This window comes from Actinacidiphila epipremni (genome assembly GCF_012034175.1).
GTDB lineage: Bacteria > Actinomycetota > Actinomycetes > Streptomycetales > Streptomycetaceae > Actinacidiphila > Actinacidiphila epipremni.
This window is the reverse complement of sequence record NZ_JAATEJ010000035.1, coordinates 1-57,671: the sequence shown is the minus strand read 5'-3', so window position 1 is coordinate 57,671 and position 57,671 is coordinate 1. Positions and strand designations below refer to the sequence as shown.

Here is a 57,671-nt window from a genome sequence, read left to right as displayed (position 1 = left end):
CGCAGCGCTCGCTGCCGCAGACCCCGTGGCAGAAGGTCCGGACGAACCTGACCACCCTGCGCCGACCGAAGGTGGCCCGATGAGCACCCCGAGCCTCGACAAGTCCTCGTCCCCCGAGCCGCGCGAGCCGCGGCCCGCCTCCGGGCCGGCCGGGTCGCCGTCCGGCGGCGGTGTGGAGCCGATGGTGCGGGCCGAGAGCGTCCACAAGTCCTTCGGCGCCGCGCACATCCTCAAGGGCATAGACCTGCAGGTCGCGCCGCGCGAGGTGTGCTGCCTGATCGGCCCCTCCGGCTCCGGCAAGTCGACGTTCCTGCGCTGCATCAACCACCTGGAGCAGATCAACGCCGGCCGGCTGTGGGTCGACGGCGTCCTGATCGGCTACCGCCAGCACGGCGACAAGCTCTACGAGCTGCGCGACCGGGAGGTCGCCGCGACCCGCCGGGACATCGGCATGGTCTTCCAGCGCTTCAACCTCTTCCCGCACATGACGGCGCTGGAGAACGTCATGGAGGGCCCGGTCCAGGTCAAGCGCGAGTCGCGGGCCGCCGCCCGGGAGCGGGCCGGCGCGCTGCTGGAGCGGGTGGGGCTGGCCGACAAGGCCGGCAGCTACCCCTCGCAGCTGTCCGGCGGCCAGCAGCAGCGGGTGGCGATCGCCCGGGCGCTGGCCATGGAGCCCAAGCTCATGCTCTTCGACGAGCCGACGTCCGCGCTGGACCCGGAGCTCGTCGGCGATGTGCTGGACGTGATGCGGGGGCTGGCCGAGGACGGCATGACCATGATCGTGGTCACCCATGAGATGGGCTTCGCCCGGGAGGTCGGCGACTCGCTGGTCTTCATGGACGACGGCGTCGTCGTCGAGTCCGGCCGGCCGCGCGAGGTGCTGGCCGATCCGCAGCACGAGCGGACCAGGGCGTTCTTGTCCAAGGTGCTGTAGCGGGTACGCAGCTCGTCTTTGCCGTCCGTACGCGGTTCGTCCGCAGTCCGTGCACAGCTCGTCCCCGCAGTCCGTACACGGCCGGTACGGGACCGGCCGGGCGGTAATACCCTTGGGTGCGACCGGGCTCTTACCGGGCCCGGTCGCACGCCATGGCCGCCGCCGTCCGGAGCCGACGGCGCCGCCCCCCGGAGAGGACCAAGAGGACCAGCTGTGGACCTGGCTTACTACGCGGACCTGGCCGTACGGCTGGTCAACACCGAGGAGCCGCAGCGCGGCACCGACGCGCTGACCTCGGTCGAGGCGGTACGCGACCTCATGGGCCCGGGCACGCACGCCGCGTCGCGGGTCACGGAGGCCGATGTGCCGCGGCTGCGTACCGTACGCACCCGGCTGCGCGGGGTGTTCGAGGCGGCGGACGCCGGGGAGGAGCGGCGGGCGGTCGACCTGCTCAACGCGCTGATGCTGGAATTCCCCGTCAGCCCGCAGATCTCCGGCCACGACACGCTCGACGACGCCACCGGCCGCCCCGACTGGCACATGCACCTCGCCGACCAGGCGGTCAACGCCACCGCGGGCTACTCGGCCACCGCCTGCATGGGCCTGGCCTTCCAGCTCACCACGCTGGGCGTGGACCGGCTCGGCATCTGCGAGGCCGCGCCCTGCCGCAACGCCTACGTCGACACCTCCACCAACAGGTCCCGCCGCTACTGCTCCGACCGCTGCGCCACCCGCGCCAACGTCGCCGCCTACCGGGCCCGCAAGCGCCTGGAGAGCGAGCGGTCCGGCCGCAGCGGGCGCACCGCCGAGGCCGCCCACGAGGCCACCCCGGCGACCGAGCGCTGAAGCTCGCGGGGCGGTCGGAACCTCCCCCGCGCCCGGGCCAGCACCAGGTCGTCCGGCACCACGCCGAACTCCCGGCTGTCGTTCTCCACGAACGTGTTGTCGCCGCGCACCCACCAGCCGCCCTCGCGCCGCTCCACGGCCCGCTTGACGATCAGCAGGTCCTGCTGCAGCGGATGCCGCATCACCACGACGTCACCCTCCCGCACCAGCTCGGCCCCGCTGCTGATCTTCTGCACCAGCAGCCAGTCCCCGTGCAGCAGCGTGGGCGCCATCGACGGACCAGTGACCTCGACCAGCTGCCACGACAGCCTGGCCCCCTGCTCCCGCATTCCCGCCTCCCGGCTCGTTCCTCCACCTGCCCCAGGGTGACACCAGACTTTTGGCCTAAGCCACCTGGGGCACCCGAGAAAACGACTCCTCCAGGGAGTAATGTCCCACCTGAAAGACGATCACGAGGAAGGACAGCCATGTTCACTCGCCTGTTCGCGCCCAAGGTCAAGGTCAGCGCCCACTGCGACCTGCCCTGCGGCGTCTACGACCCGGCCCAGGCCCGTATCGAGGCGGAGTCGGTCAAGGCCATCCAGGAGAAGTACCAGGGCAACGAGGACGCGGACTTCCGCACCCGCGCCGTGGTCATCAAGGAGCAGCGCGCCGAGCTGGCGAAGCACCATGTCTCCGTCCTGTGGAGCGACTACTTCAAGCCCCCGCACTTCGAGAAGTACCCCCAGCTGCACCAGCTGGTGAACGACACCCTCAAGGCCCTCAGCGCCGCCAAGGCCTCCCACGACCCGGCGACCGGCCAGAAGGCGCTGGACCTGATCGCGGAGATCGACAAGATCTTCTGGGAGACCAAGAAGGCCTGACCCCGGCCGGCTCCCTCCGACCGGTGGTCACCCCCTGGGTGAGCCCTCGGGACCGCACCCCCGACCGCACGGCTGCCCCCTCCGGGGCACCCGCCCGGCCCCGGGTGCGGTCTCGTTTTGCTTTTCACCGCTGCGTGGCGGAGAACAGCAGGGTGGGTTCGGCGAGGATGTCGCGGCCCGTTTCGCTCGTGTAGACGGTGTCGACGCTGCCGAAGCGGGCGTCGGCGTAGTCCAGTCCCAGCCGGGCGGCGGCCTGGCGGACGGACGCCTCGTCGGGGCCCTCGATCTCCAGGAAGGTGGGGAGGCCGGGCCAGGTGTCGAAGTCGAAGGCGACACCGCCCAGTTGCCACTCCTCGCGGTAGTTCTCCTGGTAGCGCACCTCGCGCAGGCCCAGGCTGCCGAGGATCTCGGCCATCGCCGCGAGGTCGCCGACCTCGGTCTCGACCTCGGTCGTCCCGTGGATCGAGGTGGCGTCGGTGACCTGCTTGAGGGTGAGCGTGGTGCGGGTGCCTTCGTCGCGCAGGCGGACCCACTGGGAGCCGTCGAGGGCGTCGCTCTCGAAGATCTTGCGGGTGAGCAGGGTCCGGGGGATCGTCCGGACGGCGCCCAGGGCTGCCAACTCGGCCTGGAGGCCGGCCACGTCGACGGCGAGGAACTTCGCCTCGTACTCGTGCTTCATGATCGCTTCACGGCCTTTCGGTGGTCGCCGGGGAAATTGCCCCTGTCCGACGATGATGACCGCACCGGGCACCAGGAGGGTCCACGTCCCATGGGCGACGGCACTGCCCGCCCACCCGCACGGGAAGTGGTGGCGGTCGTCCAGGCCGGGTGGGCGTGGGTTAGCGTCGGGGGTATGTATGCCGTATACGCCGCGCGGATCGATCGGGAGCAGCCGCTCAGGGGGCTGGAGTCGGGGGAGAGGCCCGCGCCGGGGCGGCGGGCGGGGTGGAGTGTCGTCGAGGTCAGGGCGGCGTCGCTGAACCACCATGACCTGTGGTCGTTGCGCGGGGTGGGGCTCGGGGAGGAGAGCCTGCCGATGATCCTCGGGTGCGACGCCGCCGGGGTCGACGAGGACGGCAACGAGGTGGTGCTGCACTCCGTCATCGGCCAGACCGGGCACGGCGTCGGCCCGCGCGAGCGCCGCTCGCTGCTCTCCGAGAAGTACCAGGGCACGCTCGCCGAGCGCGTCACCGTACCCACGTGGAACCTGCTGCCCAAGCCCGCCGGGCTCAGCTTCGAGGAGGCCGCGTGCCTGCCCACCGCGTGGCTGACCGCGTACCGCATGCTCTTCACCAACGCCGGGGTACGGCCCGGCGACGCGGTCCTGGTGCAGGGCGCGGGCGGCGGGGTCGCGACCGCCGCGATCGTGCTGGCCAGGGCCGCGGGGCTGCGGGTCTACGCGACCAGCCGGGACGAGGGCAAGCGGCGCCGGGCGCTGGAGCTGGGGGCGCACGCGGTCGTCGAGCCCGGCGGGCGGCTGCCGGAGCGGGTGGACGCGGTCATCGAGACGGTCGGCGCCGCCACCTGGTCGCACTCCGTCAAGTCGCTGCGGCCCGGCGGCACCCTGGTCATCTCCGGTGCCACCAGCGGGCCCAACCCGCCGGCCGCGGAGCTCAACCGGATCTTCTTCCTGGAGCTGAAGGTCGTCGGCTCCACGATGGGCGACAAGGACGAGCTCGCCGACCTGCTGAGCTTCTGCGAGCTGACGGGCGTCCGCCCGGTCATCGACTCGGTGCTGCCGATGGACCGGGCCCGCGAGGGCTTCGAACGGCTGGAGCGCGGCGAGGTGTTCGGCAAGGTCGTGCTGACCAATCCCTGAACCGCAAGCCCGGGGTTCGTGAGTTCGCGACTTCCTGAGCCTGAGTGAGGTCGTCCGGGGCTGGGGGCGTCCCGGCTCGATCCCTTACGTCCCCGGTCCGTACGGCCTCAGCTCCCGCCGCCCCGCAGCGCCGCCGCCACATGCGCCGCCGCAGCCTTCAGGTGGCGGCGCACCTCGCGCAGCTGCTCCTCCGTCACGCCGTGGTCCCGCGCGGTGTCGCGGACGTCGTCGCGGAAGCGGTCCAGCAGCCGTTCCAGGTCCCGCATCGGGTTGCCGGACGGCGCCAGGTCCGGGTAGGGCTCGCCCTCGCCGGGGGCCTCCGCGGCCGGGCCGTCCGAGGGCTGCCAGTACGGCGGCCCCCACGGCGTCTTCGGCACGTCCATCGGCCCGGGCCCGGGCGCCGCACCCGCAGCCGTACCCGCAGCCGTACCCGCGCCCGGCGAACCCCCAGGACCCGGCGGCGTACCGAAGCGCCCCAGCTCGCGGGACAGTTCCGCCAGCCCCTCGCGCAGCCCCGCCTGCCAGTCACCGGAGCGGGTGTGCGCATGGACCTGCTCCTGCACCTGGCGGGCGATGCGCTGCACCTCGTCGCGCGCCACGTCCATCGCGTCCCGCGCGGCCTTCGCCTGCTTGCGCGCGTCCCGCGCCTCCTCGCGCGCCCGGCGGCTCTCCTCCTTCGCCCGCTGGGCCTGCTCCTTCCAGCCCTGCTTGGCGTCCCGGAAGGCGCGGTGCACGTCCTCCGGCTGCGTCCTGGCCTCCTGCGCCGCCGCCCGCACCTCGCGCCGCAGGTCACCGGCGGCGCCCCGCACGTCCTCGCGGATCTCGGCGGCCAGCGTGGAGACCGACGCGCGGATCTCCGCCTCCAGGCCGGCGATCTCCTCGGCCCGCGAGGCGAGTTCGGCCCGGCCCTCGTCGGTGAGGGCGTAGATCTTGCGACCGCCCTCGGTGGAGTGCGTGACCAGGCCCTCCTTCTCCAGCTTGGCCAGCCGCGGGTAGACGGTGCCGGCCGAGGGCGCGTAGAGGCCGTGGAAGCGCTCCTCCAGCAGCCGGATGACCTCGTAGCCGTGCCGCGGCGACTCGTCGAGCAGCTTGAGCAGGTACAGCCGCAGCCGGCCGTGGGCGAAGACGGGGGCCATGATCACAGGTCCTTCCGGAACGAGGGCGCGTCTTCCAAGGGGGGCCTGCGCAGCAGGGCGATCGCGCCGGAGACGGTGGTGGCGCGCAGCCGGGTGCCGCCGGAGCCGACCTTGCCGGTGATTCTCTTGGCCCCCCACATGCCGGTGACCTCCAGTTCGTCGAAGGCGCAGGAGACCCGGCCGCTGGTGGTGTTGGCGTCGACGTCGGCGTCGGCGGGCTCGGGGATGCGGACGGCGATCTCGCCCGAGACGGTGGTGAGCCGGACGTCCGCGCCGGCCGACGGGTCGAGGTCCAGCACGATGGAGCCGTTGACGGAGTCGGCCCGCACCTGCGAGCCGCTGCCCTCGACGACGGTGAGGTCACCGGAGACGGTGTTGAACTGCAGCGTGCCGGACACGGACTGCGCCTCGACGTTGCCGCTCACGCTCTGCGCCTTGACCGGCCCGGTCAGGCCCACCAGCGCGGTGTCGCCGGTCACGCCCTGTACGAGGGTCGGCCCGCTGATGCCGGAGATCACCGCGCCGGCGCCGACCACCCCGACCTCCACCCGGGTGCGCGGCGGCACCGCGAGCGAGATCACCGCCCGGCGCTTCCACTCCCGCCGGTCGCGCCACTTGAGCAGGCCCTTCCAGCTGAGGTCGTCGTACGCGACGGTGAGCGTGCCGCCCTTGCGGGTCACCGTCAGCGGTGGCCCGTCGAGTTCGGTGATCTCCATCCGGGCGGGCCCCTCGTCGGTGCCGACGACGTTGACGGCGCCGCCGACGATGCGTACGCAGAGTGTGTCGAGCGCGTCCTCGAACGTGAACGTGCCGGGTTCGCCGACCGTGCGGTCCTCCGCCATTGCCCCTCCTGGCCCCTTGCGCGCCACCACCGCCCGTACGGCGGCAAGACGCGATATACCGTGTCCTCGCACTGAACACGATATATCGCGTCGCCGGTAAGTCAAGCGGCGGTGTCGCGCCAGCCACGTGCCGCGGGCGGACCGGCCGGAACCGCCGGCTACTCCTCCTCGTCTTCCTCGTCGTGCCGGGCGAGCCACGTCGCCAGCCGCTCCACCGGAACCTCGAACTCCGGGTTCAGGTCGACGAACTCGCGCAGCCGGTCGGCCAGCCACTCCAGGGTGACCTCCTCCTCTCCGCGCCGGTCGGCGAGCTCCTCGATGCCGCGGTCGGTGAAGTACAAGATCTGCTCCGTAAACAGGGGTGGGACGGTCACAGGACGGGGAAGAACAGCGAAGGACGGGGACGGAAAGGGCGTACGACCGCAAGGATAGGAGTAGCTCCGAAGGACCTCGCCACGGCACGGTGAGGCGCTAGCCTTCGGAGATCGTCACCGGCCGGTGGGGGTGGGGCGTGAGCGACCGCATGGGGGGAACGGGGTGACGCAGCGCGGCGACGAGCCGGACCCCGTCGACCCGGCCGAGCACCTCCTCCCGCTGGTCGGCGAGGCCACCGTCCGGATCCACGGCACCGAGCCCGGTCACCCGCTGTACGGCAGCGGCTTCTTCGTCGCGCCGAACTGGGTGCTGACCTGCGCCCACGTGGCGTGCCGGACGCCGGAGGAGACCGGTGCGGACGACCGGGAGGAGGCGGCGGTGGGGCAGCCGGCGGCACGCAAGGTCACGGTCGGCTGGGGTGACCGGATGCTGGACGGCGTCGTCGAGTGGGCCGAGCCCCCGGCCGCCGGCGCGGACGCCGAGAGCTGGCCCGCGCCCGACCTCGCCCTGGTCCGGCTGCTGGACGCGGTGGACCACCCGTGCGTGTGGCTCAGCGAGCGCACCGCCAAGGCGTACCCCACCAACCAGGTCGCCTTCTCCGGCTGGACCCTCATCGACGGCGCGATCGAGTCGTACGACGGCCGCTGCACCATCACCGGCCAGGTCCGCACCACCGGCGCCCTGCGCCTGGGCAACGAGGACGAGGTGCCCTACGGCGTCTCCGGCGGCCCCGTGGTGGACCTGGTGCGCGGCGAGGTCATCGGCGTGGTCAAGGCCCGCCGCAAGGCGCGCGACGGCGGGCTCGCCGTCGGCATCCAGCACTTACGGCGGCTGCCCCGCACCCCCGAGGACGACCTCTACCACCGGGTGATGTCCGCCCACGACCTCCACCACGCCGACCGGCACGCCTTCGTCCAGGGCGCCGGCGAGACCTGGACCGACGCGCAGAGCGAGATCGGCGCGTGCGCCGGCCGCGCCCTGACCGCCGGCCGCCGCACCCAGCTGCTCGGGCTGCTCGCCCAACTGCCGCCGCCCGCCGACACCCCCGGCCTGATGAAGATCGTCGCCGAGGTCCGCGGCGAGCCCGCCCTCGGCCTGCCGCACGCCCCCCGCACCTGGCGCGACGGCCTCGGCCTGCTGTACGACCTGCGGCGCGGCACCACCGAGACCGAGGCCGTGCTGCGCTTCGCCGTGCACGCCGCGACCGCCGACCGTACGAGCCCGGCCGACGAGGCCGCCGAGCGCGCGGTGTGGAAGTGGGCCGAGGAGGCCGCCAGCAGCGCCGAGGGCCTGAGCAGGTTCTTCCGCAGCACCCTGGTCGCCGAGCGGCTGACCCGGCTGCGGGTGCGCGCGACGTCCGGGGTGGACCTCACCCCCGCGCAGTGGCGCGGCCCCGAGGCGCTGCTGGAGATCGTGCCGCGCGGCTGGGAGCGCGACCTGTACGACTGGCGGGTGTCGGTCGTGGAGCAGAGCGGCGAGGTCGACTGCATCGAGGAGGAGCACCAGGGCACCCGGCTCGGCGCGCTGCCCGAGCGGCTGCGCGAACCGCTGCGCGAGGCGTTCTTCCGCTGCGACGCCGGCGGGAACCTCGCGACGCTGCAACTGGCCGTCCCCGCCGCCCTGATAGCGCTCGCCGCCGACGACTGGCCGCTCGGCCCGGCCGGCGGCGCCCTCAGCGCCGGGCGCCCGCTGGTCGTCCGGCGCACCGACCCGCCCGAGGAGGAGCGGGCCGCCGCCGCCGACCGGCTCGCCCGCTGGCAGGCCCTGCACCAGCAGCGGCCCCGCCCCGACCTGCTCGACTGCGACGAGGGCACCCCCGGGCCGCTGCCCGGCGACGGCGACCTGCGGGCCCGCCCCCGCGACACGCTGCCGGTGCTGTGCCGCAGCGCCGCGACCGCGCCGGACGCCCTCAACCGCATCGTGCTCAGCGGCTACAACGTCGCGCTGTGGCGGCGCGAGCCGGTCGAGCCGGACACCGTGTGCGCCGACTTCCACCGCGGGGTGCACCGCACCGTACGGGTCGCGAAGACCGCGGGCCGGCTGCCCGGGCTGCTCGCGGGCCTGCGCGCCGCGGTCGCCGACCGGGTGCCGGAGAGCTACTGGTCGGCCGGGCTGACGATCCTCTACGACGATCCGACCCGGCCCGTGCCGGGGGCGGACGAGCTGGAAGCACCGGGGGACACGTGACCGAGGGATGCGAGGTATCGAGGTGAGTGGGATGACCGACGCGACCGAGAACGGCCCTTCTGGCGACTGGCTCATCTACCGCGGCACCGGTGAGCCGCACACCCGGATCGACGCGCTGCCCGAACCCCCGCCCTGGCGCGACTTCGACGGCGGCCCGCTCGTCGCGCCCGGCCCCGGCCCGGACAGCTCCTCGGCCCGCCGGCTCGGCGCGTACCGCCACATGGCCGAGATGCACCGCCCCAGCCCCGAGGAGCTGGAGATGGTCAACGCCGCGCTCTACCTGCGCCGCCCGCTGCTGGTCACCGGCAGCCCCGGCGCCGGCAAGAGCACACTGGCGCACGCGGTCGCGTACGAACTCGGTCTCGGGCGGGTGCTGCACTGGCCCATCGTCAGCCGCAGCACCCTGCAGGACGGGCTCTACCGCTACGACGCCATCGCCCGGCTCCAGGACACCCAGATCGCCGCGAACTCCGGGACCGCCCCGCCCGGCGGCATCGGCAGCTACATCCGGCTCGGCCCGCTGGGCACCGCGCTGCTGCCCACCGGGAAGCCGCGGGTGCTGCTCGTCGACGAGCTCGACAAGAGCGACATCGACCTGCCCAACGACCTGCTGAACGTCATGGAGGAGGGCGAGTTCGGCATCCCGGAGCTGGAACGGCTCGCCGAGCGCGAACCGCAGGTCGACGTGCTGACCGACGACGGCGCCAAGGTCACCGTGCGCGAGGGCCGGATCCGCTGCCGGGCCTTCCCCTTCGTCGTGCTGACCAGCAACGGCGAGCGGGACTTCCCCGCGCCGCTGCTGCGCCGCTGCATCCACCTGGAGCTGGACCGGCCCGACCACCAGCGGCTCTCCACCGTCGTACGCGCCCACCTCGGCGACGAGGCCGCAACGGTCGGCGAGGAGCTGGTCAGCCGCTTCCTGGAGCGCTCGCGCAGCGAACTGCTCGCCACCGACCAGCTGCTGAACGCGATCTACCTCACCCACCATGCCGCGCCGCCCACCCGCTCCCGGCTCGCGGACATGCTCATCCAGCGGCTCGACCGGCCCAGGTGAGGCGGCGGTGGACGCCGAGACGGACCACGGGCGGGACGCCGGAGCCGAGCCCGGCCCCGGACCCGGTCCCCGCGGGCTCGCCGAACTCGCCGAGCTGGTCGGGCGGCTGAGCGGCGCCGGGCTTGACCCCGGGCGCGACGAGCTGGCCGACGCGCTGTGGCTGGCCCGCTGGTCGCAGCCCACCGCCGAGGAGCCGGCGCCCGCCCGCCGCCCCGGCGACCCGCCGCCCGCCGGCCGGGCCGCCGGCGCCGGCACCCCCGGCGACCTGCCCCAGGTCCCCGCCGACGGCACCGACGGCGCCGGCCGCCGGCTCGTCCCGCCCGAGCGCGAGCCCACCGGCATGCTCGACCTCTTCCCCGGCGTCGCCGAACCCGGCCGCGGCCAGGGCCCGACCGGCCTGCCGGTGTCCGTCCCCGAGGCGCCCGTACTGCCCCGGCTGCTCGAACTCCAGTCGGCGCTGCGGCCGTTGCAGCGCTACCACACCCCCGCCCGGCCGCTGCGCAGCCGGCTCGACGAGGCCGCCACCGCCGAGCGCACCGCCCGGGCCGGCGGCCTGCTGCTGCCGGTCTTCCGGCCGGTGCGGCGCGGCAACGCCACCATGCAGCTGCTCATGGACGCCTCGTCGTCGATGTACGTGTGGGAGCGGATGCTGCGCGAGCTGGGCGGCGTCTTCGAACGCCTCGGCGCCTTCCACGAGGTGCAGGTCCGCTATCTGCACGCCCGCCCCGACGGCAGCCCCGCCGTCAGCGGCCACTTCGACCCCGAACCCGCCGCGCTGCGCTCCGCCGAGCAGCTCGGCGACCCCACAGGGCGCCGCGTCACGCTGCTGGTCAGCGACTGCGCCGGTCCGCTGTGGCGGTCGGGGGCCGCCCACCGGCTGCTGCACCGGCTCGCCCAGCACGGCCCCGTCGCCGTCCTGCAACCGCTGCCCGCCCGGCTGTGGTCCCGCACCCGGCTGCCCGTCTCGTACGGGGTGCTGCACCGCGCGCAGGGCCCGCTGCCCGCGACGTCGCTGCGCTTCTCCGCCGGCGCCGGCGGCTTCACCACCCCGCCCGCCGGCGACGCGCTGCCGGTGCCCGTGCTGCCGCCGACCGCGCAGGCGCTCGGCGCGTGGGCGCGGCTGCTGGCCGGCACCGGCGCCGGGGAGGTGCCGGCCGCCGTCGGGTGGGTACGCTCCGACCAGCCCGCGAGCCCCGGCCGGCCGCGCCGCGGTGCCGTGCTGCCCGCCGCGCTCGTCGGCCGCTTCCGCTCCGCTGCCTCGCCCGCCGCGGCGCAGCTGGCCGTCTACCTGTCGGCGGCGCCGCTCTTCCTGCCCGTCATGCAGCTCGTCCAGCGCACCATGCTGCCCGCCTCGGGACCCGCGGAGCTGGCCGAGGTGCTGCTCAGCGGCCTGGTGGTGAAGGCCGAGGGCGACGACCACCGGTGGTACGAATTCGCGCCCGGCGTACGCGACGCGCTGCTCGGCCCGCTGGGCCTGGACGAGGCGCGGCTGGTGCTCAAGCACTGCTCCGCCTACGTCGAGCAGCGCTTCGGCCGCGGCGGCCCCAACTTCCCGGCGCTCGCCATCACCCAGCTCACCGACGGGCCCACCGACGCGGCCTCCGACGCCGCCGTGGCCTCCGCCGCACGGGATGCCGCCCAGGCCGAACGCGGCCCGGCCGGCGCCGACTTCCAGCAGCCCTTCGCCGAGGTCGCCGCCCGCGTCCTGGAGCGCTTCGTACCGCTGGCGGGCCTGGCCGGCGCGGGCGAAGCCCCCCACGGCGGGGGAGCGCACCGCACCGGCGGCACCTCCGAGGTGGTGCTGCGGGCCAGGGAACTCGTGGAGAAATTCCACGCCGAGGGCATGGTGCAGAACCTGATGGAGGCCGTGCAGCTGCTGCGCCGCGCCACCGAGGAGGAGCGCCGGCACGCCATCGACCCGGAGCTGTGGGCGGAGTTCGCCGAGCAGCTGATCCGGCTGTGGCGGCTGCGTGGCGGCCCCGACCTGCTGCGCGAGGCCCAGGACGCCGCGGACACCGCCGCCGCCCACCCCGGTTCGGTACGGGCCCGGGCGGTACGGGCGACGGTGCTGCGCGCCTGCGCCGACGACCGCGGCGCGGTCGGCGACACCCGCGGCGCCCTGGAGCTGCTGCGCCGCGCCGACCGCGAGCTCACCGCGGTGTGCGCGGCCCCCGGCCTGGACGCGGCCCAGATGCTCAGCGCCACCCTGGAGCGGGTCCAGGTGCTGGAGGAGCAGTGGAAGCTCAGCGGCGAGACGGCGCTGCTGGAGGAGACCGTCGGCATGCTGGAGGCGTTCGCGGACTCCTGGTCGCCGGCCGACACCCGCCCCGGCGAGCTGGCCATGGCGCACGGCCGGGCCCTGCTGCGGCTGGCCGGCGCCGCCCGGGACCGGGAGCGCGAGCAGGTGTGCGCGCAGCAGGCGGCGGCGTCCTTCGAGGCGGGCCTGGACGCGCTGCAACGCGCCGACGCACCCCCCGAGCAGGTCGTCGCGGCGATACTCGACCTGGTCGACGCGCTGCTGCGGGCCGGCGGGCGGCTGCCCGAGGCGCAGCGGCTGGTGGACCGGGCGCTCGGCGAGACCCGCGACCGGCTGCTGCACGCCGCGATCCTCGCCCGCGCCGGCCGGATCAGGGCGGCGCGGCACGCCGAGGGCGGCCCGCCCGGTGAACTGGAGGCCGCCGCCGGCCGGTTCGCCGAGGCGTGCCGGCTCACCCCGCGCGACCGGCAGGAATACAGCGGCCTGGTCGCCGAGTGGGGCGCGGCGCTGCTGGACCGGGCGGCGCTGCCCGGCGGCGCGATGTTCGTCAACCGGGCGGTGCTGGTGCTGCGCGACTGCCGCACCGAGACCCCCGAGGGCGACCCGCGGCTGCCCGGCCGGCTGCTGATGCTGGGCAGGGCGCTGGTGCTGCGCTACGAGGCCGAGCGCGACCTGGTCGACCTGCGGGAGGCCGAGTGGGTGCTGGGCCGGGCCGTGCAGCCCGCCGAGGAACCCGCGCAGGTCGCGAGGATCAGCTACGAACTGGGCCAGGTGCACCGGCTGGCCTACCTCCACACCCGGCGCGCCGAGCGCCTGGACTTGGCCGCCAACGCCTACCGCCGGGCGGCGGAGTCCGCAGCGGCAGCGGCGGCCGGCAGCAGTGACCCGCGTCCCATGGTGCGGCTCGCCGCACAGGCGCATCATTGGCGTGGCGAGGTCTACGAAATGGGCAACCGCCGCAGGGCGGCGGCCGACGCCTACCGGGCGGCGATCACCGGCTGGCGGCAACTCCTCGACGACGACGGCGAGTCCGCCCGGCTGTCCACCGAACGCCTGGCCGCCCTCGGCCACGACGTCTGACCGCCGCGCACAGCACAACGCACACGCCAGCACACGCAGACCAGAACGCACACGCCAGAACGCACACGCCGGACCCACGGAGGCCGTGATGCCCAACGAGCCGTACGACAGCGAGTCCGCGCCCGACGTCCTCGGCCTGGACCTGGAGTCGCTGCGCACCGTCGACCACCCCGTGCTCGCCGCCCTGGTGAGCGACCTGCGGGAACGTATCGCCGCACCCGGCGGCGAAGCGCTGTGGGGGTTCGACAACGCGATGTGAGACCCCCGCGGCGCACGCCGGACCGGGGAACAGGACGAAGGTCGCGGGGTTACGGCCAAAACCCGGGCCGGGCGTTTGGGGTGGGCCGCCCGGCGGGAACAACCGCGGGGGCCGGCGGGGCGGCCTGAACGAGCGGGGAGGCGACGTGGCGCAGCAGCCGACCGGGACCGGGCTGCTGCCGGACGGCGGGGGCGGACACCGGGCACAACAGGCCCAGCCGATACGGCAGTTCATACTCAAGACGCACAGCCGGTGCAACCTCGCCTGCACCTACTGCTACCTCTACGCCGGCCCCGACCGCACCTGGCGCGACCGCCCGCGCCGCCCCGCCCCCGCCGTCACCGCCCGTACCGCCGAGCGCATCGCCGAGCACGTCGCCGCCCACCGGCTGCCCGAGGTCGCCGTCGTCCTGCACGGCGGCGAACCGCTGCTCGCCGGCGCCGCCGCCCTCGCCGCCGACGTGGACCTCATCCGGCGCACCGTGCCCGCCGAGGTGCACGCGAGCGTCCAGACCAACGCCACACTGCTCACCCGCGAGGCCGTCACCACCCTGCGCGACGCGCGTATACGCGTCGGCGTCAGCCTCGACGGCGGCCGGAGCGCCCACAACGCCGCCCGCGTCGACCACGCCGGCCGCCCCGGCTGGCCCGCCGCCGCCCGCGGCCTGCGACTGCTCGCCGCGCACGCGCCCGAGGCGTACGCGGGCGTGCTGTGCGTGGTGGACCTGCGCGCCGACCCCGTCGAGGTCTACGAGTCGCTGCTGGCCTTCGCGCCGCCCGCGATCGACCTGCTGCTGCCGCACGGCAACTGGACCGCCCCGCCGCCGGGCCTGCCCGCGCCGCCCGCCGACCCCGCCCCGTACGGCCGCTGGCTCACCACCGTCTTCGACCGCTGGTGGCAGGCTGGCCGGCGGCGCACCCGGGTGCGGCTGTTCGAGGAGTGCGTCGCGCTGCTGCTCGGGGTGCCCGCGGCCACCGAACGCCTCGGCCTGCAACCCTTCACCGCGGTCGTCGTCGAGACCGACGGCAGCGTCGAGCAGGTCGACTCGCTCAAATCCGCCTACGAAGGCGCCGCCGCCACCGGCATGGACGTCTTCCGGCACAGCTTCGACGATGTGCTCGCCCACCCGGGAGTCGCCGCCCGGCAGGCGGGCCGGGCCGCACTCGGCGCGGCCTGCCTGGCCTGCCCGCTGGTGACCGTGTGCGGAGGCGGCCACTACGCCCACCGCTACCTGGCCGGCGAAGGGTTCCGCAACCCTTCCGTCTACTGCGCCGACCTCGCGTACCTGATCCGCCACATCGGCGCCCGGCTCGCCGCGGCGGCCGGCGCCGGGCCCGGCGGCCACGCCCCCCGGGAGACTGTCCCGTGAACGTACCCGAACCCCTCCTGCGCTCCCTCGGCAGCACCGGCGGCGACGCCGGCGCGCTGGAGCTGCTCGTCGTCCAGCAGCGCCGCCGCCGCCGGCTCACCCTGCGCGCCCTGCTCGACGCCGTCGCCGAGGCGCCGCCCACCGCCGTACCGCCCGCCGCCGCGGCCCGGGTGCTGGCCGACTGGCGGCTGCTGACCGCCGCGGAACGCGCCGACCCCGCCGCCGCCCGCCGCGTCGTCGACTACCCCATGACCGGCGCCTGGGCCGAACGCGCCCTGCGCGCCCTGCTCGCCCCCGACCCCGCGCAGCCGCCCGCCGCCGCCCTGGCCCACCTCGGCGCGCTCGCCGCCTCCGCCGCCGCCCGCGCCGGGCTGCGCTTCACCGCGACCGTGCCCGTACGCGACGGGCGGCTCGTGCTGCCCACCCTCGGCAGCTGCCCCGCGGGACCCGGCCGGACGGAGGTCCACGTCAGCGGCGACGCCGGCCGGCTGTGGCTGTACGTGCCCGGCGCCGGGCACCCCGAGGCCCGACCCGCCGGCCCCGCCGCACCCGCCGGCCCCGCCGCACCCGCCGCTTTCGCCGACACCGCCGCCGGCCACGACACCCCGCACCCCGGCACCGGCCGCCCGCTGGAGGTGCGCCGCGGACCCGACGGCATATGGCGCTCGGCCGCCGCGGCGTGGCGGCCCATCAGGGCGCTGTGGGGCCGCGACGGCCGCCCGGTGCTCCTCGACGACACCGACCCGTACCGCGACGAGGAACGCAGCTCCAACCCGTACGGCATGTCCGCCGCCGGCCGGCTCGACCCCGGCCAGCACGCCCGCTGGCGCACCGCCTGGCAGGAGGCCCAGCCATGGCTGCGGCTCGGCGGCGGCGGGCGAGCCCTGGAGACCGACACGCTGCTGGACTGCCTGGTCCCGCTCGCCGGCTCGCCCACCGCGCACTCCAGCGCCACCCGCGGCGAGGCCTTCGGCGCCCTGCTCAGCAGCGTCCCGCGCAGCGGCCTTGAGCTGGCCGGCACCCTGGTGCACGAGCTCCAGCACACCAAGCTGCTCGCCCTCACCGCGCTGACCGTGCTGCACACCGCCGACGACGAGCCCCGCTACTGGGCCCCCTGGCGCCCCGACCCGCGGCCCTTCGACGGGCTCTTCCAGGGCGCGTACGCCCATCTGGCGCTCGCCGACTTCCACCAGCGCGTCGCCCTGAGCCCCGGCGCGCCGCCCGCCGTCCGGGACGCCGCGTGGGCCGACCACTGCCGCTGCCGGCAGCAGGTCGAGGCCGCGCTGCCGCAACTGCTGGGCTCCAGCCGGCTCACCGCGCAGGGCCGCACCCTGGCCGCGGCGATGTCCGTGCACCACATGCGGCTCAAGGAGCACGCCCCACCGGACGGCCATCTGGCACGGGCCACCGCCTACGTCGAGACCGCCCGCGTCATCTGGCGGCGGCAGAGCGTCTGAACAGGCACGCACCCCGCCGCGCGTACCGGGCAGGGGCGCACCCGCAACCGGCATGACGTGGCCTCAACCGGGGATCAATCAGTGTAGTTTCTGGCACAGGCCACCTGTTGGTCCGTCAGAACGGCCGGGGCCGCCGAGGACCGGCGCACGACACGAGGGAGACGGTCGAATGCCCGCAGGGCGCAGCACCGCGGCGGCACTCGCGCGCGGACCGGTGACGATCAGCTTCGCGGGCTACAACAGGGCCTGGGCCTCCTGGATCGGCAGCCGGCTGGAGAGGTACGGCGTGCAGGTGGTCCTCCAGCGCCTCGACATCACCCCCGAGAGCAGCATCGAGGACGCCTTCAACGACCTGCTGCTCGCCGAGGGCCGGGTGCTGATCGTGCTGTCCGAGTGGTATTTCCGGCTCGGCCCGCGCACCACCGAGGAGTGGAACGCGGCCCTGCGCCGCGTCGTGCCCCCCAACAGCGAGCGGTTCGCCGCGGTGTCGGTCACCCCCGCCGCGCTGCCCAGCGCCGTTGCCGCGCTCGGCGCCGCCGACCTGTGGGGCCTGGGCGCCGCCGAGGCCGAGCGCCGGCTGCTCGGCCGGCTCGGCATCACCCCCTCCCGCGGCTCCTCCGGCGACACCCTCGCCGGCCCCGGCGGCCCGCGCTTCCCGCTGGAGCAGCCCGACGTGTGGGGCGGCGTGCCGCGCCGCAACACCCGCTTCACCGGCCGCGAGGAACTGCTCGGCGAGATGCACTCCGCCTTCCAGCAGGCCCAGCCCGGCGCCGGCGTCGTCACCCTCTTCGGCCTGTCCGGCGTCGGCAAGACCCACATCGCGACCGAGTACGTCTACCGCTTCGGCACCGAATACGACGTCGTGTGGTGGGTACGGGCCGCCGAGCGCGGCACCCTGCGCGAAAAGCTCGCCGGCCTCGCCCCGGCGCTCGGCCTGGTCACCGGGCGCGAGTACGGCGAGCGGCTGCGCGCGGTACGTGACGCGCTGCGCCGCGGCGAGCCGTACCTGCGCTGGCTCGTGGTGCTGGACGGCGCCGACCAGCCCGACGACGTCCACGACCTGGTCCCGGTCGGCCCCGGGCACGTCCTGATCACCTCGCAGAACCGCGAATGGGGCGAGCACAACAGCGCCCTCATCGAGGTCCCCGTCTACGACCGCGTCGAGTCGGTGGCCTTCGTCCGCCGCCGCGCACCCCGCCTGGACGAGGCCGACGCCAACAAGCTCGCCGAGGCGCTGGGCGACCTCGCGCTCGCCCTGGACCAGAACGCGGGCGCGCTCAACGACTCCAACACCCCGATCGACGAGTACCTCGAACTGCTGCGGCACGGCGCCGACATCGAACCCGGCCTCAAGGTCGCCGCCGACTTCCAGATGACCTACTACACGGCCTTCTCGATACTGCTCAACCGGCTGCGCGAGGACAAGCCGGAGGCCGTCGACCTGCTGCGGCTGTGCGTGTTCTTCGCACCGGGACCCATCCCCGTACGGCTGCTGCGCGACCTGACGATCCGCGACCTGCCCGAGCAGCTCAGCGGGCTGCTCAGCGACCCGCTGCTGTGGACGTCGGCGATCAGCAAGCTCCAGCAGTGGTCCGTCATCCAGTCCGACCCGCAGGAGACCGCCGCCGAGGAGACCATCGGCACCAACGAGGTCCTGCAGATGCACCGGCTGGTCTACCAGGCCGTCCGCGCGGACATGCCCGAGGAGGACCAGAGCACGTACTCCCGGGTGGTCCGCAAGATCCTCGCCGTCGCCGACCCCGGCCGGCCCGCCGACACCCGGCTGTGGCCCCGCTACGCCGAGATCGTGCCGCACCTGGCCTCCTCCGGCGCGCTGGAGAGCACCAACCCGGAGATCCAGGTCATGGTGCTCAACTGCCTGCGCTACCTGTACCTGTCCGGCGAGTACCGCAGCGGCATGCAGATCGCCCAGATCGCCGCCGAGCACTGGCCGAACCTGCTGGAACCCGGCCACCAGCGGCTGTGGGACCTCATCCACCACCAGACCAACCTCATGCGCGCCACCGGCGACTACCGCACCACCGAGGCCATCGACCGCGCCGCCTACGAGCAGCTGCTCGCCACCCGCGGCGACCGCGACCTGCTGGTGATCCGCGCCGCCGGCAACCTCGCCGCCGACCTGCGCAGCCTCGGCAACTACGACGAGGCGCTGCGGCTGCTGGAGCTCGTCCGCGAGGGCTACTCCGAGCTCGTCGGCGCCCAGGACTCCCGCACCCTCAGCGCGCAGAACAACATCGCCCTGACCTACCGGCTGCTCGGCCGCTACGAGGAGGCGCTGCGGCTGGACCAGGACACCATGGAGGCCCGCCGCGAGCTGCTGCGCGACCGGCACAACTGGACGCTGTCGTCGGAGAACTCCTTCGCGCACGACCTGCGGCTGCTCGGCCGCTACGAGCAGGCCACCTCCGTGCAGGAGCGCAACTGCGAGGTCCACCGCACCGTCATGGGCGCCGACCACCCGCAGACGCTGCGCGCCGAGCACAACCTCGCGCTGTGCTACTACCGCGGCGGCGACCGGCCCCGCGCGGCCGAGCTGCTGGCCCGGCTGATGGAGCGGTGCGAGCGCGTGCTCGGCGACCTCGACCCGCTCACCCTGCGGGTCGCCGCGACCTTCTCCAGCTTCGAACGCGAGCACGGCAACCTCGACCGCGCCCGCGAGCTCGGCGAGTTCGCGCTGAGCGAGTACCGCACCCAGCTCGGCGAGCGCCACCCCTACACCGCGGGCGTCCTCGGCAACCACGGCCTCATCCTGCGGGCCGCCGGTGAACGCCAGCAGTCCCAGATGGAGATCGAGACCTCGCTGGTCACCATGACCGGCGCACTCGGCGAGCGGCACCCCTGGACGCTGGGCTGCGCCCTGAACGCCACCGGCGCCCGCAACTTCGCCGGCGACCCGGAGAGCGCGGCCGAACTGAGCCGCGTGACCGCCGAGCGCGCCACCGACGTCCTCGGCAAGACCCACCCGCTGACCCTGTCCTGCCGGGTCGCCCTGGCCACCGACCTGCGCAACCTGCGCCGCCGCCCGGAGGCCGACAAGATCGAGGAAGAGGCCCTGGCCGCCCTGTCGGCCACCCTCGGCCCCCAGCACCCCCACACCGTCGCGGCCCGCTCCCGGACCCGGCCGTACTGGGACTTCGAACCCTTCAGCTCCTGACCACCGGCACGACGACCCGCACGACCCGACGGCACAGCGCGAACGAGGGGGAGACGCACGCATGGCGATAGTCCGAGGTCCCGCCGGACCCTCCGGCGGGGCACCGCTCTACATCCAGGTCGACGGCCCGGGCGCGGGCGCCGCCGGCGTCCACGATGCCGCCGGCGTCTACGACGGCGAGGCGACCCGCGCCCGCCCCGCCGAGCGGGTCATGGAGACCGCGCGGGACGTCTACGGCGACGGCCTCGCGCTCGCCCGCCGGCTCGCCGAGCAGGCCGCGGGCAGCTTCGCGCACATCCCGCAGGCGCTGCGGCCCGCCGAGGTCGAGGTGCAGCTGGCCATCAAGCTCGACGCGTCGCTCGGCGCGGTGCTCGTGCAGACCGGCGCGGAGGCCCAGCTCCAGGTGACCTTCCGCTGGACGCCGGGCGGCGAGGCGCCGTGACCGGCGGGGAGGAGAGCTTAGGCGCCGCGGGCGGCGGCGGGGGGAGTACGGCTGCCGCGGGCGGTATCGCGATCCTGCCGTACAGCCGGGTCGTCGGGCAGCACGACCTCAAGCTCGCGCTGGAGCTGAACTTCGTCTCGCCGTCGATCGGCGGCGTCCTGATCACCGGCGCGCCCGGCACCGCGAAGTCCACCGTCGTACGGGCCTTCTCGCTGATGACGCAAGGGCGGCTGCCCGTCACCCTCACCATCGACGCCACCGACGACCGGGTGCTCGGCGGCTGGGAGCTGGGCGACCTGCTGGAGGGCCGCACCCGGCGCAAGCGCGGCCTGCTGGAGACCGCGGACGACGACGGGCTGCTCTACGTCGACGAGGTCAACCTGCTCAACGACCACGTCGTCAACATCATCCTGGACGTCGCGTCCACCGGCGTGCTGTCCGTCCAGCGCGAGGGTATCGACACCGTCCGCAAGGTCCGCTTCGGCCTGGTCGGCACGATGAACCCCGAGGAGGGCCTGCTGCGCCCGCAACTCCTGGACCGCTTCGGCCTGATGGCGGTCGCCACCGCCCTGGACGAGGCCGAGCGGCGCGCCATGCTGCACGCGGTGCTGCGCTTCGACGAGGAGCTGGCCCGCCCCGGCGCCGCCCCGAGCGGTGCGCCCGGGCGGGACGAGGACGAGGCGACCCGCGCCCGGCTGCTGGCCGCGCGCGCCGCCCTCTTCGACGTCGACGTCCCCGAGGCGGCCGTGGACCGGGCCGTCGCCACCGCCACCGCCCTGCGCGCGGTCGGCCACCGCGGCGAGGTCGTGATGATCCAGGCCGCCCGCGCCCGCGCCGCCCTCCTCGGCGACCCGGCGGTCCGCCCCGCCCACCTGCGGGCCGTCGCCCGCTTCGCCCTACGGCACCGCAAACCCGAATCGGCGCAGGGCGGTGCGGCGGAGTGGTCGGCGGAGGACGAGGCGATCCTGGACGACCTGCTCTCATGACGCCCGGGACGGAAGCTGCGGCGGGAGCCGGACTCGCCCGGCTGCTGCGGGCGTTCGCGTGCGCCGCGCTCGAACCGGGGCTCGGCGGGGTGCTGCTCTTCGACGTGCCAGACGAGCAGGTCGCGGGCGTCGCCGAGCTGTTCGCCGCCGTCTTCGGGCAGCGCGAGCCGCGTGTCGTGCTCGGCGCCGGGGTCCGCGAGGACGACCTGTGGACGCGCATGCGGCTCGACGCGGGCGAGGACGGCATCACCGTACGGACCCGGCGCGGCGCCCTCGTCGAGGACGACCCCGGCGCGCCCCCGGCCACCGTGGTCGTACCGGACCTGGCGCGGCTCGGGCTGCCGGGGCTGCGGGCGGCGGTCACCCTCGTCGGGGCGGACGTCGCCGCGGTCCAACGGCACGGCGTCGGGGTGGTGTGGCGCCCCCGCGCCCGCTGGCTCGCCTTCTGCCACGAGGCCGACGCCGGCCGCGTCTCGCCCCACCTGCTCGACCGCTTCCCGCTACGGCTGTCGCTGCCGGACCTGCGGCTGCCCGGGGGACCGGGGTGGCCTTACGGGCTGGGGGCCCGCGCCGCCGCGGAGGCTGCTGAGGGGCCCGGGGCCCGCGGGTCCGGGGGAGTCCTCGGCGGGAGCGGCGGGCCCGCCGCCGTGTGGCACGCCAGTGCCGAGCGGGTCGCGTCGGAGCGGGCCGCGGGCGCCGGGGGCGCGCTGGTCGGGGAGGACGCCGTACGGCAGCTGGTGGCGCTGGCGCCGGAGGGCGGCGGTGGCGAGCGGCGGGTCATCGCGCTGGGCCGGATCGCGCGGGCGCTGGCCCGGCTGGACGGGGCGGCCGTGGTCGGGGCCGGGCACGTCACGGCCGCCGCCCGGCTCATCGGCCTGCCCGAGCCCGTGCCGCCGCCCGCCGCCGCGCCCGACGACGCCGGTGCGCCGGTACGGGACGGGGCGCCGCCGCCCGCCGCCGGGCAGCTGCCGCGCGCCGCGCCCGGCACGGGGGCCGGGTCCGCCGCGACCCGGCTGGCCCACCCCGCGGGCCCCGCCGAGGGCCTGGAGCCGCTGCCGCCGCCGGCCCGCGGCGAGCAGGGCGGCGGGTCGCCGTACCCGGAGGACGACGCGGAACCGCTGCGCGACCACGCCCCGTTGCGCGGCGCCTGGCGGCGTACCGCCCACAGCGAGCGCGGGCCCGTCGTCGGGGTGCGCCGGGCCACCGACCTGCGCGACCTCGCGCTCGTCCCCACCGTCGTGGCCGCCGCGACCAAGCAGCGGCTGCGCGGCCGGCTCACCCTCGAACCGGAGGACCTGCGCAGCCACGTCCGGGCCGCCGAGCCCGACCGGATGCTGATCCTGCTGCTGGACCACACCTGCCGGCGCGGCCGGGACTGGCAGCCCGCCCTCGCGCCCTACCTGCGCTGGGCCTACACCGGGCGGGCCGCCGCGGCCGTCATCGAGGTCGGCGCCGCCGACGCGGCCGACGAGCTGCGCGCCGAGGGCTTCCTCGCCCGCAACGTGCTGGAGCCGTGGCTCACCGCCGCGCTGCACCGCCGCCCCGGCCGGGCCAGCCCGCTCGCCCACGGGCTGCTGCTGGCCGGGCAGTTCGTCCGGCGGGCCTTCCAGCAGCGCCCCACCGCCCTGACCGAGGCGTGGTTCGTCGCGGTGACCGACGGGCGCGGCAACGTCCCCCTGCACGCGAGCCTCACCGGCCGCCTCGACGGCCCCGTCGGGCGGCGCGGCGTCGAGGACGCGCTGGAGGCCGCAGCGCAGTTGCACGCGCTGAACCGGATGCGCCTGCACGCCGTGGTCGTCGACGCCGGCGCGCCGCCCTACCCGGACCTGCCCTTCGCGCTCGCCGACGCGCTCGGCGGTGTCACGGTCGGCGGCCTGTCCGCCGAGGAGCCGCACCCGGAGGTGACCGGTGCCGGGTGAGAACCGCGCCCGCCGGTCCGCGGCCGGCTGGCTCAGCGGCGCCGTCCTCGGCGGCCGGGTCGCGCAGCCCCGGGCCCCGCGCCCGGTGCCGCTCCCGGCGCCGGGCCCCGCGGCGCCCCCGGACGGCGCCGAGCCCGCCGCCGACACCGCCGCGCTCGGCGCCGCCCCGGCCGACCCGCAGCGGCGGCTGCCGTACGGCATGGCGAAGCTGCTGGTCCAGCCGGCCCGGGACCGCGACGGCAACCGCGCGTACCTGCTGACCGGCGCCGCGGGCGACGGCACCCGGCTGCCGGACGCCCCGGCCCAACTCCCGCCGACCGGTATCGCCCTGTCCCGGCTGCGCCGCGACGGCGGCACCGACGACGCGGGACCGGGCTTCCCGAGCGAGTTCTACCGCGCCGTCGTGTCCTGGTCGCGCCGCCAGCGGCCCCTGGTGGGCTGGCTGTCCGACCTGCGCGCCCGGCACGGCGAGGAGCTGCACGTCGTCGTGTGGGACGACACGGATTTCGAGATCCCCTGGGAACTCCTCACCCTGACCCCGCCCGACGACACCTGCGACGTCCCGGAGCCGGTCCGGCACCAAGCCCCGGGCGAGGACCCGCCCTGGGAGGGCGACCGCGACCCGGGCCGGGCCCGGCGCTGGGACCCGGGCGAGGGCTTGCACCGCGGCCCGCACCGCAACGGCGACCGCGATCCGGAGCAGGGCCGGCACGGCGACCCCGGCCCCGACCCGGGCCGGCACCGGGGCCCGGACCCTGACCCCACCCCCGGCCAGGACTCCACCGGGCCGGCGTACGGTCCGCTCGGTGCGCTGGTGGCCGTCGCGCGCTGGACGTCGACCTGCGAGGAAGCCGCGCCGCTGCTGGACGGCCCCGCGCGCTGCTCCGGCGGCGTGCTCGGCTACTTCGACGAGGAGATGCGCTCCGACACTGCCGGCTTCGCCGACTTCGCGCACGAGCCGCACGAGGACCCGGACGCCTTCCTCGCCGCCCTCACCCGCGGCGCCCGTGCCGACCGGCCGCTCGGCCTGGTCTACATGGGCTGCCACGGCACCCACGGCAAGGGCCTGGAGCATCTCAAGGCTGGCGTGCTCACCTGGTACGAGCTCGACGAGCACCGTATGCACGCCCTGTCCGCCCGCGCCACCGCCGTCGTGCTGAACGTCTGCCACTCCGGGCGGATGGTCCGCAACCACGTCGGCGGCGAGGACGCGCTGCGCGGCTTCACCGAGATGTTCCTGCGGCACGGCGCCACCGCCTGTATCGCCACCCACGGCGAGGTCGGCGACACCGTGGCGCGCACCCTCCTGACGTACCTCGTCGACCACACCCGGCGCACCCCCGAGCGCCCGCTGGCCCTGATGCTGCGTGACTTCCGCGCCCGCGCCGCCGCCGCTCTGCCCCGGCCGCTGCCCCGCACCCGGGCCCGCGACCACAGCATCGACTACGAGGGCCAGCGCCGGGTCCTGTCGGTGCTCTACCAGTTCATGTACGTCTACTACGGCCATCCACGTACCACCCTGCGGCTGGCCCCGCGCGCCCCGGACACCGCCGCGTGACCGGCCTCCCGGACCCGGGCCCGCCGCAGCGGGACGGCGCACCGGCCGTGCTGCGGATCGAGCCGGTCGTGAGCCGGCTCCGTACCGCGCACTGCGGCCACGCCTACCTCGTCGTCGTCGACCTGCGCGGCGCCGGCGACGGCAGCCCGTGGCCGTACGAGGAGGAGGAGTTCACCTTCGGCATCGCCCTCGACGGGCAACCGGGGCTGGTCTGCGAGGCGCTGGGCCACCCCAGCGTCGTGCTGCACCGCTTCGGCGACACCTACGGTCCGGCCCGCTTCCTGGTCACCGCGGTCGCACCCGGCCCCGCGCAACTGCGGCTGACGGTGTCCAACGGGTGGGGCGTGCCGGTGCGCACCGCGCTGCTGCATGTGGACGTGCGGCCGGGCGGGCCGGACGACGGCCCGGAGGCGGGGCCGCAGTCGCCGGTACGGGTGCCGCTGCCGGGCCCGCGGCAGCCCGAGCCCGCGCCCGGAGCCGAGCCGCTATCCGCACCCGAGCCGGCTCCGGAGCCGCCGGCTCCCGACCCCCTCCCCGGCCATCTCACCCTCAGCTTCACCGGCCACAACCGCGCCTGGGCGTCCTGGATCGCGGCCGTCCTGGAGCGGCACGGCGTCACGGTGGTGCTCCAGCGCTGGGACGTCGCCGCCGGCACCCGGGTCGCGGACGGCCTGCGCGACCTGCTGCTGGCACCCGGCCGGGTGCTGCTCCTGCTCGGCGAGTGGTATTTCCGGCTGGGCGCCCGGCCGGTGGCGGAGTGGGACGACGCCCTCGCCGAGGTGGTCGCCCCGCACCCGGACCGCTTCCGGGCCGTCGCCCTCACCCCGGGTGACCTGCCGGCCGCGGCGGCGGCCCTTCACCCCACCGCGCTGTGGGGTGTGGGCGCCGCCGAGGCGGAACGCCGGCTGCTGGACCTCGCCGGCATCGACCCGGCACCCGACGCCGCGAGCCCTGATCCGCGCGGCCCGCGCTTCCCGCTGGAGCAGCCCGCCGTGTGGGGCGGTGTCCCGCGCCGCAACACCCGCTTCACCGGCCGCGAGGAACTGCTCGGCGAACTCCACACGCTCTTCGAGCAGGCGCAGCCCGGCGCCGGCGTCGTCACCCTGCTCGGCCTGTCGGGCGTCGGCAAGACGCATATCGCGACCGAGTACGTCTACCGCTTCGGCACCGAATACGACGCGGTGTGGTGGGTCCGGGCGGGGCAGCGCGGCATCCTGCGGGAGAACCTGGCCGGTCTCGCCCCGGCGCTGGGCCTGGTGACCGGGCGCGAGTACGGCGAGCGGCTGCGCGCGGTACGGGACGCGCTGCGCCGCGGCGAGCCGTACCTGCGCTGGCTCGTCGTGCTGGACGGCGCCGACCAGCCCGACGACGTCCACGACCTGGTGCCGGTCGGGCCCGGGCATGTCCTGATCACCTCGCAGAACCGGGAATGGGGCGAGCACAACAGCGCCCTCGTCGAGGTCCCCGTCTACAGCCGTGCCGAGTCGGTGGCCTTCGTCCGCCGCCGCGCCCCCCGCCTGGACGAGGCCGACGCGAACAAGCTCGCCGAAGCGCTGGGCGACCTCGCGCTCGCCCTGGACCAGAACGCGGGCGCCCTGAACGACTCCACGACGCCGGTCGACGAGTACATCGAGCAGTTGCGGCAGGGCGCCGACGTCGAACCGGGCCTGAAGGTCGCCGCCGACTTCCAGATGACCTACTACACCGCTTTCGCGATCCTGCTCGACCGGCTGTGCGAGGACCGCCCCGAGGCCGTCGACCTGCTGCGGCTGTGCGTGTACTTCGCGCCGGGCCCCATCCCGACGCGGCTGCTGCGCGTGCCGCCCGGCCGCGACCTGCCGCCCGCGACGGCCGCGCTGCTGGGCGACCCGCAGGTGTGGGACGGCGCGGTCGGCAAGCTCCAGCAGTGGTCCGTCATCCACACCGACCCGCGGGAGACCGCCGCCGGGGAGACCGCCGCGGGGGAGGGCGGCGGCGCCGACGAGGTGCTCCAGATGCACCCGCTGGTCCACCAGGCCGTACGCGCCGCCATGCCGTCCGAGGAGCAGGACGCGTACGCCCGGGTCGTCCGCCGGGTCCTCGCCGCCGCCGATCCCGGCCGCCCGGACGACGCGCGCACCTGGCCCGCGTACGCCGAGATCGTGCCGCACCTGGCCGCGTGCGGCGCCCCGGAGAGCACCGAGCCGGAGACCCAGGTCCTGGTCCTCGACTGCCTGCGCTACCTGTCGCTGTGCGGCGAGTACGGAGTGGGCCTGCACCTGTCCCGGCAGGCGCTCGCGGCCTGGGGCGACCGGCCGGCCCGCGACGGGTCCCGGGCCGCGCCGGCCGGCGACCACCCCAGGATCTGGGACCTGGTCCACCACCACGGCAACCTGCTGCGGGCCACCGGCGACTACGCCGCCACCGAGGTGTCCGACCGCGCCGCCTGGTCCCGGCTGCGCGCCGAACGCGGCGCCGACCACCCCGACACGCTGCGCGCCGCCGCAGGGCTCGCCGCCGACCTGCGCGGACTCGGCCGCTACGCCGAGGCGGGGCAGCTGTCCGAGCACATCGCCCGCGCCACCCGGGACGCCCAGGGCCCCGACGACCCGCTCACCCTCATCGCGTACAACAACCACGCCGTCAGCCTGCGGCTGCTCGGCCGCTACGCCGACGCCCTCGACCTGGACGAGGCCACGCTCGACGCCCGCCGCGTCCTGCACGGCCCCGAGCACCGCTGGACGCTGCTGTCCGAGGTCGCGTGCGCGGAGGACCTGCGGCTGCTCGGCCGGCACGCCGCGGCCCTGGAGCGGCTGGGCGACACCCGCGACCGGCACCGCGCCGTCCTCGGCGCCGACCACCCGCGCACCCTGCGGGCCGGCCAGAACCTCGCCCTGAGCCTCGCCGCCTGCGGGACGACCGGGTCGGCCGGCGAACTGCTGGCCGCGCTGCTGGAGCGGGCCGAGCGGGTGCTGGACCCGGCCCACCCGTACACCGTCATCGGCCGCGCCCTCTACGCCTGCCATGAGCGCCGGCACGGCGACCTCGACCTCGCCAGGAGCCTCGGCGAGCGGGTGCTGGGCCAGTACCGCTCCCAACTGGGCGACGCCCACCCCTTCACCGCCGGCGCCCTCGCCAACCACGCGCTGGTGCTGCGCGCGGCCGGCGAGCACGGGGCCGCAGGCGAGGCGGCGGCCCGGGCGCTGGGCGCGATGGCCGACGCGGTCGGCCCCGGCCACCCCTGGGCGCGCGGCTGCGCCCTCGTCGCGGAGGGCGGCAGCTGGGACTTCGAGCCGCTCACCACCTGAGACGGCGGGCGCCCCGCGCAAACGGCGGGTGGCCCGCACCGGAGAACCGGTGCGGGCCACCCGCCGTTCGGGCCCGGAGCCGCGCGGGCTCGCGGGGTGGGAGGGCTCAGATCTCGAAGACCTCGCGGATCAGCTCCTCCTGCTGGGCCTGGTGGCGCTTGGCGGAGCCGACCGCGGGGGAGGAGGAGGACGGGCGGGACACCCGGCGGAGCCGGTCGGCGTTGTCGGGGGCCGCGCCGAGGAGCAGGTCGAGGTGGTCGATCAGGTTGAGCGCGATGAAGGGCCACGCGCCCTGGTTGGCCGGCTCGTCCTGCGCCCATACGAACTTCTGCGCCTTGGTGTAGGGCGCGATCGCCGCCTGGATCTCCACGCCGGGCAGCGGGTAGAGCCGCTCGATGCGGATGAAGGCGATGTCGTCCGCGCCGCGCGCCGCGCGCTCGGCGACCAGGTCGTAGTAGATCTTGCCGGAGCAGAAGACGACCTTGCGGACCGCCTCGGCCTCGACCGAGTGGTCGCCGATGACCGGCTGGAAGGTGCCGCTGGTGAAGTCCTCCGCCTTGGACGCCGCCGCCTTCAGCCGCAGCATCGACTTCGGGGTGAAGACGATGAGCGGCTTGTGGTGCGGGTTGTGCACCTGCCAGCGCAGCAGGTGGAAGTACTGCGCCGGGGTGGTCGGCACCGCGACCGTCATGTTGTTCTGGGCGCACAGCTGGAGGAAGCGCTCGATACGGGCCGAGGAGTGGTCCGGGCCCTGGCCCTCGTAGCCGTGCGGCAGCAGCAGCGTGACGCCCGAGGTCTGGCCCCACTTCTGCTCCGCCGAGGAGATGAACTCGTCGACGATGGTGGCCGCGCCGTTGACGAAGTCGCCGAACTGCGCCTCCCACATCACCAGCGCGTCCGGGCGGGCCAGCGAGTAGCCGTACTCGAAGCCCATCGCCGCGTACTCGCTCAGCAGCGAGTCGTAGACGTTGTAGCGGGCCTGGTCCTCCGACAGGTACAGCAGCGGGGTGTAGTCCTCGCCGGTCTCCCGGTCGATGATCACCGCGTGCCGCTGGCCGAAGGTGCCGCGGCGGGAGTCCTGGCCGGCCAGCCGGACCGGGGTGCCCTCCAGCAGCAGCGAGCCGATCGCCAGCGTCTCGCCCATGCCCCAGTCGATCGTGCCGTCCTCGACCATCGCCGCGCGGCGCTGGAGCTGCGGCAGCAGCCGCGGGTGGACGGTGACGTGCTCGGGGATGTTGACCTGCGAGGCGGCGATCCGCTTGACGACCTCGGAGGAGACCGCGGTCGGCACCGACACCGGGAACTGCGGGCGGGTGTCGGTCCCGGCCGGCGCGGCCGGCGTCGCCGTGGCCTCGCGTACCTCGGTGAAGACCTTCTCCAGCTGGCCCTGGTAGTCCTGGAGCGCCTGCTCGGCCTCTTCCAGGGTGATGTCGCCGCGGCCGATCAGCGACTCGGTGTAGAGCTTGCGCACCGAGCGCTTCTTGTCGATCAGGTCGTACATCAGCGGCTGGGTGAAGGCCGGGTTGTCCGACTCGTTGTGCCCGCGGCGGCGGTAGCAGATCAGGTCGATCACGACGTCCTTGTTGAACGCCTGCCGGTATTCGAAGGCCAGCCGCGCCACGCGGACCACGGCCTCCGGGTCGTCGCCGTTGACGTGGAAGATCGGCGCCTCGATCATCCGGGCCACGTCGGTGGCGTACATCGACGAGCGCGCGGACTCCGGGGCGGCGGTGAAGCCGACCTGGTTGTTGATCACCACGTGGATGGTGCCGCCGGTGCGGTAGCCGCGCAGCTGCGACATGTTGAGCGTCTCGGCGACCACGCCCTGGCCGGCGAACGCCGCGTCGCCGTGCAGCGCGATCGGCAGCACGGTGAAGTCGGTGCCGGCCTTGTTGATGATGTCCTGCTTGGCCCGCGCGATGCCCTCCAGCACCGGGTCGACCGCCTCCAGGTGCGAGGGGTTCGCCGCGAGCGAGACCTTGATCTGCTCGCCGTCCAGGCCGGTGAAGGTGCCGTCGGCGCCCAGGTGGTACTTCACGTCGCCGGAGCCGTGCATCGACTTCGGGTCGAGGTTGCCCTCGAACTCGCGGAAGATCTGCGCGTACGACTTGCCGACGATGTTGGCCAGCACGTTGAGCCGGCCACGGTGGGCCATGCCGATGACGGCCTCGTCCAGCCGCGACTCGGCGGCGGCGTCGATGACCGCGTCCAGCAGCGGGATGACCGACTCGCCGCCCTCCAGCGAGAAGCGCTTCTGGCCGACGTACTTGGTCTGCAGGAACGTCTCGAACGCCTCGGCGGCGTTGAGCCGGCGCAGGATGCGCAGCTGCTCCTCGCGCTCGGGCTTGGCGTGCGGGCGCTCGATGCGGTCCTGGATCCACTTGCGCTGCTTGGGATCCTGGATGTGCATGAACTCGATGCCGACGGTGCGGCAGTACGAGTCGCGCAGCACACCGAGGATGTCGCGCAGCTTCATCAGCGACTTGCCGGCGAACCCGCCGACCGCGAACTCCCGCTCCAGGTCCCACAGGGTGAGGCCGTGCTCCAGGATGTCCAGGTCGGGGTGCTTGCGCTGGCGGTACTCCAGCGGGTCGGTGTCGGCCATGACGTGGCCGCGGACCCGGTAGGAGTGGATGAGCTCGAAGACCCGCGCGGCCTTGGTGACGTCGTCGTCGTGGCCGGTGTCGATGTCGGTGCGCCAGCGGACCGGCTCGTACGGGATGCGCAGCGAGGCGAAGACGTCGTCGAAGAAGTCGTTCTCGCCGAGCAGCAGCTGGCTCATGATCCGCAGGAACTCGCCGGAGGCGGCGCCCTGGATCACCCGGTGGTCGTAGGTGCTGGTCAGCGTCATGACCTTGGAGATGCCCAGCTTGTTCAGGGTGTCCTGCGAGGTGCCCTGGAACTCGGCCGGGTAGTCCATGGAGCCGACGCCGAGGATCATGCTCTGGCCGGGCATCAGCCGCGGCACCGAGTGCACGGTCCCGAGGCCCCCGGGGTTGGTCAGCGAGGCCGTGACGCCCTGGAAGTCGTCCATGGTGAGCTTGCCGGCGCGGGCGCGGCGGACGATGTCCTCGTACGCCTGCCAGAACTCGAAGAAGTTCAGCGTCTCGGCCTTCTTGATGGCCGCGACGACCAGCTGGCGCTCGCCGTTGGACTTCACCAGGTCGATGGCCAGGCCCAGGTTGACGTGGTCGGGCTTGACCAGGGTGGGCTTGCCGTCCTTGACCTGGAAGGAGTAGTTCATCGACGGCATCGTCTTGAGCGCCTGCACCATGGCGTAGCCGATCAGGTGCGTGAAGGAGATCTTCCCGCCCCGGGCGCGCTTGAGGTGGTTGTTGATGACGATGCGGTTGTCGAACAGCAGCTTCACCGGGATGGCCCGCACCGAGGTGGCGGTGGGCAGCTCCAGGGACGCGCTCATGTTCTTCGCCACGGCGGCGGCCGGGCCGCGCAGCGTGACGAACTCGGTCTCCGGCTCGGCGGCGGGGGCGGCGGGCGTGGTGGCCGCGGGCCGGGCCTGCGCCGCCTTGGCCGGCGCGGGCGCGGGCGCGGCGGGCTGTGCGGGGGCGGCCGGCGCGGGAGCGGCGGCGGGCTGTGCGGCCGGGGCGGGCTGCGCCGGGGCGGCGGGCTGCGGGGCCGCGGGCTGGGCCGGCGCGGCGGGGGCGGCCGGCGGCACGGGGACGGCGGCGGCCGGGGCGGCCACGGACTGGCCGGCGACCACGGGCGCGGAGTTCGCGCGGGCCGCGGCGCCGGAGGCCCCGCCCTGGCCCGCGGGGGCCGCCGGGGCGGCGGAGCCGTCCGGCTTGTAGTCGGCGAAGAAGTCCCACCAGGCTCGGTCTACCGAGTTCGGGTCCTGGAGGTACTGCTGGTAGATCTCATCGACAAGCCACTCGTTGGGGCCGAAGCCCGCTGCGGGGCCCTCGCCCTGCGCGTCGTGGTCGGTCGTGACACTAGAGCTATTGGGGGACTGTGGCGACACGGCGGTAACCGCCCTCTTCCGCTTCACAAGATGGTGGACAGCGGAAATAAAGGCTACGCCTACCGGGGCCCTGGTCGCAGGCCCGGGGTGCAGTCGTCGCGTACATCACACCCGCGAGGTGGTTTCGGCGCCCGGCATGGCGGGAAATTGGACTCTTCTGCAGGTTGTCCGGCCACAGCCCGGCCGAAAGCCGCCGCCGCGCCCCCCCGCGTGGCGACCGGCGGCGCGACGCGGTGAGCGCCGTGAATGCCGTGAACGCGGTGAACGCGGTGAACGACGCGTGAACCAGGGGCGACCGACGCCACCCTAGGTCAACGCGCGTCCCGCAGTAATACCCGGAAGGGTGACGTGGATCCGGCACCCCCGCGGCGATTCGGCCACCTCGATCCGCCCGCCGTGCAGATCCACCGCCCAGCGCGCGATGGCCAGGCCCAGGCCCGTACCGCCGTCGCCGCCCGGGTGGGAGCCGCGGTGGAAGCGCTCGAAGACCCGCACCCGGTCGGCCTCCGGGATGCCCGGGCCCTCGTCGACCACGTCCAGCTCCAGCGAGCCCGGGCCCGCCCCGGCCCTGGCCCGTACCGTCACCCGGCCGCCCGGCGGGCTGTGCTTGACGGCGTTGTCCACCAGGTTCGCCACCACCTGGTGCAGCCGCTCCCCGTCGGCGTACGCCGTCAGGTCCGGCGGCGAGACGTCCAGGTGCAGCGGCACGTCCGCGCGGGCCCGCGGGCGCGCGCCGCGCCCGGTGCCCATGCCCAGGCTCGCGGTCTTCAGCGCCGCCGACAGATACGGCCACACCTCGAACCGCTTGGCGTCCAGCCGCACCGCGCCGCTGTCCAGCCGCGACAGGTCCAGCAGCTGGCTGACCAGCTTGCCCAGCCGCTCGGTCTGCTGGAGCGCGACCCGCATCGTCTCGGGGTCGGCGGCCGACACCCCGTCCACGACGTTCTCCAGCACCGCGCGCAGCGCCGCGATGGGGGTGCGCAGCTCATGTGAGACGTTCGCCACGAGTTCCTTGCGGTGCCGGTCGGCGGCGGCCAGGTCCGCAGCCATCCGGTTGAACGTCCCGGCCAGCTCGCCGACCTCGTCCCGCCGCTTGCGCGCCACCCGGCGGCTGTAGTCGCCGCCGGCCATGGCCCGGGCGACCGCCGTCATCTCCCGCAGCGGCGCGGTCAGGCCGTCCGCGACGATCTGGGTGATCAGCAGCGAGGCGATGATCGAGAAGATCGTGATGACCCGCAGCTCGGTCGCCGAGTGGATCGCCAGGATCACCAGGCCGGTCGTGATCAGCACCGACACCAGCACCAGCAGCGCCAGCGCGGCCTTGATCGAGCGGTACGGGTCCCACGGCCGCAGCGCCGCCCACACCTTCCGCCACCAGCGCCCCACCATGACCTGTCCTTCCCCGCCGGCCCCCGCCGGCCCCCGCCGGCCCCCGCCCGCCCCGCTGCGTGCCCTTGCCCCGGCTCACGCCGAGGGCGTCTCCAGCGCGTAGCCCACGCCGTGCACGGTACGGATCCGGTCCGCGCCGATCTTGCGGCGCAGCGCCTTGACGTGGCTGTCGACGGTACGGGTGCCGGACGCGTCGGCCCAGTCCCACACCTCGGCGAGCAGCTGCTCGCGCGAGAGCACCGCCTTGGGCTGCTGCGCCAGGCACACCAGCAGCTCGAACTCGGTCGGGGTGAGGTGGACGTCCGCGCCGCCGACCCGCACCCGGCGCTGGGCGTGGTCGATCTCCAGGTCGCCGAGCTGGATGACGGCCCCGCGCGGGCTCTGCGCCGCCGACGTCGCCCGCTCCACCCGGCGCAGCAGCACATGCACCCGGGCGGCGAGCTCCCGCATCGAGAAGGGCTTGGTCATGTAGTCGTCGGCCCCGACGCCCAGGCCCACCAGCAGGTCGGTCTCCTCGTCCCGCGCGGTGAGCATCAGCACCGGCACCGGCCGGTCGGCCTGCACCCTGCGGCACACCTCGTGGCCGTCGTAGCCGGGCAGCATCACGTCCAGCACCAGCAGGTCAGGCTGCCAGGAGCGGGCCGCCTCCACCGCCGCGGGCCCGTCGCCGGCGGTGCGCACCAGGAAGCCCTCGGCCTGCAGGCGCGCCGCGACGGCCTGCGTTATCGTCTGGTCGTCCTCGACCACCAGCACCCGGCGCTGCGCGCCCGTCGTCTGCGTGCCGTCCACATCCGCCCCATAAGTTCGTCCCGGCTACCCGGCAGCGTACGGGGCGGGCCGCGGGCGTGACCATCACGCCCGAGCCGCCCTAATGGTCCGTCGTTCGGTTGTCCGCCCGGTGCGCCAGGTGCACCACATCCGGAACCCCACGGGCGACCGGGATCTCCAGGGTGCGCACCCCTTCGAACCCCGCCGACCGCAGCGCGTCCTCGAACGCGGCCGACGGCTGCGCCGACCACACCGCAAGGACGCCGCCCGGCGCGAGCCGGTTCCGGCAGGCGTCGAGGCCGCTGGGACTGTAGAGACTGCCGTTGTTCTCCGTGACTGTCCAGTCCGGCCCGTTGTCGATGTCCAGGCACAGCGCGTCGTACGGAGCGCCGGGGCCGCGCAGGTGGGCGAGCAGGTCGTCGACGACGAGCGTGACCCGCGGGTCGTCCAGCGCGCCGGCCGAGTACGCGCCGAGCGGCCCCTCGCGGTGCCACCCCACGACCGCCGCCTCCCGCTCCACGACCGCGATCCGCCCCCACCCCGTCGCCGCGGCCCTGGCCAGCGAGAACCCGACCCCGAGCCCGCCCAGCAGCACACTGGGCCCGCCCCCGCCGCGCCCGCGGCCCGCCAGCGCCTCCAGCGCCGCGTCCACCAGCAGCCGCTCGGAGCGGCCGTCGGAGGTGTCCATGAGGAAGCACCCGTTGGCGATGATCTCGTACGCCCCCGGCCCGCCACCCCCACCCCGCCGCCGCAGCACCAGCTCACCGGCCACACCCTCGCGGCGGTCCAGGACGGTCGGGCTCTCGTCGTGCAGCATCCGCCCAGCCTAGGGGGCTTGCGCGGCCTCCAGTCCCGCCAGGGCCGGTGGCAGCGGGGACAGGTGGAGGACGCCGAGGCGCTGGGTGGCGCGGGTCAGGGCCACGTAGAGCTCCGCCGCGCCGCGCGGGCCCGCCGCGAGGATGCGCTCCGGCGCCACCACCAGCACCGCGTCGAACTCCAGGCCCTTGGTGCGGGCCGGTGGCACCGCGCCCGGCACGTCCGGCGGGCCGATCACCACGCTGGTGCCCTCGCGCCCGGCCTCCGCCGCCTCGAACGCTGCGACCGCGGCCGGCAGCTCGTCCGCGGTGACCCGCCGGGCCCACGGCCGCACCCCGCAGGCCCGTACCGACTCCGGTGGGCGCACGCCCGGGGCGAAGTCCGCCAGCAGCGCGCCCGCGACGGCCATGATCTCGGCCGGCGTGCGGTAGTTGACGGTCAGCGACCGGTAGAGCCAGCGACCGGGCACGTAACGCTCCAGCACCGCCTCCCACGAGCGCGCGCCCGCCGCCGACCGGCGCTGCGCGAGGTCGCCGACGATCGTGAAGGACTTCGCCGGGCAGCGCCGCATCAGCACCCGCCAGTCCATCTCCGACAGCTCCTGCGCCTCGTCCACCACCACATGGCGGTAGGTCCAGTCGCGGTCGGCGGCGGCGCGCTCGGCCAGCTCCCGGGTGTCGGTCTCGACGAACCGCACCGCCAGGTCCTCGGCGTGCAGCAGGTCCTGGGCGAGCAGGTGGTCCTCGTCGTCCATCAGGTCGTCGCGCCGGTCCAGGCCCATGATGTCCAGTACGCCGTGCGCGTACTCCGCCTCCTCCCGGCGGGCCTGCTCCGCCGCCCGCCGCTCGGCGCGCTCCCGCGCGGGGTCGCGGCCGAGCAGGTCGACCAGCTCGTCCAGCAGCGGCACGTCCGACACCGTCCAGGCATCACCGCGCCCGCGCCCCAGCGCCGGGTCCGCGCCCGCCGCGCGCAGCCGATCGGCCGACTCGTACAGCCCGCCCAGCAGCTCCTCGGGCGTCAGCACCGGCCACAGCCCGTCCAGGGCGGCGGTGAAGGCGTCGTCGTCCAGCAGCTCCTTGCGCAGGTCGCCGTGCAGCTGCTCCCGCATCGCGCGGTCGGACCGGTCCAGCCAGCCCCTGCCGACCTTGGAGACCGCGCGCTCGGTCAGCGCCCACGTGACGACCTCCCGGAAGACCTCCCGGGCCTCGTTGTGCGGCCGGCCGCTCTCCCGCGCCTCCTGCCGCGCCCAGTCCGCGACCTGCGCGTCCAGATGCACGGTCACCCCGCCGAGCGTGACGGGCAGCGGGGCGTCCGGCACCCGCTGCCGGTCGGCGACCGCGCCGGCCAGCACCTCCAGCACCGGCAGCGAGCCCTTGAGCCGGGCCACCGCCGGGTCGTCCTCCTCCGCGGTGACGGCCAGGCCCGGCACCAGGCCGCCGGTGGTGGTGAAGACCACGTCGGACTCGCCGAGCGAGGGCAGCACCCGCCCGATGTGCTCAAGGAACGCCGGGTTCGGCCCCACCACCAGCACGCCCTGCCGCTCCATCACCGCGCGCTGCGTGTAGAGCAGATACGCCACCCGGTGCAGCGCCACCACCGTCTTGCCGGTGCCCGGGCCGCCCTCGATGACCAGCACGCCCGGGTGGTCCAGCCGGATGATCCGGTCCTGCTCGGCCTGGATCGTCGCGACGATGTCCCGCATGCCGGGCCCGCGCGGCGCGTTCACCGCGGCGAGCAGCGCCGCGTCCCCGCTCCCGGCGCCCGCCTCGCCCGCGTGCCGGCCCAGCAGCTCGTCGGTGAAGCCGGTGACCTCCCGGCCGCGGGTGCGGAACTGCCGCCTGCGCCGCATGCCCTCCGGGCTCGCGGCGGTCGCGACGTAGAAGGGCCGGGCGGCGGGCGCCCGCCAGTCCAGCAGCAGCGGCTCGTGCTCCGCCCCCTCGTCGAACACCCCGATCCGCCCGACGTACACCCGCCCGCCGTCCTCCGCGTCCAGCCGCCCGAAGCACAGCCCGCTGTCCGCGACGTCCAGCCGCCGCATCTCCCGCCCCAACCGCCGTACGGCGACGTCCCGCTCCACCGCGGTCCCGCCGTGCTCGCGCAGCGCGGCGGCGTACTCCCGCTCGGCCCGCCCGCGCCGCGCGTCCAGCCGGGCGTACAGCCCGCCGACGTACTCCCGCTCGGCGCGCAATTCCCCGTCGTACCCCTCGTACCCCTCGTAGCCCTCGTAGCCGTCGTACCCCTGAGCTGCCACAGGCTCCCCGTCTCCCCCGGCTTCCCGCCGTTCACCGCGGCCGAATCCGGCCACGGCGGACGATTCTGCGACAAGGCGGGGGCCTTGCCGCAAGGCCCCCACTCCGCTATACGTTGAGAGTGGCGGAGGACGGTTCTCCGCCTTTCGCATGCCCGGGGCCTTTACGCCGCCGGGGGCCGCGGCGCCTTGGGGCCGTGGGCGGCGCGGTAGACGGGGACGAGCCAGGGGCCGAGGTCGTCGAGGAGGGCGGCGAGGGCCGCGGGGTCGGCGGTGGGGGCGCTCGCCCAGCCGGCGGCCCGGCGCATCGCGGCTCCTCTTTCGGGGTAGTACCCGGCGAACGCCTCGGCCTGCGCGTCCAGGGAGCTGGTCCAGCCGCCCCAGCGGGGCATCACGAGCGTGAAGCCGGTGCGCACGACGCGGCGGGCGGCCACCCGGCACAGGGCCCGGAGCTCGGCGTCGGTGCGGGCGGAGGCGCGGCGGGCCTGCCAGCCGGGCAGGGCGAGGGCGAGATCGCCGTTCGTCTCGCGGGCCAGCAGGGTGTCCGGGCGGTAGCGGGGGAGGCGGGCCGCGAGGTCGGGGCCGAGCAGGGGCGTGCACAGGCACGCGACGAAGAAGCCGAGGTCGTGGCGCTCCAGCTCACTGAGCAGCGTGGCGGCGTCGAAGAGCAGCACGCCGACGCCGTCGACGACCGGGAAGTCGCGGTCCAGCGCCGCCTCCAGGCCGCCGGCGGCCTCGCGGTCGGCGGGCGCGGGCGCCTCCCGCAGCACGACCAGCAGGTCCAGGTCCGAGCGCCCCACCCGCGCCGTCCCGCGCGGGACGCTGCCGTAGACGTACGCGCTGTGCAGCCGCCCGCCCCAGGCGGCCCCGATCCGGGTCCGCGCCGCCTCGACCACGGCGGCGAACTCCGGCTGGACGCGGGCGAGGGAGCCCTCGCGCAGGATCGTCCCGTCGGGCGCGAGTCCGACGCCGGCGCCGGGGCTGCGGTGTTCCATACCGGGACGTTACGCAGGAGGGGCGTGGGACGGCGACCGCAATTCCCGCAGGTGGTGCGGAGGAGGCGGCCGAGGAGCCCAACTACGCGTTCTTCCGCGCCGGTTCGGCAGGCAGGGGGTGTCGCGGCGGGTTACTGTGGGCTCCGGTGTGACTGCCGTGAGTCCCGGGCGGTCGGCGCTCTGGCACGGGGGGTGTGGTGTGATCGATCCGCTGTCGGTGGCGGCCGTGACGACGTTCCTGGGCTCGGTGACCAGCAGTGTCGCCAGCGAGTCCGGGCGGCGGCTGTGCGACGCCGTGGGCGTCATGGTCGCGCGGGCCACCGGGCGCCCGGTGCCGGCCCCGGACGACGCGGCCGAGCGGGAGGCCGCGGCCAGGCTGCTGGTCGAGGCGGCGCTCGCCGACCCCGGGCAGTCCCGCGCCCTCGGCGCGCTCATGGCCGAGGCGCAGGGCCGGCTGCTCACCGCCGACCGCCTGCCGCCCCGGCTGCTCCCGGCGCCCACCCGGCACTTCACCGACCGCAAGGGACCGCTGCGGCTGCTCAAGCGCGAGGCCACCCGTACGGCGGACGGCCGGCCCCGGGTCGCCCTGGTCCACGGGCCCGAGGCCATCGGCACCAGCCAGCTCGTCTACTTCTGGGGCGCCAGGGAGGCCGGCCGCTACCGCGACGGCATGCTCCACGCCGACCTCGGCGGCACCGGCTCGGCCGGCACCGCGATGACCGCGAGCGCCGTCCTCGGCCGGTTCCTCACCGCCCTGGGCGTCGCCGACCAGCACCTGCCCGCCACGCTGGAGGAGCGCGCGGCCCGCTACCGCGCGCTGACCGCCGAGCGCGAGCTGCTGGTCGTGCTGGACCACGCGCGGTCCGCCGCGCAGGTGCTGCCGCTGCTCACCGCAGCCGCCGGGGTCTTCACGGTGGTCGTCGCGCGCCGCCCGCTCACCGGCCTCGACGCCGCGCCGGTGCCCGTCGGGCCGCTGGGCGACCGGGACGCCAGGCACCTGCTGGTCAACGTGGCCGGCAAGGAGGCGGTGTCCGCCGCGCGCGCCCGCGTCCCGGCGACGCTGCGGCAGTGCGCCGGCTCGCCCTTCGCGCTGCGGCTCGCCGCCGCCGACCTGCTCGCGCCCGCCGGCCCGGCCGCGGGCGGCGGCGACCCCGTACGGGCCGTGGTGGAGCGGCAGTACGTCGGGCTGCCGCCGCAGGCCGCCCGGGTCTTCCGGCTCACCGCGCTGCGGCCCTGGGAGTCCGTGGGCGCCCGGCTGGCCGCCGCCGCGTCGGGACTCGCCGAGGACGAGGCGGGGCAGGCGCTGCACCTGCTCGCCGAGCGGCGGCTGCTGGAGGCCGCCGGGGACGGGACCGGGGAGCGCTACCGCTTCCGCCCCGCCGTCCGCGACTACGCCGCCGAGGCCGCGCTGCGCGAGGACGGCCAGGCGGCCTGCCACACCGCGGTCCTGCGCTGCGCCGACGCCCTGCTGCGCTTCGCCGTGCCCGCCGACTTCGCCGCCCTCGACAAGCGCTGGCACCTCGGACCGCGCTACGCCGAGCTGGGCCGCGGCCCCTACGCCACGCCCGGCGACGCGGTCGCCGCGCTGCTGGGCGAGGTCGGCAACCTGGTGGAGGCGGCGCTCGCGGCCGAGGAGTTCGGCGCCGACGACACCGCCTGCCAGCTCGTCGAATCGCTCTACGCCGTGCAGTTGAAGGCCGGCCGGCACGAGCAGCTGCTGCCCGCGCTGCGCGCCGGGCGTACGGCGGCCGACCGGCACGCCCCGGACTCCGCCATGGCCGGCCGGATGCACACCCAGCTCGCGATGGCGCTGATGAAGCTCGCCGACAACGCCGCCGCCGACGCCGAACTCACCGCCGCCCGCGCCGCGGACGAGCGGGCCGGCCACCTGCGCGGCCAGGCGACGGCGAGCGAGGTCCTCGGCCTGCTGCGGCTCAACCAGTGGCGCTGGCAGGAGGCCCTGGAGTGCTTCGAGGCCGCCGAGCAGCTGCTGGCCGCCATCGCCCCCGGCGAGGCCGGCCACGCCGACGTCCCCCGGGGCCTGGCCCTGCTCAAGCGGCACCGCGGGCGCGCGCTGCGCGGGCTGCTGCGGCCCGACGAGGCGTGGCCGCTGCTCGCCGAGGCGCTGGCCTTCTTCGAGGGCATCGGCGAGGCGTACAACGCGGCCCGGGCCCGTACCGACATGGCCGACGTCCGCATCGACCAGCGGCGCCACGACGACGCGCTAGCCCTCATCGCCGAGGCCGACCGCACGCTGCGCGCGGAACACGCGGCGGAGGCGCTGGAGGAGCTGGACTTCCTGCGCCGCCGCATCGACGCCGAGCGGCCGTGAGCGGACGGTGTGCGCGGCCGTACCCGTCCTGACGACGAAGCTCCGCACCCCGCCGCCCAGGGCGAAGTACGCCGAGGCCGCGGCGGCCGGGTCGAGCCCCGGGCAGGCCAGCTCCACCGCCGCCGCCCGGCCGCGCAGCCGTACGACGCAGGTCGCGGGGCCGGTGACGTAGGCCGCCAGGCCGCACCCGGGGTGCCGGGCCAGCACCTCGGCGGCCCACCGCTCCGGCGGCCCGAGCCGCGGGTCGGCGGGTGAGCCGTGCCGCACGATCACGTCGGCGGTCGCCAGCGCCCCGGGGTCGAGGGTGTCCTCGTCCACGGCCAGGTGCCCGGCCCCCGGCCCGCCCCGGTCCGGCGCGACCGCCCCGTACCGGCGCAGCAGCACGCTCCCGTCGCGCGCCCGCCCGGTGACCACCCGCAGCGGCGCGGTGCGTACGGCCGGCTCGTACGGGGGCAGCGGCAGCGGATCGAGCAGCGCGGCGCCAGCGGGCTCCGGGAGGCCGATCAGCTCGTAGAACAGCGCCCGCAGCAGCTCCGCGGCCCGCCCGGGGTCGGACGTCGTCAGCCCGGCGGGCCCGGCCGGCGGTGCGGCGGGGCGCTCCAGCTGCGGGAGCAGGGGCGCGTACGGGTCGAGCCGCGGGGCGGACCGTACGAAGGCGGCGACGGGCGAGTCCGGGGCGAGCGCTCCGGTGCCCGCGGCCCCGAGCAGGACCGGTGTGCCGAGGGCGGCGGCGTAGTAGGTGACGGAGCCGAAGTCGCCCAGGACGACCTCCGCGGCCAGCAGCGCCTGCCGCCAGCCCTCCAGCGGATCGACCAGCACCAGGCCGGACCGCACGGCCCGGTCCAGCCACAGCCGGACCTGGCCGGGGCCGTGGCCGGCCCAGATGTTGGGGTGCAGCACGGCCGCGACCCGGTATTCGTCCGCGGGCAGCTCGGCGGCGAGCTTCGGCAGCAGCAGCGGCAGCACGTCTTCCGCGCCGCCGTCGCCGAAGAGGGAGGCCGGATTCCACGTCGAGTTCAGCAGCACCAGCCGCTGCCCGGGCCGTACGCCGAGGGCCCGGCGGAAGCGCTCCCGGTACGGGCGGGCGGCCAGCAGCCGGTCGAAGCAGGGGTCACCGCCGAGGACCGCGGCATCCGCCGCCTCGGGGCACGCCGCCCGCAGCCGGTCCGCCTGCTCGGGGTGCGACAGCACGAGCGCGTCCACGAACGGCTCGCCCTTCGCGTCGAGCAGCCACTCGCGCGACAGCCCGAAGACCGGCTCCCGGCTCCCGGCTCCCGGCTCCCGGCTCCCGGCTCCCGGCTCCCGGCTCCCGGCTCCCGGCTCCCGGCTCCCGGCTCCCGGCTCCGCCAGCTTCTTATTATATCCGACACCGTGTGACAATACGGCCAACTTACCGCGAATACCGTCCAGTTGCCCCCCGAAGCTCGCCGACAGCGCCAGGTCCACCTCAAGCCCGAGCGCCTGCTCCCACGGCACCACCGGCAGCCCCACCGCCGCGAAGAGCTCCGCCACCCCGCCGTCGAAGGGCGACGTCCCCGGCCACGTCACCAGCAGCTGCACCCGCAGGTCGTCCCGGAAGAGCGGGACGACGTCGAGGAGCCGGGTCGCCGAGGTGACGTTGTGGACGACCAGCAGCACGCGCCGGCAGGCGCCCCGCGCCGCCCACCGGCGGGCCTGCGCGCCCACCGGCACGCGCAGCCATCGGCTGGGCTGTTCCACCGGACTCCTCTCGTCGGCGGCGCGGATCGGGACGGTCCAACCTATCCGGCCGCCCCCGGGCCCCCGCCGGGCGGTGATCGCTCAGGGCGAACGCCGCCCCGGGAACACCCGCGGAGCGCCGCGCATTGAGTGGGGTGTACTCAACTTGTTTGCCCAAGGAGCGATCATGGCGTTTGAGTCCCTCCCTCCCAACCCCCTGACTCTGCCGGTCCTCCCGCTGGACGGCGAGGTCGTGCTGCCCGGCATGGTCGTGCCGCTCGACCTCACCGACTCCGAGGTGCGGGCCGCCGTGGAGGCGGCGCAGTCCGCGCATCCGGCGGGGGCGCCCGGCAAGCCGCGGGTGCTGCTCGTGCCGCGGATCGACGGGAAGTACGCCGCCGTCGGCACGCTGGGGACGGTGGAGCAGGTCGGGCGGTTGTCCGACGGCGATCCCGGCGCGGTGATCCGCGGCCGTACCCGGGTGCGGATCGGCGCCGGGACGACCGGGCCCGGTGCCGCCCTGTGGGTCGAGGGCACCGTGATAGAGGAGCCCGCGCCCGCCGAGTCGCCCGGCGCGGTGGCCGAGCTGATGAAGGAGTACAAGGCGCTGGCCACCAGCTGGCTGCGCAAGCGCGGCGCCTGGCAGGTCGTGGACCGCGTCCAGCAGATCGACGACGTGGGCCAGCTCGCCGACAACTCCGGCTACAGCCCCTTCCTGACCACCGAGCAGCGCGTGGAGCTGCTGGAGACCACCGACCCGGTCGCCCGCCTCAAGCTCGCCACGCAGTGGCTGCGCGACCACCTGGCCGAGCAGGACGTGGCCGAGACGATCCGCAAGGACGTCCAGGAGGGCATGGAGAAGCAGCAGCGCGAGTTCCTGCTGCGCCAGCAGCTGGAGGCCGTCCGCAAGGAGCTGGCCGAGCTCAACGGCGATCCGGAGGACGAGGCGGACGACTACCGTGCCCGCGTGGAGTCCGCCGACCTGCCGGACAACGTCCGGGAGGCCGCCCTGAAGGAGGTCGAGAAGCTGGAGCGCTCCTCGGACGCCTCCCCCGAGGGCAGCTGGATCCGCACCTGGCTGGACACCGTCCTGGAGCTGCCGTGGAAGGTCCGCACCGAGGACGTCTACGACGTCGCGGGCGCCCGCGCGGTGCTGGACGCCGACCACGCGGGCCTGGACGACGTGAAGGAGCGCATCACCGAGTATCTGGCGGTGCGCAAGCGCCGGGCCGACCGCGGCCTCGGCGTGGTCGGGGGCCGCCGCGGCGGCGCGGTGCTGGCGCTGGTCGGCCCGCCCGGCGTCGGCAAGACCTCGCTCGGCGAGTCCGTGGCCCGCGCGATGGGCCGCGAGTTCGTCCGGGTCGCGCTCGGCGGCGTGCGGGACGAGGCGGAGATCCGCGGCCACCGGCGTACGTACGTCGGCGCGCTGCCCGGCCGTATCGTGCGGGCGATCAAGGAAGCCGGCTCGATGAACCCGGTCGTGCTGCTGGACGAGGTCGACAAGGTCGGCTCCGACTACCGGGGCGACCCGGCCGCCGCGCTGCTGGAGGTGCTGGACCCGGCGCAGAACCACACCTTCCGGGACCACTACCTGGAGGTGGAGCTGGATCTGTCCGACGTGGTCTTCCTGGCCACCGCCAACGTCCTGGAGGCCATCCCCGAGCCGCTGCTGGACCGTATGGAGCTGGTGCGGCTGGACGGGTACACCGAGGACGAGAAGGTCGTCATCGCCCGTGACCACCTGCTGCCCCGGCAGCTGGAGCGCGCGGGGCTGGACGCGGACGAGGTGCGCCTGGAGGAGGAGGCGTTCCGCAGGCTCGCCGGCGAGTACACCCGCGAGGCGGGCGTGCGGAACCTGGAGCGCACGGTCGCCCGCATCCTGCGGAAGATCGCCGCGCGGCACGAGCTGGGCGACCAGGAGCTGCCCTTCACCGTCGGCCCGGACGACCTGCGCGCGCTCATCGGCCGGCCGCACCATGTGCCGGAGTCCGCGCAGGACCCGCAGGAGCGGCGCACCGCGGTGCCGGGTGTCGCGACGGGCCTGGCGGTGACCGGCGCGGGCGGTGACGTGCTCTACATCGAGGCGTCGCTGGCCGACCCGGAGACCGGCGGCTCGGGGCTGCAGCTCACCGGCCAGCTGGGTGACGTGATGAAGGAGTCCGCGCAGATCGCGCTGTCCTTCCTGCGCTCGCACGGCGCCGAGCTGGAGCTGCCGGTCGGCGACCTGAAGGACCGCGGCGTGCACATCCACGTGCCCGCGGGCGCGGTCCCCAAGGACGGGCCGAGCGCCGGCGTCACGATGACGACCGCGCTGGCGTCGCTGCTGTCCGGGCGCAGGGTGCGCACCGACGTGGCGATGACCGGTGAGGTGTCGCTGACCGGGCGGGTGCTGCCGATCGGCGGGGTCAAGCAGAAGCTGCTGGCCGCGCACCGCGCCGGGATCACCACCGTGGTGATCCCCAAGCGGAACGAGCCGGACCTGGACGACGTGCCGGCCGAGATCCTGGACGCCCTGGACGTCCACCCGGTCGCCGACGTCCGCCAGGTGCTGGCGCTGGCCCTGGAGCCGGCCGGCAGCGCGGCGGCCCCGCAGGAGCCGGAGGTCCCGCTGGCCGCCTGACGGCCCGTGGCAAGCCGGTGCGCCCGCACGCAGCAGGGCGGCCCCTTCCCCCGTACGAGGGAAAGGGGCCGCCCTGTTTCATGCGCCGGGGAATCAGCCCTTGGCGTAGGCCTTGACCCGGTCCAGGGCGCCGTTGAAGCGGTCCTGGTCACCGGGGAAGGTGCCCGAGTCGGCCCACTGCCAGAAGGTCTGGTAGCCCCAGCCGGCCGGCAGGGTGCCGACGGAGGAGGAGTAGCGGGCGATCCAGAGCGCGTTGTTGGCGGCGAAGGCACCGCTGTTGCCCGTGCAGGTGCTCCACCAGTTGGTGGAGGTGTAGATCGTCGGGTAACGGCCGGTCTTCGCGTGGTATTCGTTCGAGAACGACTGGATCCAGCTCACCATCGCGCTCGCGCTCTTGCCGTAGCAGGTGGCGCCGTACGGGTTGTACTCCATGTCCAGCGCGCCCGGCAGCGTCTTGCCGTCCGCCGACCAGCCGCCGCCGTGCTTCACGAAGTAGTCGGCCTGCGCCGCGCCGGTGGAGACGTCCGGCAGCGCGAAGTGGTAGGAGCCGCGGATCATGCCCACGTTGTAGGAACCGTTGTACTGCTGCGTGAAGTTGGGATTGGTGTACGACGTGCCCTCGGTGGCCTTGACGTAAGCGAACTTCGCGCCGTTGGACCAGGCGCCCGACCAGTTGACATTGCCCTGGTAACTGGAGACGTCCATGCCCGGCGTCTGGGTGACGTTCGGGGAGACGACGATCTTGGAGTCGCCGGCGGAGTCGGCACCCTCGTGGATCTTGATCTGCGATCCCAGCCAGTCCAGCTCGGGATGGGTCATATGGCCGGAATCCGCCGCACGGGCCGGACCGGGGGCGGCGAGCGCCGCCGCGAGCATCGTGACGAGGAATCCGGCCAGCAGGGCGAGCCTGGTCCGGACCGAGCCGTTGCCGTGCACGACGGAGAGATCTCCGTGGGACATGCGTGCCTCCAGGTGGGGGACTCGGGCATGACCTTGATTCGGCCATGACAGTGGGACGGTACGTGGGGCCGCTACGCGCGTGGAAGGGGATCCTGTGACCGCCGTTGGTCTACTCCTGCGAAATACTTGACGTGCTGCGGAAACCACCGTGTGTGAAGACAACTTTCAGGCGTTGAAAGCGGGAATGCAGTGACCGACGCGCGCAATGCGGCAGATGCGACGGGAGCGGACTGCTCGACCGACGCCCTGGAACGCGAGCTCACCGTGCTCTTCCGGCGGGCCCGCGCGGCCTCCGGCGAGCTGGCCAGGGCCGTCCACCCGGAGCTGGAGCCGGCCGCCTACGGGCTGCTGGTCCGGCTCCAGGAGGCGGAGCCGGAACGGGCCACCGAGCTCGCGGCCTACTTCGGGGTCGGCAAGGCGACGATGAGCCGCCAGCTACGGGCACTTGAGGACCTCGGACTCGTCGCCCGCGAGCCCGATCCGGCCGACGGCCGGGCCTTCCTGATGCGGCTGACCCCGGAGGGCCGGGACCGCTTCAACGACGTCCGCCGGGCCCGCCGCGCCGCCTACCTGCGCCAGCTCGCCGCCTGGGACCGCGCGGACCTCGCGACGCTGGCCCGGCTGCTGCACGCCCTCAACGAGTCGACCGCCGAAGTCCTCTGACGCCGGACCCCCATCCGGGGGAGCGGGGCCCCCACCCGAGGGAGCCCGGCCCCGGCAGGTCCCGGCCGGCCCCGTGAGGTGCCCGGCCCGGCCTCGCCCGGCGCGGCTAGAGCTCCAGCAGCACCGCCGTCGCGTCGTCGTACGGCTTGCCCCGCGGCACCGCGGTGCCGTCCGGGTCGGCGTCCTCGGCCGCGCGCACCCGGGTCAGCAGCGCCTCGGGGCCCACCTTGCGCAGCAGCGACATCGTCGCCGTCCAGTCGTCCACGCCGAAGACCTCCACCCCGCGCGCGGCCCCGTCGCTGAGCGCGGCGACCGCGCGCAGCGCCGTGAGGGGGGTGCGGCCGGTCACCGCCTTGGCCGAGACCGACGGGTCGGCCGCCGCCGTGAAGAAGCCGCCCGGCAGGTTCCGCAGCGGGGCCACCCGCCGGCCCGCGGCCCGCAGCCGGTCGATCCGGTCGTCCAGCACCGCCGTGACCTGCCCGTCCGGGTCCTCCAGCAGCAGCGCGGAGTCCGACAGCACCAGGTGCTCCAGCTCCCGCCCGTCCCAGCGCACCGTGACCACCGTGGCCTGTGGGGTCAGAGGGTGAGAAAGGTCACATGTGCTCCGGTGGGCATCAGCCGTCACACCGATCGCGGCCGACAGGCACTCCGCGAGGGTGAGATCCGGCCGCGAGACGGACAGTTCGAGCAGCTTCCCGCCCAGCCGCGCGGTGAACCACGCCACCGAGTGCACGCAGTTCCCGTTGTCCGGCGGCGGAGTGACCCCGTCCAGCAGCACCAGCGCCCCGCCATGGCCGCCGGCGGGCATCGCCGCCGCCACGAAGTCCTCGTTGGGCGCCCCCGGCGTCCCCGGCGCGGTCGCCGTCTCGATACGCATACGCACCAGTGTGCCGGGCGCCGCCCCGCGCCCCGGCCCCCGCCCGGCGTGCGCCCCGTACGCGTGCGGGCGGGCATCTTGCCAAAGCCGCGGCGGTCGCGCCAGAGGCACCCGTATGACGGACCGTCGGCCCGGCCGGCCGGCGTCCGTAGGCGGCTTGTCCGGTGTGTCGCCCGTGCGATTCACTCGTTCGAGTGTCCGAGGGAGGGAGGCGTGGCCGCCCTCCCGGCGGGACTGCAAGGGTCGTGTCCAACCCCTGCATATCCCCTGGGGATCCCGCCGGCGATACGTGATTGCGAGCCCGAAGTGCGTAAACGACGTCAAGTGCGTGAGCGGCGGGTCAGGCAGCGGATGCTCGCCGCCCTGCTGGTGTGCGTGGGCACGGTGCTGGCCGCTTCCGCGCCCGGCGTCGCGCTCGGCGTCGGCGACCTGACGGCGGCGCAGCACCGCGCGCACGACGCCCGGTTGGCCCAGCGCACCACCGCCCTGGCCCACGCGCTGGCCGACGAGCGCGACGACGTCGCCGCCCTCGTCGCGGCCGGCACATCCGCGCCCGCGCTGCCCGCGCAGGACCGCACCCGCACCGACCGCGGCCTCGCCGACGTGCTCGCCGCCGGGCCCGGCAAGGAGCTGCGGGCCGCCCTCGGCGCCCTGCCCGGCGTACGCCGGAGCGCGCTCGCCGCGCAGGCCGGCGGGGCGGGCGTCCAGGCCGCCGTGACGGCCTACCAGCCGCTGCTCGACGCGCTCGGCCGCACCGCCGCCGACGACCCCGCCGCGACCGCTCTGACCCGCGCCACCGACGCCGCCACCCGGCAGCGCGGGCTGCTCGCCGGCGCGCTCACCGCGGGCGGCGGGCAGCCCGAGCTGGTGGCCGCCGCCCAGGCCGCCCGGCTCCAGGAGCGCGCCGCGCTCGCCGACTTCCGGGCCGCCGCGGGCCCGGCCCTGCGCGACCGCTACGACACCACCGTCACCGGAGCCGCCGCCACCACCGCCGACCGGGACACCGACGCGCTGCTGGACGCCGCCGAGCTCACCCGCTCCGACCGCGACCTCGGCGCCGCCGCCGTCCGCACCGCGCTCACCGCCCGGATCGACCTGCTCCGCAGCGTCGAGGGCTCCGCCGCCGCCGACCGGGTCGCCGCCGCGGGCCACCACCAGGACCACACCGTGACCGTGCTGGAGCTGCGGCTCGCGCTCGCCGCCGGCTGCCTGCTGCTGCTCGCCGGCGTCCTGGTCGCCCTCACCCGCAGCGTCACCCGGCCGCTCGCCGCGCTCCACCGCTGGGCCCGCTCGCCCGCCGAGAGCGGGCAGGGCGCGCAGATCGTCGGCCAGGACGAATTCGCCGCCGTCGCCCGCCGCGCCAACGCCCTCACCCACGAGGCGCACGCGCTGCGCGCCCGTACCGCCGACCTCGGCAACGAGCTGACGGCGCAACGCGGTACGACCCAGAGCACCCGGGGCGCGCTCGCCGCCGCCGTCGCCGAGAAGGACGCGCTGCGCCGCGCCCACGACGACCTCGTCGCCCATGTCGCCGACCTCGACCGCGAGTTGACCAGCGCGGCGGCCCGCAACGCCGCGCACATGAGCCATGTCAGCCTCTCCTTGCGGACGTTGGGCCTGGTCGAGCGGCAACTGAGCCTCATCGAGGGCATGGAGGAGCAGGAGCAGGACCCCGACCGGCTCGGCACGCTCTTCACCCTCGACCACCTCGCCACCCGGATGCGCCGCACGAGCGAGACGCTGCTCGTCCTCGGCGGCACCGAGCACAGCCACGGCGCGACCGCCTCGCCCGTACCGCTCGTCGACGTCGTACGCGGCGCGATCTCCGAGATCGAGCGGTACGAACGGGTCCGTATCCAGGTGCTGCCCGGCGCCCGGGTCGCCGGGCGGGCCGCGGACGACGTGGCCCACCTGATCGCCGAACTCCTCGACAACGCCACCGGCTTCTCCGCGCCCGAGGCCGAAGTCCTGCTCAGCGGGCAGCTGCTGGACACCGGCGAGGTCGCCCTCGCGATCGAGGACACCGGCATCGGCGTGCCGCCCGAGCGCCTCGGCGAGCTCAACGCGCTGCTGGCCGACCCCGATCCGGCGCCGCCCGGCGCGATCTCCGGCATGGGGCTGTACGTGGTCTCCCGGCTCGCCCGGCGGCACGGCGTCAAGGTCGCGCTGCACCCGCTGCCCTCGGGGGGTACGCAGGCGGTGGTGCTGCTGCCGGGCCTGATCGTGCCGCCCGTCGCCCCGGACGAGCCGCCCGTCACCCCGCTGGAGACGCCGTACGCGGGCGCGGCGGGCGACCCGCACCGCCAGCCGCCGGGGGCGTACGCGCAGGCGCCGGGCCCGTACGGGCAGCAGGGCCAGGCCCCGTATCCGCCCACCGACAACCCGCCGCCCCCGCAACCCGCGCCGGCCCCGCACTCTGCGCCGGCGCCCGTCCCGCACCCGGCGCCCGCGTCGGCCCCGCACCCCGCGCCCGCCGCCGTCCCGCACCCCGGGATCCCCGCGCAGGGCGGGCCGTTCACGCCCGCGCCCAGGGCCGTGCCGACGCCCGTGCCCCCGGCGGCGGTCAGCCCGATACCCGCCGCGCCCGGGCCCGGGCCCGCGTCCGCTACCGCCCCGGCCCCCGCGCCCGGTCGCGGCCTGCCCCAGCGGGTGCCGCGGCCCGGCTCCGCGGTGGTGCGGCCCGCGCCGGCCGCGCCCCCGGCGCCCGTCGACCCGGCGGAGCTGCGGCGCCGGCTCGACGGCCTCCAGCGCGGCCTCGCCGCGGGCCGCGCCGACGCCGTACGGGAGCACGAGGGCACGCGCGCCGCGGAGGCCGGCCACGGCGCCGGCGAGCGGGCCAGGGCCCGCGACACGGCGGAGCCGCAGGCGCCGCAGGGGGCCGGCAGCCCCCGCGAGAACGAGAATCCGGCAGGAACCGTCGAGGAGGCGACCCGATGACCGCGGTCGACACGCACACCCGGACCGGGGCCGAGGCCCTCAGCCACGAGGCCCGCAGCTTCCGCTGGTTGCTGCAGAACCTCGTCGAGGAGGTGCACGGCATCCGCTCGGTCGCCGTCGTCTCCTCCGACGGCCTGCTGCTGCTCGGCTCGGAGCCCGACAGCCGCTACGCGCACCCCGCCGACGAGCCGCCGCCCGCCCACCCCGGGCTCGCCGGCAGCCGGATGGACCTGGCCGCGGTGGTCTCCGGGCTCGCCTCGCTCACCGTGGGCGCGGCCCGGCTCATGGACGGCGGGCGGGTACGGCAGACCACCGTCGCGATGGCCGACGGCGTCCTGGTCGTCATGTCGATCAGCGACGGCTCGCTGCTGGGCGTGCACGCCTCCGCCGACTGCGACATGAGCGTGGTGGCGTACCAGATGGCGCTGTTCGTCGGCCGGGCCGGCCACGTCCTGACCCCGGCGCTGCGCAGCGAGCTGCGGCAGTCGTCGGAGCTGGCGGACATGGCAGACATGGCGGACGTGGCAGACGTGCCGGACATGACGCAGGCGTCGCAGCCCCCGGAGTCGTCGGACGGCGGAGGCGCCGTCTGATGGCCGCGACCTCCTGGGAGGCGCTGCGGCCCGTGCCCTCCGCCCTGCCGCCGGTCACCGCGCTGCCGCTGCTGCCGCGGCGCGAACCGCGCGGTCCGTACGGCCCCGGGTCCGACCGCAGGTCAGGCCGGGTGCGCCCGTACGCCTCGACCGGCGCGGGCACGCGATCCGGCCAAGTGAGGGGACCGATGCACGGCGAAGGCACCGACCAGGGAAGAATACGCGTGTACGGTACCGGGCACGGGTCCGGCGGCCCCGACCGCGCGCTGCTCGAAAGGGTGCTCAGTGGACTACGCAGGCTCTGACCGGCCCGACGGCCTGCACGACGGCTGGCCGGACGGGCGCGACGACGCGCCCGGCGCACCGGTCTCCACGAAGATCGTGGTGGCCGGTGGCTTCGGCGTGGGCAAGACCACCTTCGTCGGCTCCGTCTCCGAGATCACCCCGCTGACGACGGAGGCGGTGATGACCAAGGCGAGCGAGGGCCTGGACGACCTCGCCGCCACGCCCGACAAGGTCACCACCACCGTCGCCATGGACTTCGGCCGCATCACGCTGGAGAAGGACCTCGTCCTGTACGTCTTCGGCACGCCCGGCCAGCAGCGCTTCTGGTTCATGTGGGACGACCTGGTGCGCGGCGCGATAGGCGCGATCGTGCTGGCCGACACCCGCAGGCTCGCCGACTGCTTCCCGGCGCTGGACTACTTCGACGGCACCGGGCTGCCGTACACGGTCGCCGTCAACCAGTTCGAGGGCACGGTCGCCTACACGGCGGACGACGTGCGCGAGGCGCTGGCCGTGCCGTCGCACATCCCGGTCCAGATCATCGACGCCCGCAAGCGGGGCAGCGTGGTCGAGGCGCTGCTCGCCCTCGTCGCGCACGCGCTGGCCGAGCAGCCCCTCTGACGACCCCTGACCCCTGCTACTCGCCTTCCGCGGGCGGCTCGGTCGTGAACGTCGGCGACGGCGAGGGAGACGGCGAGGGCGACGGGGACGGCGTGGCAGGGGGCGTCACCGGGGCGGGCGTCACCGGGGCGGTGCCGCCCTGCTTCGGGGGCGCCGGCTTGCCCGTGCCCGCGGGCTTGCCCGGCTTCTGCGCGGGCTTGGGCGCGGTTGCGTTCTTCGGCACCGGACGCGGCTTGTAGTGCGGCAGCGGCTGCGCGCCGAGGTCGGGGCGGACCGCGCCGAGCACCGGGTTCGCGGCGATCGGCGAGATCTTCACGAACGAGCCGGTGTGCGGGGCCTGGATCACCAGCCCGTTGCCGATGTAGATCGCCACATGCGTCGCGCCGGGGAAGTAGATCACCAGGTCGCCGGGCCGCAGCAGCGACAGCGGCACATGCGGCAGCTTGGCCCACTGCTCCTCGGCGGTGCGCGGGATCGGCACCCCGGCGTGCGCCCACGCCTGCGAGGTCAGGCCCGAGCAGTCGAAGGTCGCCGGGCCCTCGGCGCCCCACTCGTAGGGCTTGCCCAGCTGCTGGTAGGCGTAGCCGATGGCCTTGTCGCCGGCCGTGGACGGGGCCCGTAGCGCCGCGTTCCTGCCGAGCGCCTTGGAGTCCATGAACTCCTGCTGCGCCTTGTCCGCGCCCTGCTGCTCCAGCGCCTGGAGCTCGCTGATCTGCACCCCGCTGAGCCCGGCGAGCAGCGCCTCGACCTGCTTCAGGCTCGCCTCGACCTGCGCCTTGTGCGCGGCCTGCTGGTCCTGCGCGACCTGCGCGGCGTCCAGGGCGCGCTGGGCCTGCGCGTTGAGCGTGGTGAGCCGGTCCTGCTGCGCGGTGAGGTTGTCGACCGCCGCCTGCTGGCTGCCGACCGCGCGCTGGGCGAGGTGCAGCTGCCCGAAGAAGTCCTGGAGCGTCTTGCCGGAGAGCATCTGCAGATACGGCGACAGGCCGCCGGTGCGGTAGAGCTGACGGGCCATCAGCCCGATCTGGTCCCGCCCGGCGGCGACCGCGGTGCGGGCCGCGGCGAGCTGCCCGTCCAGCGACCTGGCCTTCGTCCGCTGCTGGTCGGCGGTCTCCTTGGCCTTGTTGTACGCCTCGGTCGCCGACTCCGCCTGCTGGTAGAGCGTCTGGAGCTGGGTCAGCAGCTGGGGGAGCGAGGCGGGGTCGGCGGTCGCGCCGGGCGCGGGCACGGTGGGGAGGGCGGAGCCGTCGATGCCCTCGTCGAGGGCGGAGGGCGGCACTTGCGCGGGCGTCGCAGCGGGTGCGGCGGGTGTGGCGGGGGGCGCCGTGGCCGGTGTCGTGGGCCCCGGCTCCCACGGGCGGGCCGCCGCGGACTGCGCCGCGGGCAGCGAGAGCGCCGCCGCCGCGAGCAGCGTCCCGCACACGACCGCGGCTCGCCGCCAGGACCTGATACTCCGCGCCACCATCCGCTTCGTCCCTCCATATGACGGGTCCTCATGAGCGTGTCACAGGTTGTCATATATTCGATGGCCGGAGCGGGTAATTCCGCCCACATGGGTCATTGCGACGGGTGATCGTTCCCTCCCGCTCTTCGGCTCTTCCCTCTCCCGTCACTCCCAATCCCGTTGTTACCGATGAGTTTCGGTCCGGTGGTGGGGGGCTGGTGCCGTCCGGTGCCGGACATGGGCGTACGGCCCGGTCACCGCCCTCGGGACCGAGCCGTACGCGTCTGGGGGATGCCCCGGGGTGGTCCCGGGGCGTCCGGATCAGCCGAAGTAGCTGTGGAAGTTGTTCGAGAACTCCTGGTTGTTGAACCGGTCCCAGTTGATCGACCAGGTCATCAGGCCGCGCAGCGCGGGCCACTGGCCGTGGGTGGCGTAGCCGCCGCAGTTGGTCTTCTTCGTCAGGCAGTCCAGCGCCTGGTCGACCGCGGCCGGGGCGGTGTAGCCGTTGCCGGCGGTGGTGGAGGCGGGCAGGCCGATGGCCACCTGGGAGGGCGCGAGCGCCGGGAACATGTTGGCGGTGTTGCCGGCCACCGGGAAGCCGGTGAGCAGCATGTCCGTCATCGCGATGTGGAAGTCCGCGCCGCCCATGGTGTGGTACTGGTTGTCCAGGCCCATGATCGGCCCGGAGTTGTAGTCCTGGACGTGCAGCAGCGTCAGGTCGTTGCGCAGTGCGTAGATCACCGGCAGGTACGCGCCGGCCCGCGGGTCCTGGCCGCCGAACGGACCCGAGCCGTAGAACTGGTAGCCGAGCTGGACGAAGAAGGTCTCCGGCGCCATCGTCAGCACGAAGCCGCTGCCGTAACGGGCCTTGAGGGACTTCAGCGCCGAGATGAGGTTGACGATCACCGGGGTCGTCGGGTTCTTGAAGTCGGTGTCGCCGGTGTTGAGCGACAGCGAGTGGCCCTCGAAGTCGATGTCGATGCCGTCCAGGCCCCAGGTGTCGACGATGGAGCTGACGGAGGAGACGAAGGCGTCGCGGGCGGCGGTCGTGGTGAGCTGGACCTCGCCGTTGGCGCCGCCGATCGACAGCAGGACCTTCTTGCCCTTGGCCTGCTTGGCCTTGATCGCGGCCTTGAAGTCGGCGTCGGACTCGACGTTCGGGCACTCCGCGGCCGAGCAGCGGGTGAAGTGGATCTGGCCGGAGGTGGGGGAGCTGGTCTCGCCGAAGGAGAGGTCGATGACGTCCCAGCTGTCGGGGACGTCGGCGAGGCGGGTGTAGCCGGAGCCGTTGGCGAAGGTCTCGTGCAGGTAGCCGACGAGCGCGTGGGCCGGGAGGCCGCCGCCGGTGGGCGGCGAGGTGGGCGGGGTCGTCGGCGGGGTGGTGGGGGGTGTGGTGGGCGGCTTCGTCGGGGGAGTGGTCGGCGGCGTCGTGGGCGGGGTGGTCGGGGGCGTGGTCGGCGGGGTCGTGGTGCCGCCGCCCGGGCCCTGGAGGGATATGTCGTCGGCGAGGTAGGCGGGCTGGCCGTACCAGCCGTGCACGAAGACGCTCGCGCTGGTCTGGCTCGCGCCGGTGGTGAACTGCACGCTCAGCGGTGCGTAACCGCCGCCGGTGCCGGGGGTCCAGGTGCTCGCGCCGCCGTCCACGCCGATGTAGACGTAGGAGCCGTTGACCTGGGCGCTCAGGGTGTACGTGGTGTTGGGCGCGACGCTGACGGTCTGCTTGCACTGGCCGGTCGCGGAGCCGGAGGGCGTGGCCTTGAGGGCGTACGTGCCGCCGTGCGCCTGGCCGGTGACGGCGGCGGCGCCGGCGTCGCAGGTCCAGCCGCTCAGGCTGCCGGCCTCGAAGCCGCCGTTGACCAGGAACTCGCCGGCGCTGGCGGAGGGCGCGAGGGCGACGAGGCCGCCGACGGCCAGGGCGCCGGCGAGGGCGGCGGAGGCCGCGGCGAGGGGTCTTCTCCTGCTGGGCGTGCTGAGCATGGGGGGATGCTCCTTCGCGGTGCGGTGCGGTGCCGTTTTTTTGGGGGCGCGGTGCTTTTGGGCGCGGTGCGGTGCGGTGCGGCGCCGGGGGAGGGCGCGTGAGCTTTACGCGCAGCAAACAGGTTTAGACCAATCGTGTCAATGGTCCGGACCAAATCCTGTGCGGTGCCGCCGCCCGCCGCGGTGCCGGCGCCCTCCGTCGTACGGTCGCCGCCCTCCCGCACGGTCACCCCCGCCGTGCCGTCACCGCCCCCGTACCGTCACCCCCGCCGCGACCAGGGCCACTTGCGGCCCGGCGCCCGCTTGCCCTCCGGGTCGTACCGGAACACCCACGGCGTCCGGTTCTGCCCCTTGACGCCGGCCACCCGGTGGTAGACGTACCGCGTCCCCTCGACCGGCACGACGTACTCCTTCGGCGGCTGGCCCGTCATCCCGACGACCACCTCGATGAGCCGGCCGTCCAGCGGCCCCCCGACGAACTCCGTTTCCTCATGCCTCACGCCCGTACCCTCCCACGCCCTGCGCTGCCCGCGGCCCGCCGACCTGCCGTGCCGCCCGCCGGCGGGCGTGCGCTCGCGCAGGCGGCCACGCAGCGTGAGGCGTTCCTCTACGATGACGGCCATGAGTGCTGGGGGACCCGGCGGCCGGGTGGTCGATGGCCGTTTCGAGCTGCTGGAACGTCTCGGCGGCGGTGGTATGGGCCTGGTGTGGCGGGCCAGGGACACCGCGCTGGACCGCGAGGTCGCGCTCAAGGAGGTCCGCCCGCCGGACCTCGCCGAGGCGGCGGCCGACCCGGAGGGCGCGCGGCTGATGCGCGAGCGGGTGCTGCGCGAGGCGCGGGCGCTGGCCCGGCTCCAGCACCCCAACGTGGTGACCATCCACCACATCGTCGACACCCCCGAACACCCCTATCCCTGGCTGGTGATGGAGCTGGTCAGCGGCGGCAGCCTGGCCGACCGGCTGGCGCGCGGCCCGCTCACCGTGCCGGAGGCGGCATGGATCGGCCGCGGGGTGCTCAGCGCGCTGCGGGCCGCGCACGCGGCGGGCATCCAGCACCGTGACGTCAAGCCCGGCAACGTCCTGCTGCGTACGACCGGTGCCGCCCGGGGCGGCGGGGCGGCGGTGGGCACGCCGGTGCTGACCGACTTCGGCATCGCGGCGGTACGGGACGCGACCGCGCTCACCGCCACCGGCGCGCTGATCGGCTCGCCGGAATACATCGCGCCCGAGCGGATCCGCGGCAAGGAGGGCGACCCGGCCTCCGACCTGTGGTCGCTGGGCATGCTGCTGTACGTCGCGGTCGAGGGCCGCCATCCGCTGCGCCGCTCCACCGCGTTGGCGACGCTGGCGGCGGTGCTGGACGAGCCGCTGCCGGCGCCGGAGCGGTCGGGGGCGCTGGGGCCGCTGCTCTCCGCGCTGCTGGTCAAGGACCCCGGGGCGCGGCCGGACCCGGACCGTATCGACGCGCTGCTGGCGGCGGCGGAGCAAAGCGCCTCGGGCGCCGTTCTTGACGCCCCGCCGTACGCCGGCGAGGCCCCGACCTCGGGTACGTCGTACCCCCTCCCGGCGCCGGAGGGCACTGCCTCGGGCGGCAGCCCGTACCCGGCGCCGCCGTACTTCGGCGCGGGGCAGTCCGGTCAGGCGGCGCAGGGGCAGGGGCAGGGTTATGCGCCGCCGGGTCGGACGCCGGGACCGCACACGCCGCCGCCGCACATCCCGTCGGCGTACGGCCCGCCCTCGTACGGCACGCCGGGAGCCCCAGCGGACCGCCGCCGCCCGGCCGGTCGGCGCCGCGGGGCCGGCCGTATCGCGCTGGCGGTGGTGTCGTCCACGACCACGATCGGCCTGGTGACCTTCGGCGTATGGCAGTTGGTGCCGCACGACGCCGACAAGGGCTCGCACGCGAACAGCTCGACAGGTTCGACGGGTTCGACGACCCGGCCGTCCACCGGCATCGCCGCCCCGCTCGCCCCACCGGACACCCCCTCGGCCACCGCGGACAAGGCCACCGCGCCCCCCGGCACCCTCCTGACCCCGGCCGGCGTGCGTGCCGTCATCGCCGCGATGAAGCCCCACATGAGCGGCACGAAGGTCAAGCAGCTCATCGTCTACACCGACTTCGCGCGAGCCGAGGCCCCCACCCCGACCGACCCGAAGAACCTCGACGCCCTCACCTACCGCGCCGGCACCGTCACCCACGAACCGGACGAAACCCTCGACCCCGACGACGCCCTGGTCAACCTCACCGCCTTCGACTGGGACGTCCTCCCCCAACTCCTGTCCAAGGCCCAGCAAACCCTCAACGTCCCCCACCCCACCTACCGCTACGTCATCGTCGAGCCCGACCTCTTCGACAACACCCCCTCCCTCCTCGTCTACCTCACCGACGACTACGGCGGCGGCTATCTGGAGGCCGATCCCCACGGCAAGGTGAAGAAGACCTACCCCAAGGGCTCCTGACCCCCGCGGACACGGCGGGGCGGCCCCCCCCCCCCCCCCCCCCGCGGCCCCCCCCCCCCCCCCCCCCCCCCCCCCCCCCCCCCCCCCCCCCCCCCCCCCCCCCCCCCCCCCCCCCCCCCCCCCCCCCCCCCCCCCCCCCCCCCCCCCCCCCCCGCCCCCCGCGCGCC

The 57,671-nt window shown here is 75.2% G+C and carries 41 protein-coding genes (1 of these 41 running past the window's edge); 24 read left to right on the top strand and 17 right to left on the bottom strand.

Going from position 1 to position 57,671, the window contains the following annotated elements:
• From HCN08_RS31230 to HCN08_RS31220, 3 genes are all read left to right on the top strand, one after another.
• On the top strand, positions 1-83 hold the end of the coding sequence (locus tag HCN08_RS31230) for an amino acid ABC transporter permease (protein WP_167986672.1). 892 nt of this gene lie to the left of the window's left edge; the window shows 83 of its 975 coding nt (coding positions 893-975); its start codon lies beyond the left edge, outside the window; it ends in the stop codon at positions 81-83.
• 98 nt (positions 84-181) lie between these two features.
• Positions 182-934 (top strand): amino acid ABC transporter ATP-binding protein, encoded by a 753-nt coding sequence (locus HCN08_RS31225; protein WP_167986687.1) that lies wholly within the window; start codon positions 182-184, stop codon positions 932-934.
• Between the two features lie 213 nt (positions 935-1,147).
• The gene (locus HCN08_RS31220; protein WP_167986671.1) at positions 1,148-1,780 is read left to right on the top strand and encodes a CGNR zinc finger domain-containing protein; all 633 of its coding nucleotides are present in this window, start codon (positions 1,148-1,150) and stop codon (positions 1,778-1,780) included.
• On the opposite strand, the gene sodX is transcribed toward HCN08_RS31220, so the two are convergent.
• Positions 1,684-2,109 (bottom strand): nickel-type superoxide dismutase maturation protease, encoded by a 426-nt coding sequence (sodX, locus tag HCN08_RS31215; RefSeq protein WP_167986670.1) that lies wholly within the window; start codon positions 2,107-2,109, stop codon positions 1,684-1,686. The two genes, HCN08_RS31220 and sodX, sit on opposite strands and share 97 nt — an antisense overlap.
• A gap of 138 nt (positions 2,110-2,247) precedes the next feature.
• Here sodX and sodN point away from each other — a divergent pair, with 138 nt between their 5' ends.
• Positions 2,248-2,643 (top strand): superoxide dismutase, Ni, encoded by a 396-nt coding sequence (gene sodN, locus HCN08_RS31210; protein WP_167986669.1) that lies wholly within the window; start codon positions 2,248-2,250, stop codon positions 2,641-2,643.
• A 124-nt stretch (positions 2,644-2,767) separates the two neighbouring features.
• Here sodN and HCN08_RS31205 read toward each other — a convergent pair whose 3' ends face one another.
• Positions 2,768-3,322 (bottom strand): class IV adenylate cyclase, encoded by a 555-nt coding sequence (locus tag HCN08_RS31205; protein ID WP_167986668.1) that lies wholly within the window; start codon positions 3,320-3,322, stop codon positions 2,768-2,770.
• Positions 3,323-3,496: 174 nt separating this feature from the next.
• On the opposite strand from HCN08_RS31205, the gene HCN08_RS31200 reads away from it, so the two are divergent.
• Complete coding sequence (locus HCN08_RS31200) at positions 3,497-4,462, top strand: zinc-binding dehydrogenase (RefSeq protein WP_167986667.1); 966 nt, start codon at positions 3,497-3,499, stop codon at positions 4,460-4,462.
• A 107-nt stretch (positions 4,463-4,569) separates the two neighbouring features.
• Here the strand turns inward: HCN08_RS31200 and HCN08_RS31195 are convergent, their stop codons facing one another.
• The 3 genes from HCN08_RS31195 to HCN08_RS31185 all read right to left on the bottom strand — a co-directional run bounded on the left by HCN08_RS31195 (position 4,570) and on the right by HCN08_RS31185 (position 6,781).
• Positions 4,570-5,598 carry a PadR family transcriptional regulator gene (locus HCN08_RS31195; protein ID WP_167986666.1) on the bottom strand — a complete coding sequence of 343 codons (1,029 nt, stop codon included), beginning with the start codon at positions 5,596-5,598 and terminating at the stop codon, positions 4,570-4,572.
• Between the two features lie 2 nt (positions 5,599-5,600).
• Positions 5,601-6,440 (bottom strand): DUF4097 family beta strand repeat-containing protein, encoded by an 840-nt coding sequence (locus HCN08_RS31190; protein WP_167986665.1) that lies wholly within the window; start codon positions 6,438-6,440, stop codon positions 5,601-5,603.
• Positions 6,441-6,598: 158 nt separating this feature from the next.
• Positions 6,599-6,781 carry a DUF6104 family protein gene (locus HCN08_RS31185; protein ID WP_167986664.1) on the bottom strand — a complete coding sequence of 61 codons (183 nt, stop codon included), beginning with the start codon at positions 6,779-6,781 and terminating at the stop codon, positions 6,599-6,601.
• A gap of 196 nt (positions 6,782-6,977) precedes the next feature.
• Here HCN08_RS31185 and HCN08_RS31180 point away from each other — a divergent pair, with 196 nt between their 5' ends.
• The 12 genes from HCN08_RS31180 (at position 6,978) to fxsT (HCN08_RS31125) (ending at position 27,845) form a co-directional block, all read left to right on the top strand.
• Complete coding sequence (locus HCN08_RS31180) at positions 6,978-9,002, top strand: VMAP-C domain-containing protein (RefSeq protein ID WP_167986663.1); 2,025 nt, start codon at positions 6,978-6,980, stop codon at positions 9,000-9,002.
• Positions 9,003-9,033: 31 nt separating this feature from the next.
• Positions 9,034-10,056 (top strand): AAA family ATPase, encoded by a 1,023-nt coding sequence (locus HCN08_RS31175; protein ID WP_167986662.1) that lies wholly within the window; start codon positions 9,034-9,036, stop codon positions 10,054-10,056.
• A 7-nt stretch (positions 10,057-10,063) separates the two neighbouring features.
• On the top strand, positions 10,064-13,393 hold the full coding sequence (locus HCN08_RS31170; RefSeq protein WP_240970609.1) for an SAV_2336 N-terminal domain-related protein: 3,330 nt from the start codon (positions 10,064-10,066) through the stop codon (positions 13,391-13,393).
• Between the two features lie 88 nt (positions 13,394-13,481).
• Positions 13,482-13,652, top strand: coding sequence for an FxSxx-COOH cyclophane-containing RiPP peptide (fxsA, locus tag HCN08_RS31165; RefSeq protein WP_167986661.1), 171 nt, complete (start codon positions 13,482-13,484; stop codon positions 13,650-13,652).
• 175 nt (positions 13,653-13,827) lie between these two features.
• The gene (locus HCN08_RS31160) at positions 13,828-15,021 is read left to right on the top strand and encodes an FxsB family cyclophane-forming radical SAM/SPASM peptide maturase (protein ID WP_407648914.1); all 1,194 of its coding nucleotides are present in this window, start codon (positions 13,828-13,830) and stop codon (positions 15,019-15,021) included.
• Positions 15,018-16,478, top strand: a complete 1,461-nt coding sequence (locus tag HCN08_RS31155) for an aKG-HExxH-type peptide beta-hydroxylase (protein ID WP_167986660.1) — start codon at positions 15,018-15,020, stop codon at positions 16,476-16,478. The genes HCN08_RS31160 and HCN08_RS31155 overlap by 4 nt, the downstream gene beginning before the upstream one ends.
• A gap of 169 nt (positions 16,479-16,647) precedes the next feature.
• Positions 16,648-19,653 (top strand): FxSxx-COOH system tetratricopeptide repeat protein, encoded by a 3,006-nt coding sequence (gene fxsT / locus HCN08_RS31150; protein ID WP_167986659.1) that lies wholly within the window; start codon positions 16,648-16,650, stop codon positions 19,651-19,653.
• 61 nt (positions 19,654-19,714) lie between these two features.
• The gene (locus HCN08_RS31145) at positions 19,715-20,095 is read left to right on the top strand and encodes a CU044_2847 family protein (RefSeq protein WP_206319458.1); all 381 of its coding nucleotides are present in this window, start codon (positions 19,715-19,717) and stop codon (positions 20,093-20,095) included.
• On the top strand, positions 20,092-21,081 hold the full coding sequence (locus tag HCN08_RS31140; protein ID WP_322974794.1) for an AAA family ATPase: 990 nt from the start codon (positions 20,092-20,094) through the stop codon (positions 21,079-21,081). Before HCN08_RS31145 ends, HCN08_RS31140 begins: the two co-directional genes overlap by 4 nt.
• The gene (locus HCN08_RS31135; RefSeq protein ID WP_167986658.1) at positions 21,078-23,000 is read left to right on the top strand and encodes a magnesium chelatase; all 1,923 of its coding nucleotides are present in this window, start codon (positions 21,078-21,080) and stop codon (positions 22,998-23,000) included. The genes HCN08_RS31140 and HCN08_RS31135 overlap by 4 nt, the downstream gene beginning before the upstream one ends.
• Positions 22,990-24,558, top strand: a complete 1,569-nt coding sequence (locus tag HCN08_RS36785) for a CHAT domain-containing protein (RefSeq protein ID WP_167986657.1) — start codon at positions 22,990-22,992, stop codon at positions 24,556-24,558. Before HCN08_RS31135 ends, HCN08_RS36785 begins: the two co-directional genes overlap by 11 nt.
• Positions 24,555-27,845, top strand: coding sequence for an FxSxx-COOH system tetratricopeptide repeat protein (fxsT, locus tag HCN08_RS31125; RefSeq protein ID WP_167986656.1), 3,291 nt, complete (start codon positions 24,555-24,557; stop codon positions 27,843-27,845). The genes HCN08_RS36785 and fxsT (HCN08_RS31125) overlap by 4 nt, the downstream gene beginning before the upstream one ends.
• Before the next feature lie 106 nt (positions 27,846-27,951).
• On the opposite strand, the gene HCN08_RS31120 is transcribed toward fxsT (HCN08_RS31125), so the two are convergent.
• The 6 genes from HCN08_RS31120 to HCN08_RS31095 all read right to left on the bottom strand — a co-directional run bounded on the left by HCN08_RS31120 (position 27,952) and on the right by HCN08_RS31095 (position 38,040).
• Positions 27,952-31,824, bottom strand: coding sequence for a multifunctional oxoglutarate decarboxylase/oxoglutarate dehydrogenase thiamine pyrophosphate-binding subunit/dihydrolipoyllysine-residue succinyltransferase subunit (locus HCN08_RS31120; protein WP_167986655.1), 3,873 nt, complete (start codon positions 31,822-31,824; stop codon positions 27,952-27,954).
• Between the two features lie 306 nt (positions 31,825-32,130).
• A complete protein-coding gene (locus tag HCN08_RS31115) occupies positions 32,131-33,213 on the bottom strand; it encodes a HAMP domain-containing sensor histidine kinase (protein ID WP_167986654.1) in 1,083 nt (360 codons plus the stop codon).
• Positions 33,214-33,288: 75 nt separating this feature from the next.
• Positions 33,289-34,002, bottom strand: coding sequence for a response regulator transcription factor (locus HCN08_RS31110; RefSeq protein ID WP_167986653.1), 714 nt, complete (start codon positions 34,000-34,002; stop codon positions 33,289-33,291).
• 79 nt (positions 34,003-34,081) lie between these two features.
• Entirely contained in the window at positions 34,082-34,798 is a 717-nt protein-coding gene (locus HCN08_RS31105) for a spermidine synthase family protein (RefSeq protein ID WP_167986652.1), read from the bottom strand.
• A 9-nt stretch (positions 34,799-34,807) separates the two neighbouring features.
• Positions 34,808-37,048 (bottom strand): RNA polymerase recycling motor ATPase HelR, encoded by a 2,241-nt coding sequence (gene helR / locus HCN08_RS31100; RefSeq protein ID WP_322974793.1) that lies wholly within the window; start codon positions 37,046-37,048, stop codon positions 34,808-34,810.
• Positions 37,049-37,209: 161 nt separating this feature from the next.
• Positions 37,210-38,040: a nucleotidyltransferase domain-containing protein gene (locus tag HCN08_RS31095; protein ID WP_167986651.1), complete on the bottom strand. Its 831-nt coding sequence runs from the start codon at positions 38,038-38,040 to the stop codon at positions 37,210-37,212.
• 199 nt (positions 38,041-38,239) lie between these two features.
• Between HCN08_RS31095 and HCN08_RS31090 the strand changes: the two genes are divergently transcribed.
• Positions 38,240-40,372, top strand: a complete 2,133-nt coding sequence (locus tag HCN08_RS31090) for a tetratricopeptide repeat protein (RefSeq protein WP_167986650.1) — start codon at positions 38,240-38,242, stop codon at positions 40,370-40,372.
• Here the strand turns inward: HCN08_RS31090 and HCN08_RS31085 are convergent.
• Positions 40,265-42,091 carry a hypothetical protein gene (locus HCN08_RS31085; protein ID WP_206319456.1) on the bottom strand — a complete coding sequence of 609 codons (1,827 nt, stop codon included), beginning with the start codon at positions 42,089-42,091 and terminating at the stop codon, positions 40,265-40,267. The two genes, HCN08_RS31090 and HCN08_RS31085, sit on opposite strands and share 108 nt — an antisense overlap.
• Positions 42,092-42,257: 166 nt before the next feature.
• Here HCN08_RS31085 and lon point away from each other — a divergent pair, with 166 nt between their 5' ends.
• Positions 42,258-44,690 carry an endopeptidase La gene (lon, locus tag HCN08_RS31080; protein ID WP_167986649.1) on the top strand — a complete coding sequence of 811 codons (2,433 nt, stop codon included), beginning with the start codon at positions 42,258-42,260 and terminating at the stop codon, positions 44,688-44,690.
• Between the two features lie 93 nt (positions 44,691-44,783).
• Here the strand turns inward: lon and HCN08_RS31075 are convergent, their stop codons facing one another.
• Positions 44,784-45,650: a lysozyme gene (locus tag HCN08_RS31075; RefSeq protein ID WP_240970608.1), complete on the bottom strand. Its 867-nt coding sequence runs from the start codon at positions 45,648-45,650 to the stop codon at positions 44,784-44,786.
• Between the two features lie 189 nt (positions 45,651-45,839).
• On the opposite strand from HCN08_RS31075, the gene HCN08_RS31070 reads away from it, so the two are divergent.
• A complete protein-coding gene (locus HCN08_RS31070) occupies positions 45,840-46,313 on the top strand; it encodes a MarR family winged helix-turn-helix transcriptional regulator (RefSeq protein ID WP_167986648.1) in 474 nt (157 codons plus the stop codon).
• A gap of 106 nt (positions 46,314-46,419) precedes the next feature.
• On the opposite strand, the gene HCN08_RS31065 is transcribed toward HCN08_RS31070, so the two are convergent.
• Positions 46,420-47,190, bottom strand: coding sequence for a protein phosphatase 2C domain-containing protein (locus tag HCN08_RS31065; RefSeq protein ID WP_167986647.1), 771 nt, complete (start codon positions 47,188-47,190; stop codon positions 46,420-46,422).
• A 324-nt stretch (positions 47,191-47,514) separates the two neighbouring features.
• Here HCN08_RS31065 and HCN08_RS31060 point away from each other — a divergent pair, with 324 nt between their 5' ends.
• The 3 genes from HCN08_RS31060 (at position 47,515) to HCN08_RS31050 (ending at position 51,626) form a co-directional block, all read left to right on the top strand.
• Positions 47,515-50,127 (top strand): sensor histidine kinase, encoded by a 2,613-nt coding sequence (locus HCN08_RS31060; protein ID WP_167986646.1) that lies wholly within the window; start codon positions 47,515-47,517, stop codon positions 50,125-50,127.
• Positions 50,124-50,720, top strand: a complete 597-nt coding sequence (locus HCN08_RS31055) for a roadblock/LC7 domain-containing protein (protein ID WP_167986645.1) — start codon at positions 50,124-50,126, stop codon at positions 50,718-50,720. The genes HCN08_RS31060 and HCN08_RS31055 overlap by 4 nt, the downstream gene beginning before the upstream one ends.
• Positions 50,721-51,038: 318 nt before the next feature.
• The gene (locus HCN08_RS31050; RefSeq protein WP_206319462.1) at positions 51,039-51,626 is read left to right on the top strand and encodes a GTP-binding protein; all 588 of its coding nucleotides are present in this window, start codon (positions 51,039-51,041) and stop codon (positions 51,624-51,626) included.
• 16 nt (positions 51,627-51,642) lie between these two features.
• Here HCN08_RS31050 and HCN08_RS31045 read toward each other — a convergent pair whose 3' ends face one another.
• From HCN08_RS31045 to HCN08_RS31035, 3 genes are all read right to left on the bottom strand, one after another.
• Complete coding sequence (locus HCN08_RS31045; protein WP_167986643.1) at positions 51,643-53,088, bottom strand: C40 family peptidase; 1,446 nt, start codon at positions 53,086-53,088, stop codon at positions 51,643-51,645.
• A 300-nt stretch (positions 53,089-53,388) separates the two neighbouring features.
• A complete protein-coding gene (locus HCN08_RS31040; protein WP_167986642.1) occupies positions 53,389-55,044 on the bottom strand; it encodes a chitinase in 1,656 nt (551 codons plus the stop codon).
• A 260-nt stretch (positions 55,045-55,304) separates the two neighbouring features.
• The gene (locus HCN08_RS31035) at positions 55,305-55,544 is read right to left on the bottom strand and encodes a hypothetical protein (protein ID WP_167986641.1); all 240 of its coding nucleotides are present in this window, start codon (positions 55,542-55,544) and stop codon (positions 55,305-55,307) included.
• Between the two features lie 121 nt (positions 55,545-55,665).
• Here HCN08_RS31035 and HCN08_RS31030 point away from each other — a divergent pair, with 121 nt between their 5' ends.
• Entirely contained in the window at positions 55,666-57,504 is a 1,839-nt protein-coding gene (locus tag HCN08_RS31030; protein WP_167986640.1) for a serine/threonine-protein kinase, read from the top strand.
• Positions 57,505-57,671 lie beyond the last annotated feature (167 nt).

What these genes read in the sequence shown, in the direction of transcription:
- HCN08_RS31225 (WP_167986687.1), top strand. Translation starts at nt 182, where the DNA reads ATGGTGCGGGCCGAGAGCGTCCACAAGTCCTTCGGCGCCGCGCACATC.
- sodX (WP_167986670.1), bottom strand. Translation starts at nt 2,109, where the DNA reads ATGCGGGAGCAGGGGGCCAGGCTGTCGTGGCAGCTGGTCGAGGTCACT.
- sodN (WP_167986669.1), top strand. Translation starts at nt 2,248, where the DNA reads ATGTTCACTCGCCTGTTCGCGCCCAAGGTCAAGGTCAGCGCCCACTGC.
- HCN08_RS31205 (WP_167986668.1), bottom strand. Translation starts at nt 3,322, where the DNA reads ATGAAGCACGAGTACGAGGCGAAGTTCCTCGCCGTCGACGTGGCCGGC.
- HCN08_RS31200 (WP_167986667.1), top strand. Translation starts at nt 3,497, where the DNA reads ATGTATGCCGTATACGCCGCGCGGATCGATCGGGAGCAGCCGCTCAGG.
- HCN08_RS31195 (WP_167986666.1), bottom strand. Translation starts at nt 5,598, where the DNA reads ATGGCCCCCGTCTTCGCCCACGGCCGGCTGCGGCTGTACCTGCTCAAG.
- HCN08_RS31190 (WP_167986665.1), bottom strand. Translation starts at nt 6,440, where the DNA reads ATGGCGGAGGACCGCACGGTCGGCGAACCCGGCACGTTCACGTTCGAG.
- HCN08_RS31175 (WP_167986662.1), top strand. Translation starts at nt 9,034, where the DNA reads ATGACCGACGCGACCGAGAACGGCCCTTCTGGCGACTGGCTCATCTAC.
- fxsA (WP_167986661.1), top strand. Translation starts at nt 13,482, where the DNA reads ATGCCCAACGAGCCGTACGACAGCGAGTCCGCGCCCGACGTCCTCGGC.
- fxsT (WP_167986659.1), top strand. Translation starts at nt 16,648, where the DNA reads ATGCCCGCAGGGCGCAGCACCGCGGCGGCACTCGCGCGCGGACCGGTG.
- HCN08_RS31145 (WP_206319458.1), top strand. Translation starts at nt 19,715, where the DNA reads ATGGCGATAGTCCGAGGTCCCGCCGGACCCTCCGGCGGGGCACCGCTC.
- HCN08_RS31135 (WP_167986658.1), top strand. Translation starts at nt 21,078, where the DNA reads ATGACGCCCGGGACGGAAGCTGCGGCGGGAGCCGGACTCGCCCGGCTG.
- HCN08_RS31115 (WP_167986654.1), bottom strand. Translation starts at nt 33,213, where the DNA reads ATGGTGGGGCGCTGGTGGCGGAAGGTGTGGGCGGCGCTGCGGCCGTGG.
- HCN08_RS31105 (WP_167986652.1), bottom strand. Translation starts at nt 34,798, where the DNA reads ATGCTGCACGACGAGAGCCCGACCGTCCTGGACCGCCGCGAGGGTGTG.
- HCN08_RS31095 (WP_167986651.1), bottom strand. Translation starts at nt 38,040, where the DNA reads ATGGAACACCGCAGCCCCGGCGCCGGCGTCGGACTCGCGCCCGACGGG.
- lon (WP_167986649.1), top strand. Translation starts at nt 42,258, where the DNA reads ATGGCGTTTGAGTCCCTCCCTCCCAACCCCCTGACTCTGCCGGTCCTC.
- HCN08_RS31075 (WP_240970608.1), bottom strand. Translation starts at nt 45,650, where the DNA reads ATGTCCCACGGAGATCTCTCCGTCGTGCACGGCAACGGCTCGGTCCGG.
- HCN08_RS31065 (WP_167986647.1), bottom strand. Translation starts at nt 47,190, where the DNA reads ATGCGTATCGAGACGGCGACCGCGCCGGGGACGCCGGGGGCGCCCAAC.
- HCN08_RS31055 (WP_167986645.1), top strand. Translation starts at nt 50,124, where the DNA reads ATGACCGCGGTCGACACGCACACCCGGACCGGGGCCGAGGCCCTCAGC.
- HCN08_RS31045 (WP_167986643.1), bottom strand. Translation starts at nt 53,088, where the DNA reads ATGGTGGCGCGGAGTATCAGGTCCTGGCGGCGAGCCGCGGTCGTGTGC.
- HCN08_RS31040 (WP_167986642.1), bottom strand. Translation starts at nt 55,044, where the DNA reads ATGCTCAGCACGCCCAGCAGGAGAAGACCCCTCGCCGCGGCCTCCGCC.
- HCN08_RS31030 (WP_167986640.1), top strand. Translation starts at nt 55,666, where the DNA reads ATGAGTGCTGGGGGACCCGGCGGCCGGGTGGTCGATGGCCGTTTCGAG.